Annotated in this window: 32 protein-coding genes; 19 read left to right on the plus strand and 13 right to left on the minus strand. The window is 63.2% G+C overall.

Annotated features, from left to right (window positions below; all coding sequences use genetic code 11):
- Nucleotides 1-199: 199 nt before the first annotated feature.
- The 5 genes from BLX42_RS00240 (at nucleotide 200) to BLX42_RS00260 (ending at nucleotide 5,365) form a co-directional block, all read left to right on the plus strand.
- On the plus strand, nucleotides 200-1,222 hold the full coding sequence (locus BLX42_RS00240) for a LacI family DNA-binding transcriptional regulator (protein ID WP_125923099.1): 1,023 nt from the start codon (nucleotides 200-202) through the stop codon (nucleotides 1,220-1,222).
- 73 nt (nucleotides 1,223-1,295) lie between these two features.
- Nucleotides 1,296-2,075 (plus strand): sugar phosphate isomerase/epimerase, encoded by a 780-nt coding sequence (locus tag BLX42_RS00245; protein ID WP_161870896.1) that lies wholly within the window; start codon nucleotides 1,296-1,298, stop codon nucleotides 2,073-2,075.
- Nucleotides 2,068-3,018, plus strand: a complete 951-nt coding sequence (locus tag BLX42_RS00250) for a sugar kinase (RefSeq protein ID WP_161870897.1) — start codon at nucleotides 2,068-2,070, stop codon at nucleotides 3,016-3,018. The genes BLX42_RS00245 and BLX42_RS00250 overlap by 8 nt, the downstream gene beginning before the upstream one ends.
- A 61-nt stretch (nucleotides 3,019-3,079) precedes the next feature.
- Nucleotides 3,080-4,372, plus strand: coding sequence for an MFS transporter (locus tag BLX42_RS00255; protein WP_115275558.1), 1,293 nt, complete (start codon nucleotides 3,080-3,082; stop codon nucleotides 4,370-4,372).
- Between the two features lie 9 nt (nucleotides 4,373-4,381).
- Entirely contained in the window at nucleotides 4,382-5,365 is a 984-nt protein-coding gene (locus tag BLX42_RS00260) for a D-glycerate dehydrogenase (RefSeq protein ID WP_161870898.1), read from the plus strand.
- Between the two features lie 60 nt (nucleotides 5,366-5,425).
- Here the strand turns inward: BLX42_RS00260 and BLX42_RS00265 are convergent, their stop codons facing one another.
- The 6 genes from BLX42_RS00265 to BLX42_RS00285 all read right to left on the minus strand — a co-directional run bounded on the left by BLX42_RS00265 (nucleotide 5,426) and on the right by BLX42_RS00285 (nucleotide 13,479).
- Nucleotides 5,426-6,613, minus strand: a complete 1,188-nt coding sequence (locus BLX42_RS00265) for an MFS transporter (RefSeq protein WP_177010669.1) — start codon at nucleotides 6,611-6,613, stop codon at nucleotides 5,426-5,428.
- Nucleotides 6,614-6,701: 88 nt separating this feature from the next.
- Nucleotides 6,702-8,075: an APC family permease gene (locus BLX42_RS00270; RefSeq protein ID WP_115274942.1), complete on the minus strand. Its 1,374-nt coding sequence runs from the start codon at nucleotides 8,073-8,075 to the stop codon at nucleotides 6,702-6,704.
- A gap of 178 nt (nucleotides 8,076-8,253) precedes the next feature.
- Nucleotides 8,254-10,788, minus strand: coding sequence for an HWE histidine kinase domain-containing protein (locus BLX42_RS00275; RefSeq protein ID WP_161870899.1), 2,535 nt, complete (start codon nucleotides 10,786-10,788; stop codon nucleotides 8,254-8,256).
- 229 nt (nucleotides 10,789-11,017) lie between these two features.
- Nucleotides 11,018-11,218: a hypothetical protein gene (locus BLX42_RS26500; protein WP_125923106.1), complete on the minus strand. Its 201-nt coding sequence runs from the start codon at nucleotides 11,216-11,218 to the stop codon at nucleotides 11,018-11,020.
- A gap of 195 nt (nucleotides 11,219-11,413) precedes the next feature.
- A complete protein-coding gene (locus BLX42_RS00280; protein WP_161870900.1) occupies nucleotides 11,414-12,421 on the minus strand; it encodes a zinc-binding alcohol dehydrogenase family protein in 1,008 nt (335 codons plus the stop codon).
- Between the two features lie 137 nt (nucleotides 12,422-12,558).
- Nucleotides 12,559-13,479 (minus strand): bestrophin family protein, encoded by a 921-nt coding sequence (locus BLX42_RS00285; protein WP_161870901.1) that lies wholly within the window; start codon nucleotides 13,477-13,479, stop codon nucleotides 12,559-12,561.
- A 217-nt stretch (nucleotides 13,480-13,696) separates the two neighbouring features.
- On the opposite strand from BLX42_RS00285, the gene BLX42_RS00290 reads away from it, so the two are divergent.
- The 11 genes from BLX42_RS00290 (at nucleotide 13,697) to BLX42_RS00340 (ending at nucleotide 30,145) form a co-directional block, all read left to right on the plus strand.
- Nucleotides 13,697-15,718: a PAS domain-containing sensor histidine kinase gene (locus BLX42_RS00290; RefSeq protein WP_256671893.1), complete on the plus strand. Its 2,022-nt coding sequence runs from the start codon at nucleotides 13,697-13,699 to the stop codon at nucleotides 15,716-15,718.
- A 327-nt stretch (nucleotides 15,719-16,045) separates the two neighbouring features.
- The gene (locus BLX42_RS00295) at nucleotides 16,046-18,400 is read left to right on the plus strand and encodes a tetratricopeptide repeat protein (protein WP_161870903.1); all 2,355 of its coding nucleotides are present in this window, start codon (nucleotides 16,046-16,048) and stop codon (nucleotides 18,398-18,400) included.
- Between the two features lie 104 nt (nucleotides 18,401-18,504).
- The gene (locus BLX42_RS00300; RefSeq protein WP_161870904.1) at nucleotides 18,505-19,479 is read left to right on the plus strand and encodes a MoxR family ATPase; all 975 of its coding nucleotides are present in this window, start codon (nucleotides 18,505-18,507) and stop codon (nucleotides 19,477-19,479) included.
- Nucleotides 19,480-19,492: 13 nt separating this feature from the next.
- The gene (locus BLX42_RS00305) at nucleotides 19,493-20,434 is read left to right on the plus strand and encodes a DUF58 domain-containing protein (RefSeq protein WP_161870905.1); all 942 of its coding nucleotides are present in this window, start codon (nucleotides 19,493-19,495) and stop codon (nucleotides 20,432-20,434) included.
- Nucleotides 20,431-20,940 carry a DUF4381 domain-containing protein gene (locus BLX42_RS00310; RefSeq protein ID WP_115274934.1) on the plus strand — a complete coding sequence of 170 codons (510 nt, stop codon included), beginning with the start codon at nucleotides 20,431-20,433 and terminating at the stop codon, nucleotides 20,938-20,940. The genes BLX42_RS00305 and BLX42_RS00310 overlap by 4 nt, the downstream gene beginning before the upstream one ends.
- Nucleotides 20,927-21,919: a VWA domain-containing protein gene (locus BLX42_RS00315; protein WP_161870906.1), complete on the plus strand. Its 993-nt coding sequence runs from the start codon at nucleotides 20,927-20,929 to the stop codon at nucleotides 21,917-21,919. The genes BLX42_RS00310 and BLX42_RS00315 overlap by 14 nt, the downstream gene beginning before the upstream one ends.
- Before the next feature lies 1 nt (nucleotide 21,920).
- Nucleotides 21,921-23,519 (plus strand): VWA domain-containing protein, encoded by a 1,599-nt coding sequence (locus BLX42_RS00320; RefSeq protein ID WP_161870907.1) that lies wholly within the window; start codon nucleotides 21,921-21,923, stop codon nucleotides 23,517-23,519.
- Nucleotides 23,516-24,820 (plus strand): BatD family protein, encoded by a 1,305-nt coding sequence (locus BLX42_RS00325; protein ID WP_161870908.1) that lies wholly within the window; start codon nucleotides 23,516-23,518, stop codon nucleotides 24,818-24,820. Before BLX42_RS00320 ends, BLX42_RS00325 begins: the two co-directional genes overlap by 4 nt.
- A gap of 45 nt (nucleotides 24,821-24,865) precedes the next feature.
- A complete protein-coding gene (locus BLX42_RS00330) occupies nucleotides 24,866-25,867 on the plus strand; it encodes an HAD family phosphatase (RefSeq protein ID WP_161870909.1) in 1,002 nt (333 codons plus the stop codon).
- A 99-nt stretch (nucleotides 25,868-25,966) separates the two neighbouring features.
- Nucleotides 25,967-27,532 carry an arylsulfatase gene (locus BLX42_RS00335; protein ID WP_115274929.1) on the plus strand — a complete coding sequence of 522 codons (1,566 nt, stop codon included), beginning with the start codon at nucleotides 25,967-25,969 and terminating at the stop codon, nucleotides 27,530-27,532.
- 84 nt (nucleotides 27,533-27,616) lie between these two features.
- Nucleotides 27,617-30,145: a fused MFS/spermidine synthase gene (locus tag BLX42_RS00340; RefSeq protein ID WP_161870910.1), complete on the plus strand. Its 2,529-nt coding sequence runs from the start codon at nucleotides 27,617-27,619 to the stop codon at nucleotides 30,143-30,145.
- 25 nt (nucleotides 30,146-30,170) lie between these two features.
- On the opposite strand, the gene BLX42_RS00345 is transcribed toward BLX42_RS00340, so the two are convergent.
- The 4 genes from BLX42_RS00345 to BLX42_RS00360 are packed head-to-tail and all read right to left on the minus strand — an operon-like array spanning nucleotide 30,171 to nucleotide 33,616.
- Complete coding sequence (locus BLX42_RS00345; RefSeq protein ID WP_196998176.1) at nucleotides 30,171-30,725, minus strand: membrane integrity-associated transporter subunit PqiC; 555 nt, start codon at nucleotides 30,723-30,725, stop codon at nucleotides 30,171-30,173.
- 17 nt (nucleotides 30,726-30,742) lie between these two features.
- Nucleotides 30,743-32,398 (minus strand): intermembrane transport protein PqiB, encoded by a 1,656-nt coding sequence (locus BLX42_RS00350; protein WP_161870911.1) that lies wholly within the window; start codon nucleotides 32,396-32,398, stop codon nucleotides 30,743-30,745.
- Nucleotides 32,379-33,023, minus strand: a complete 645-nt coding sequence (locus tag BLX42_RS00355; RefSeq protein WP_161870912.1) for a paraquat-inducible protein A — start codon at nucleotides 33,021-33,023, stop codon at nucleotides 32,379-32,381. The genes BLX42_RS00350 and BLX42_RS00355 overlap by 20 nt, the downstream gene beginning before the upstream one ends.
- Nucleotides 33,020-33,616 (minus strand): paraquat-inducible protein A, encoded by a 597-nt coding sequence (locus BLX42_RS00360; protein WP_161870919.1) that lies wholly within the window; start codon nucleotides 33,614-33,616, stop codon nucleotides 33,020-33,022. Before BLX42_RS00360 ends, BLX42_RS00355 begins: the two co-directional genes overlap by 4 nt.
- Before the next feature lie 230 nt (nucleotides 33,617-33,846).
- Here BLX42_RS00360 and BLX42_RS00365 point away from each other — a divergent pair, with 230 nt between their 5' ends.
- Both BLX42_RS00365 and aspT read left to right on the plus strand, forming a co-directional pair.
- Nucleotides 33,847-34,524 (plus strand): DUF3313 domain-containing protein, encoded by a 678-nt coding sequence (locus BLX42_RS00365; RefSeq protein WP_161870920.1) that lies wholly within the window; start codon nucleotides 33,847-33,849, stop codon nucleotides 34,522-34,524.
- A gap of 90 nt (nucleotides 34,525-34,614) precedes the next feature.
- Nucleotides 34,615-36,303, plus strand: a complete 1,689-nt coding sequence (gene aspT, locus BLX42_RS00370) for an aspartate-alanine antiporter (RefSeq protein ID WP_161870913.1) — start codon at nucleotides 34,615-34,617, stop codon at nucleotides 36,301-36,303.
- On the opposite strand, the gene BLX42_RS00375 is transcribed toward aspT, so the two are convergent.
- Complete coding sequence (locus BLX42_RS00375; RefSeq protein ID WP_161870914.1) at nucleotides 36,296-37,948, minus strand: mechanosensitive ion channel family protein; 1,653 nt, start codon at nucleotides 37,946-37,948, stop codon at nucleotides 36,296-36,298. The genes aspT and BLX42_RS00375 overlap by 8 nt on opposite strands.
- Before the next feature lie 207 nt (nucleotides 37,949-38,155).
- Here BLX42_RS00375 and BLX42_RS00380 point away from each other — a divergent pair, with 207 nt between their 5' ends.
- The gene (locus tag BLX42_RS00380) at nucleotides 38,156-38,773 is read left to right on the plus strand and encodes a dTMP kinase (protein ID WP_161870915.1); all 618 of its coding nucleotides are present in this window, start codon (nucleotides 38,156-38,158) and stop codon (nucleotides 38,771-38,773) included.
- A 13-nt stretch (nucleotides 38,774-38,786) separates the two neighbouring features.
- On the opposite strand, the gene BLX42_RS00385 is transcribed toward BLX42_RS00380, so the two are convergent.
- Both BLX42_RS00385 and BLX42_RS00390 read right to left on the minus strand, forming a co-directional pair.
- A complete protein-coding gene (locus tag BLX42_RS00385) occupies nucleotides 38,787-39,731 on the minus strand; it encodes a PDR/VanB family oxidoreductase (protein WP_161870916.1) in 945 nt (314 codons plus the stop codon).
- On the minus strand, nucleotides 39,728-40,544 hold an 817-nt coding region (locus BLX42_RS00390; RefSeq protein WP_161870917.1), incomplete at its 5' end, for an amidohydrolase family protein. The genes BLX42_RS00385 and BLX42_RS00390, both read right to left, overlap by 4 nt.

The following is a 40,544-nucleotide window of genomic DNA, read 5'->3' on the forward strand; positions in this document are numbered from 1 at the left end:
TGCGGTGTAGGGCACCGGCTTTGCCGGTGATCGCCGGCAAGCCGGCTCCTACAGGGTTGGCGTCGGCTGAAGAAATTGAGTGGGCAGTGAGCCAGGAAAGGTAGAATCCCGACGAACGGTAGGTGACGAAACCGCGCGGTTTTGATGTATTGAAACCGGTTTCAGTCACCGTCACCGACAATAATCACAAGGGACCGAAATGACCGACTTGCCTGCCCATTCCCGCGAACGCGTGACCATCAGTGAGGTCGCACGCGTTGCCGGCGTCTCCAAGGCCACCGTGTCGCGCTACATTGGCGGCGATCGCCAGTTGCTGGCCGAAGCTACCGCCAAGCGCCTTGAAGAAGTCATCGAGCGCCTGGGCTACCGGCCCAACCAGATGGCCCGCGGCCTCAAGCGTGGCCAGACGCGGCTGATCGGCATGCTGGTAGCAGACATCCTCAACCCCTATTCAGTCGCGGTGATGCACGGTGTCGAAACCGCGTGCCGTCAGCACGGCTACAGCCTGGTGGTGTGCAACACCAACCGCGACGACGAGCAGGAGCGCCATCACCTGGCGGCCCTGCAGTCTTACAACGTCGAGGGCCTGATCGTGAATACCCTTGGCCATCACCCCGGCGAACTGCTCAACCTGCAGCGCGACATGCCCATGGTCCTGGTAGACCGGCAACTGCCGGAGCTGAACGTGGACCTGGTAGGGCTGGATAACGCCCAGGCCATCGAGCAGGCCCTGGACCACCTGCAGGCGCGTGGCTACCGCGACATCCTGGCGGTCACCGAACCACTGGACGGCACCAGCTCCCGGCTCGAACGCACGCAGGCGTTCACCGCCTCGATCAGCCGTCGCGCTGGCATGCGTCAGCAACTGGTGGAGATCGACAGCAACCTGCACGCCCGGCTTGATGCCTTCCTCGGCAGTAATGGGCACGGGCCCCAGGCTATTTTCACCTTCAACGGCGTGGCCACCCTGACGGTGACCCGTGTATTGCACGACGCGGGTTGCAACCTGTTCCAGGACGTCGGCCTGATTGCGCTGGACGAACTGGACTGGTACCCGCTGGTCGGTAGCGGCATTACCGCGCTCGCCCAACCCACCGAACGCATCGGTGTGGCCGCCTTCGACTGCCTGCACGACCGCCTGCGCGGCGAGAGCGGGGCGCCACGGCGCCTGGACTTCAAGGCAGAGTTGATCGTCCGAGGTTCCACTCAACTACGCGAATGAAGAAAAGGCCGGCAACGACGCCGGCCATTGCTGCAGCCAAAAAAATGAAACCGGTTTCATAAGGACAAGAACAATGCACGAGAACCCCGTTTCCATCAGCCTCTCCAGCTACGGTGCCAGCTTGGTCCGGGAGCGTGGGCAGGAGAGCTTCCTTGAACTGCTCGCCGCTGCCGGCGTGACATGTGTCGAACTGCGCGAAGAGTTGTTCGACGAGGCCCCGGACGCCGCCGCGCTGTCGGCGGCAATCAACGCGCTGCAGTTGCAGTGCCTGTATTCCTCGCCACTGGAGCTGTGGACCCCTGAAGGGCAGCTGGACGCGCGCTTGCCTGCCAAGCTGGCGCTGGCCCGCGCACTCGGCGCCGTGGTGCTGAAGGTGTCGTTGGGGCATTACGCTTGCGCATGCGACCTGGCGGCCTTGCAAGCGCAACTGCGCCCTGGTGACCCGCTGTTGCTGGTGGAGAACGACCAGACCACGCAGGGCGGGCGCATCGCGCCGCTGCTGCAGTTCTTTGAGCGCTGCGAGGCCCAGCGGCTGGCGCTGGGCATGACCTTCGATATCGGTAACTGGCAATGGCAGGGTGAATCCGCCGCGCAGGCAGCGCGGTTGCTCGGCCGCTGGGTGCGTTACGTGCATTGCAAGGCAGTGCAGCGCGAGGCCAGCGGGCGCCTGGCGGCCGTTGTGCCGCAGGCCCGGGACCTGATGGCCTGGGAGGCAATGTTCGCCGAGTTCACCCCCGGGCTGATGCGCGCCGTGGAGTACCCGCTGGCCGGCGCTGACTTACTGGCTTTGACCCGCGCCCAGGTCAACAACCTGGCCCGCATCGGCATGAGCGAGGAGGTGAGCCATGCCTGAGCATGACGTGCTGTGTTTTGGCGAAACCATGGCCATGTTCGTTGCCGAGCAGGCCGGTGACCTGGCGGCTGTGGGGGCGTTTACCAAGCGTATTGCTGGCGCCGACAGCAATGTGGCCATCGGCCTGGCCCGGCTGGGTTTTCGGGTGCGCTGGCTGAGCCGGGTGGGCAACGACTCGCTGGGCCGCTTCGTGCTCGACGCCCTGCAGCAGGAGGGCCTGGACTGCAGCCACGTGGAGGTCGATGACCACCACCCGACAGGCTTCCAGCTCAAGGGCCGTTGCGACGATGGCAGCGACCCTGTGGTGGAGTATTTTCGCCGCAACTCCGCGGCCAGCCACCTATCGCTGGCGCAGTTCAGCCCGGCGTTGCTGCAGGCCCGCCACCTGCACGCCACCGGTATTCCGCTGGCGCTGTCGGCCGGCTGCAGGGTGCTGGCCCATGAACTGGTCGAGCGCATGCGCAATGAGGGGCGCAGCATTTCCTTCGACCCCAACCTGCGCCCGTCGCTGTGGCCTGACCGCGCCAGCATGGTCCGTGAAGTCAACGCGCTGGCGATAAAGGCGCACTGGCTGCTGCCAGGGCTCGAGGAAGGGCGGTTGTTGACCGGCCTGCAAACCCCGGCGGACATCGCCGCGTTCTACCTCGACCGTGGTGTCGAGCACGTAGTCATCAAGTTGGGCGGTGAGGGTGCCTACTACCGCAATGCCCAGTGCCAAGGGCAGGTCGCCCCTGTGCCGGTGGCCAGGGTGGTGGACACCGTCGGGGCCGGCGACGCCTTTGCCGTTGGCGTGGTCAGCGGCCTGCTTGAAGGCCGCACGCTTGCCGAGGCGGTAGCTCGCGGCAACTGGTGCGGCAGCCGCGCCGTGCAATCGCGCGGCGACATGGAAGGCTTGCCACTGCGCCGGGAGCTGGAAGCGTACGCATTACCCAAAAGTGCCTGAAACTTTGATCGCCGGTACGCCGGCCGGTTGCTACAAAAACAACAAGCTCAGGAGCCGCATCATGCAATCGACAAGCCTCGCCCCACGCCGTTGGTGGTACATCATCCCGATCGTCTTCGTCACTTACAGCCTGGCCTACCTCGACCGTGCCAACTACGGCTTCGCCGCCGCCTCGGGCATGGCCGATGACCTGAAGATCACCCCGGCGCTGTCGTCCCTGCTGGGGGCGCTGTTTTTCCTCGGGTACTTCTTCTTCCAGGTGCCTGGCGCCATCTACGCGCAAAAACGCAGCGTCAAAAAGCTGATTTTCGTCAGCCTGATCCTCTGGGGCAGCCTGGCGACCCTGACCGGCATGGTCAGCAATGTCTACCTGCTGATCGGCATCCGCTTCCTGCTCGGGGTGGTCGAGGCGGCGGTGATGCCGGCGATGCTGGTGTACCTGTGCCACTGGTTCACCCGCGCCGAACGCTCGCGCGCCAATACTTTCCTGATGCTGGGCAACCCGGTGACCATCCTGTGGATGTCGGTGGTCTCGGGGTACCTGATCAAGCATTTCGACTGGCGCTGGATGTTCATCATCGAGGGCCTGCCTGCAGTGCTCTGGGCGTTCATCTGGTGGCGCCTGGTGGACGACCGGCCAGCCCAGGTGGGCTGGCTGAGCGAGCAGGAAAAAGCGGCGCTCGAACAGGCCCTGGCCGCTGAACAGCAAGGTATCAAACCGGTGAAGAACTACCGCGAGGCGTTTCGCTCGCCGCAGGTCATCGTGCTGTCACTGCAGTACTTCTGCTGGAGCATCGGGGTGTACGGCTTCGTGCTGTGGCTGCCCTCGATCCTCAAGCAGGCGGCGAACGTCGACATCGTCGAGGCCGGTTGGCTGGCCTCGGTGCCCTACCTGGCGGCGGTCGTGGCAATGGTCGGGGTGTCGTGGGCCTCTGACAAACTGCAGAAGCGCAAGCGTTTCGTCTGGCCACCCTTGCTGATCGCCGCGCTGGCCTTCTATGGCTCCTACGCCTTGGGCACCGAGCATTTCTGGGCGTCCTATGCGCTGCTGGTGCTTGCCGGGGCTTGCATGTACGCCCCCTATGGCCCGTTCTTCGCCATCGTGCCGGAGATCCTGCCCAGCAACGTGGCCGGTGGGGCCATGGCCCTGATCAACAGCATGGGCGCGCTGGGTTCGTTCGGTGGCTCGTGGCTGGTCGGCTATCTCAATGGCGCCACCGGTGGCCCTGGCGCTTCTTACCTGTTCATGTGCGGTGCGCTGCTGACGGCAGTGGCGCTCACGGCTGCGCTGAAAACATCACATACTTCCGGCCAGGCCAAGCCCCGCAGCCAGCGCCTGGCAATGAGCCAATAGGAAACGGCTATGAAAAAGCGAATCGTCCTTTACAAGCGCCTGCCCGAGGCCCTGCTGGCGCGCCTGCAACAGCAGGTCGAGGTGACCTGGGTGGATACCTCCGGCAGTGATGGCCTGGCCCGGCTGCGCGATGCCTTGCCCGGTGCCCATGGCCTGCTGGGCGCCAGTTTGCGGCTGGACAGCAGCCTGCTGGACCTGGCGCCACAGCTTGAAGTGGTGGCCAGTGTGTCGGTTGGCGTCGACAACTACGACATTGCCGAGCTGACCCGCCGTGGCGTGATGCTGACCAACACCCCTGATGTATTGACCGAGACCACCGCCGACACCGGCTTTGCCTTGATCCTGGCCACTGCCCGGCGGGTGGTGGAGCTGGCCGGCTGGGTACGTGACGGCCACTGGCAGGCCAACCTTGGGCCGGCGCATTTTGGCAGTGATGTGCATGGCAAGACCTTGGGCATCGTCGGCATGGGGCGCATTGGTGAGGCCTTGGCCCGCCGTGGTGCGGCCGGGTTCGGCATGCGCGTGCTGTACCACAGTTCGCGAGCCAAGCCAGAGGTGGAGGCCCGCTATGGTGCCCGGTATCGCACCCTGGACGAGCTGCTGAGCGAGGCGGATTTTGTCTGTTTGACGGTGCCCTTGAGTGCCAGCACCGAAGGCCTGATCGGCGCACGGGAGCTTTCGCTGATGAAGCCCGAGGCGATACTGGTGAACATTGCCCGCGGGCGTGTGGTGGATGAACAGGCACTGCTTGCGGCGTTGCAGGCCAAGCGCATCCGCGGCGCCGGGCTGGATGTGTTCGTACAGGAACCACTGCCGGCCCATTCGCCGCTGTTGCAACTGGACAACGTGGTGGCCACGCCGCACATCGGCTCGGCGACCCACGAAACCCGTGAGGCCATGGCGCGCTGTGCGGTAGAGAATCTGTTGAGCGCGTTGGCGGGCGAGCGGCCGGCGAACCTGGTGAACGAGGTGGTTATGGGGGGTAACGCCTGATTTTTTCAGCGTCGGTGAAAACGAGCGCCGCCCGTGCGGCGCTCGATAGGCGGTAGGCTCCTACTGGCCGCCCTTCATCCGCCGTGCCACCGCATATATCCCTAGCCCGACCAGCGCCGCAGCGGCGCCGATATAGCCGGTGCTGGTCCAGCCCAGCCCGGCACTGATGGCCATGCCGCCAAACCAAGGCCCCAGGGCATTGGCCAGGTTGAAGGCTGCATGGTTGGAAGCCGCTGCCAGGCTCGGCGCTTCGTGGGCAATGTCCATCAGGCGGATCTGCAAGGGGGCGGCCAGGGCGATCATGGTGCCGACCAGGCCGATGCCCAGCAGCAGTGTCCACAGCGAATGGGCAGCGATGGTGAAGAACAACAGCACGGCGGTCGACCACACCAGCACGATGCCCACGGCGCGGAACTGCAGCCGGTCGAACAGCTTGCCGCCGGCAATGTTGCCGATGATGCCGCCAATACCGAAGGCGGCCAGGCCGAAGGGGATCCACTGGGGAGCGACCTGAGTCACCTCCAGCATGGTCGGCGCGAGGTAGCTGAACACACAGAACATGCCGGCAAAACCGATCGAGGCGATGGCCAGCGCCATCCACACCTGCGGCAGGGTGAACGCTTGCAGCTCCTTGCGTGGGTCGCTGCGTGCTTCATCGCGCCGCTGCGGCACGTACTGCCAGACCAGCGCGATGGTGCACAGGGCGATCAGGCCCACCAGCAAAAACGCCGAGCGCCAGCCGAAGTACTGCCCCAGCAAGGTCGCCACAGGGTTGCCCAGCAACATGGCCAGCGTGAGGCCCATCATTACCCGGGCCACGGCACCGGCGCGCTGGTTGCTCGGCACCATGCTCGAGGCAACCACCGCGGCGATGCCGAAGTACGCCCCATGGGGCAAGCCGCTGATAAAGCGGAAGGCCACCAGGCCTGCGAACGACGGGGCGAAGGCGGTAGCCAGGTTGCCGACGGCATACAGCGCCATCAACAAGAGCAGCATGTGCTTGCGCAGCAGCTTGGCGCCGAGAATGGCCAGCGCCGGTGCACCCACCACCACGCCCAGCGCGTAGGCGCTGATCGCATGGCCTACCTGCGGTTCGCTCAGTTGCAGGTTGCCGGCGATGTCCGGCATCAGCCCCATGATCGCGAATTCGCCGGTGCCAATGGCAAAACTGCCCAAGGCCATGGCGGCTTCCATCTTGCCGATTTCGCCTTTGGAGAGGGCGAGCGGCGGTATTTCCTGAACTGACATTAGAGTCCCTATTGAAACATGCTGAAACGTTCAAGTCGGGATCATAGTCAATTCGCGCCCTGAGCGTCGAGGATGACGGCTTGCCGGATCAGTCCGTCATCTGCAGGTCGGGCAGCTTCACCCGGAAGGCGCGGGTCAGCCCTAGCAGGCAGACGAAGCCTGCGGCCATCCAGCACAGGCCGATGGTGAACGACATGCTCGACAGGCTGCTCCACAGCCACAGTGTGCTCAAAAAGCCCAGCGCCGGCAGCGCGCCATATAGCAGGCAGTTGCGTGTGCCACGCAGCTTCTGGTCGACCAGGTAATGCTTGACCACCGCCAGGTTGACTGCAGAGAAGGCGAACAGCGCGCCGAAGCTGATCATGTTGGCGACGGTGTCCAGGGTGATGAACAGGGCGACCAGCGACAAGGTGCTGACCAGCATGATTGCCGTGGCCGGCACGCGCTTTTTCGTCACCAGGCGGCCAAAGGCCCGCGGCAATGCACCGTCGCGGCCCATGGCGAACAGCACGCGGGACACGCTGGCCTGGGACACCATGGCCGAGGCGAAGCAGCCGGCCACGTAGGTGGCGGTAAAGCCGGTCACCAGCAGTTCGCCACCGACATGGCGCATCACATCCACCGAGGCGGAGTCCGGGTCAGCGAAAGATGTCCAATCGGGGAAGACCATCTGGGCGCAGTACGACACCAGCAGAAACAGCAGGCCACCGATCACCGACACTGCCATGATGGCCTGCGGGATACGCCGGGTCGGGTCGCTGGTTTCCTCGGCCATGGTCGACACTGCGTCGAAACCCAGAAACGACAGGCACAGCACCGCAGCGCCGGCCATGACCAGGGCAACGCTGAAGCCCTCATGGTGGAACGGTGCCAGCAATGACACCGGCGCGCTCTGGTCGCTGAGGTTGCGCACCGACAGCGCGACGAAGACGACGATGAACACCAGTTGCGCTACCACCAGTATCCAGTTGACCCGTGTGATGGACTCGATGCCGATCAGGTTTAGGAAGGTGACCAGGGCGATCGAGCCGAGCACCCACACCCACGCAGGTACCGCAGGGAAGTACTCGGACATGTAGATGCCGATCAGCAGGTAGCTGAGCAAGGGCAGGAAGATGTAGTCGAGCAGCAGGGTCCAGCCGGCGATGAAACCGAAGTGGCTGCCGAAGGCTTTGCGGGTGTAGGTGTAGACCGAGCCGGAGTAGGGGTGCGCCTGGACCATGCGGCCGTAACTGTAGGCGGTGAGCAACATGGCGGCGAGGGTCAGCAGGTAGGCGGTGGGCAGGTGCCCTTTGGTCATCTGGGTGACCAGCCCGTAGGTGGTGAACACGGCCAGGGGGACCATGTAGGCGAGGCCGAACAGCACCAGCGCGGTCATGCCCATGGATTTTCTGAAGCGGCCTGAAGCGGTGGGGTGCGACGCAGGGTGGGGCGGATGGGCTGTATTTGTTGTTGTATGCATTGCTGACTCCTGGTTCTGGATGCAGGACGCCGCAATATGCGAGCAGGCTCGATACTGTTGATGGCGTTGGATCAGGGGCAGAGCTTGAGGTGGGACGTGGGAATGCTCCCACACTCGCGGCGCACCCGAAATCACCCTTTGGGGGGAGCCTGTACGGTACCCACACGCAGGTGACGCGCTAGGCCAGCAGGCTTTCCAGGTTGTGCAGGATCGAGGCTGCGTCGTAGGGCTTGCGCACCACCGGCACATGCTTCAAATGGTCGGGGATGTTCATGCTGTCGCCATAGCCGGTGGCGAACAGGAAGGGGATGCCCAGGCTTGTGAGCGCTTCGGCCACAACAATGGAGGTGCCGGTGCCCAGGTTGATGTCCAGCACTGCGACATCCGGCGTGTGGCTGGCAAGCAGCTTCAGGGCTTCGGCTTCGGAGCTTGCGGTGAGCACATCCTGCACCTGCGCATCGGCCAGAATCTGCTCAAGGCCAACCGCAATCACCAACTGGTCTTCGAGTATGAGCACACGCGCATTGACCAGGCTGCTGCAGTCTACCTGTGGCTGCGGTGCAACCGCCGGGGTATCGCTGGCGAGCTCTTCGTCCAGCGTCAGGTGCTTTGCCGGAATCCGGAAGAACCCTTGCAGGCCCTCTGGCCGGTATTCAAGGGTGCTGCTGCCACCGAGGTCGAACGGGATGCTTCGTTCGATCAGAACCGAGCCGAAGCCACTGCGCGTCGGTGCCCGTACGGTTGGCCCGCCGCTCTCGCGCCACGTGATGTCACAGGCCCCGCCCGTGTCGACAACCCAGTTGACGGTCAACTTGCCGCCCGCCCTGGACAGGGCCCCGTACTTTGCCGCATTGGTCGCCAGCTCGTGAAGCACCAGAGCCATCACCGAATAGGCGCGGGCATCGAGCAGCAGCCCCGGGCCCTTGATCACCAGTGCATCGGCGCTGGTGCGGTACGGCGACAGCTCAGCCTCCAGCAAGCTGGCAAAACGGCCGCCACCGTCACCCCGGACCACCTGATCATGTGCCAGGGACAACGCCTGGATACGCCCCTTGAGCGTCGCCACATAACCACTGAGCGTCTGGTTTTCCGAGGTGGGGTGGGCCACCAGCGCACCGATGAGCGCAAGAATGTTCTTCACCCGGTGGTTGAGCTCCTCGTTGAGCATCCGCTGGCGAACATCCGCCCTGGAACGCTCATCGGCCAGCAGCTCACTGTTATGCAGCGCGACCTCGACCACCGCCGCACGGATGGCTTCGCCAAACTGGCGGTCTTGCTCGGACCAGGGCAGGCAGTGGTGGTGGACTGTCTGCTTCCACACGGCGAAGCTCTTGCGGGGGGTGAGGCGGTCACCCAGGGGGCCGTTCTCGTAGGTCTTGTTGGGGTCGCCGGCCCAATCCAGGGTTTCGATCACCTCCTTGCGAAACAGCATGAGGTAGTCCCGTGGGTGCTGCGACATCGGGATGATCAGTACCCCCGAGACCTCCGTGGCATAGTCCTGGGCTGCAGGGTGCGCCAGCGACAGGCAGTTCGACGCCCAAGTGCGGCCTTCGGCGACACCCTCGGCGAAGCTGAGCAGCCCGGGCACCGCCTGCCTTGGCGGCGTCAGCCCGGCCACGGTCCATTGCCCTTGCAACGACATGCCAATGCCATCGCAGGGGATGAGGGCCTGGAAGTCGCTCAGGCGAGCGCGCAGCAGTTCATCGATGGCCGTTGTGCGGTGAGCATCGTGCAGCAGGTTGTCCAGCACCTGCCGGGCGTGGGCAGCGGCCTCCAGGGTTTGCCTGGCCTGCAGTGTCTGGATATGCAGGGAAAAGAACTCGCCGAACATTTCTGCGGCCACCCGTTGGCCCATGCTCAGCGTGCGTGGTGCGTAATGGTGGCAGGCGATCAGCCCCCAAAGGGCACCGTCGACGATCACTGAAATGGACATGGATGCGCCCACGCCCATGTTGTTCAGGTATTCGCAGTGAATCGGCGAAACGCTGCGCAGGTGCGCGTAGGACAGGTCGAGCGGCTCGCCAGACAAATCCAGCACCGGCTCGAGCGGCACGGTCTTGAAGTTGGCGTCGGCAATCACCCTTACAGGGTTGCGCAAATACAGCGCACGGGCCTGCTGGGGAATATCCGATGCCGGAAAGTACTGCCCCAGAAAGCTTTCAAGCCCGCTACGCCGGGCTTCGGCTACAACCTTGCCCGCGCCGTCGGCGCCGAGCTGATAGATCATCACGCGGTCGTAACCCAGCAGTGCACGAACACGCTTGGCGGTATCGGCCACAAGCCTGTCGGAGCGGTCGATCTCGCGCAACTGGGCGATGACCGTGCGCACCAGTTCGATCGGTTCGGCGATGCTCTGGCTGGCGGGCTCGAACTCGAGGATGACAGTGCCCTTGAACAGGTGGGCAGACACATCGAACGCCTGGCCTGAAGCCAGCGGCACGCCGAACGACAGCGCTGGCCTGGAGGCTTCCTTCACACGTGCCAGGGAGTTGCGAACCGTGTGGGCTGCCTCGATACCGATGATCGCCTCCAGTCGTTGACCATTGACGCCGCCTGCCACGCCGAGCATGTGGGGCGTATTTGCAGAGTGGCGCAGGACCAGGCTGGCTGAGGCGTCGCAAGCGAGCAGGCAGCCGTGTGGCTGAATGCTGCCCGGTATCTGGATCGGTTCGCGATCACAATTGGTCAAGTTGACGTGAGGTTGCAAGGTCATGGGTTCCCGCCGGCAGTGCAAAGGCCGGCTGCCTGTGTGACCGCCGAGCATGTTCAAGCAAACGCAGTGGCTACAGCCGTATTCATGGGCGAGTCTAGCCTGCGCCTATGGCTTAGTCACCTTGGCGTCGCAGAGGTTTCGCGGGCTTTTGCCCAAATTGCCATCATCGGGCCCCGGTGTGTTGGCGTGGATGTGCAGGCTTGAGCCAAGCACGCCGGGGCGGGCCTACCTATGCCAGAAAGTCCGGTTCGTTGGGCGCATCATTGTGTGCATCCTGGCGGATGTCGAGGTAAACGGCAGCTCCACATACGCCGACCAGGCCTACCGTGGCGATCACGATGTCACCCAGCAACATGCCAGCGAGCAGGGTCAACAAACTCAGCCTACAGAACAGCGCCATGGCCATCTCCTTGGCAGTTGGGTTGCGCAATGCCCCGTACCTTACCGCCCAGGGCTCAGGGATGCAGCCTGGCCTGGCTGCCGTGGCGCTCCTTGCGCCTGCTTTGGCAGAATGAGCGCCTTCGGGGCAGAGCAGTGATGCTCCCATGTGATCCGGTATCCGGGTGGCCAACACGCCGATGCACATCATCACCGGGATGCTGCAGTTTTGCCATGAACCTTTGGTTCAGAAACCTTCCAGCACGACCTTGCCGCGGGCCTTACCGCTTTCGAGCAGGGCATGGGCGCGCCTGAGGTTGTCAGCGTTTATTGCACCGAAGTGCTCGCCTACGGTGGTTTTGAGCACACCCTCGTCGATCAGGGCCGATACGCGCTCGAGCAACTGATGCTGCTTGATCATGTCTTCGGTGGTGTAAAGCGAACGCGTGAACATCAGCTCCCAGTGCAGGGACAGTGACTTGCGTTTGAGCGGCACGACGTCAAGCTGTACGGGGTCATCGATCAGCGCAAGCTTGCCTTGCGGCCGCAGCACTTCCACCAATTGCGCCAGGTAAGTGTCGGTGTGCGTCAGGCTGATCACGTAATCCACTGGCTCCAGCTTGAGTGCCGCCAGCTGTTGTGGAATCGAAACCGAGTGATCGATGACGTGGTGGGCGCCCACTTCGCTGACCCATTGCTGGGTTTGCGGGCGGGAGGCCGTGCCGATCACGGTCAGTTGGGTGAGCTGCCTGGCCAGTTGCACCAGGATCGAGCCGACGCCGCCAGCGGCGCCAATGATCAGCAGGCTTTGCCCCTTGCCACCGTGCTGCTCGACGCCCAACCGGTCGAACAGCAACTCCCAGGCGGTGATGGACGTCAGCGGCAAGGCTGCAGCGCTGGCATTGTCCAGGCTGCGGGGTTTGCGCCCGACGATGCGCTCATCCACCAGATGATACTCGCTGTAGCTGCCAGGGCGGTCGATGGCACCGGCATAGAACACCTCGTCACCTGGCTGGAACAGTGTCACGGCGTTGCCCACCTCGCGCACGATACCTACCGCATCCCAGCCCAGCACCTGGGGTTGGTCGGCGCTGCGTGACGCGCGCACTTTGGTATCGACCGGGTTTACCGCAATGGCCTTGATTTCGACCAACAGATCACGGGCACCCGGAGTTGGGTTGGGCAGGTCTGCCTCATACAGCGACTGCGGGTCTTCAATCGGCAAACCGGGTTGGGTGAAAACAATGGCCTTCATTGCCATTACCTCGATAGTGGAAGGAGTGCTGGTCAGGCTATCTGCATTGTGTTGAGTCAAAAACAGGGGGAATTGGATAAGACTTTCACTTTTGCAGTGAAAGTCAGGCGGGCCCCGCATGTTTCGCTCGGCGCGTATCAAAGCCTCTGCAGTGCCGGCGTTGGTTCACCGCAGAGTGACAGCACCCCCCGTTCTGGCGAGTTGAACATCGACTTGAGGTTGCTTTCGATATTGCGGCAAAAGTCTTCGGTGCGGATGCGGTGCTGGCTGTTGCCGAAAGGCGCCTGAAGGTCCGTGCCGATGCGCTCCATGGCCAGCAGCATGCAGCCCACGACCGTCGACACAACCGGTGTGAACCAGCCCAGGGAGGGGACGAGGCTTAGCGGCATGATGATGCAGAACAGCGTGCCAAACAGCCTTGGGAAATACACATAAGGGTAGGGCAGCGGTGTATTGGCGATACGCTCCATGCCACCTTGCCAGTTCGAAAGGTCCACCAGCGTCGACTCGATGCGCGCCAGCCTGATGCTGTCCAGCCGGCCTTCGTTGAATTCGCGCGTGATCAGTTCTGCCGAGCCGCTGAGAATGTCGTTGGGCATATTGCTGGTTCCCGCCAGGCGGGCCCGTTCACTTTCAGTGAGCAAAGCGGCCAGCGCTTCAGGGTTCCTGTCGCCGCCAAGGTGCAGGCGCAGGGCATGCAGGTAGGCCACATGCCGCCGCATGAGTTGGGCTTTGACCGGGTTAAGGCCATGGGTATCGTCGATGAGGGTAAGCACCTGCCGGCCCAGGCTGCGGGAGCTGTTGACCATCGAACCCCACAGTGTCCTGGCCTCCCACCAGCGATTGTACGCACTGGAGTTGCGAAAGCTGATGAGCACCACCAGCGCGGAGCACAAGAGCGTCAGGGGCATCAGGGGAAGCTCGAGCTCGTAGCCTGTGACCAGCATGGCGTCCAGGGTGACGACCACGTCCCATAGCAATAACCAGAACAGTGACCAACCGACGTATGTGATCGTTTTGGCCAGGCATTTCCATTTCCTATCCAGTGCATGGGTCATGGCAGAACTCCGTGTAAGCCCAAAAAGGCGGGCGAAAGCGCCTTTGCTGGAGACAGGTTAAGGTGCCAGACTTAATCGCAGCTTAATCTTGAACCTGAGCATGGTGGCGCCTTCCGGCGCCTGACGCAGATATGCGACCATGGCCCACATTGCCATCAAGAGACAGGGTATGGATCGCGAGAGTCCTGGTATTTCCTGCCGTACTGGCGCACCTGCAATGCAGGGCCAGGAACATGCGTTTCCAACCAATGCTGCAGAGCGTTTGCAGCTGGCGCTCGATGCAGGCGCGATCATCGGCACCTGGGTATGGGACATCCCCAGTGACCAGGTCACAGCGGACGAACGCTTCTCACGAACCTTCGGGCTGGCGGCAGACCGGTGCATCGTGGGCATACCGATCAAGGAAGCCTTTGCCTCGATTCACCCGCACGACCGTGAGCGTGTCTGGGCCGACATCCAGCAAGCGGTGGGCCGCGGTGGTGCATTCAGGTGCGAATACCGGGTTCGCCACGATGATGGCGGTTATCGATGGGTCGAGGCCAACGGCCGTGCACAGCTCGACCCGCAAGGCGTGGCTGTGCGGTTCCCTGGCATACTCATGGACATCGAGTCACGCCGCTCGGCAGAAGCTGAACGCGACAGGATGTCGGCCTTGCTGCGGACATTCGCGGCAGCGGTGCCAGGGGTTGTCTATGCAAAGGACCTGGCAGGCCGCATGCTGGTGGCCAACGATGGTGCCACGCGATTGATCGGCAAGCCGCCGGGGTTCTATCTGGGCAAGACCGATCTTGAGTTCCTGGAAGACAAACCACAGGCGCGCCAGGTGATGGAGACCGATCAGCGCATCATGCGCGGCGCTTTAGCCGAGCAGATCGAGGAGCGGGTCGACATGCCGGATGGCTCGGCCACGTACTGGCTTTCCATCAAGGCCCCCCTGTTCAATGATGCTGGTGAGGTCATCGGACTGATCGGGTCGTCGATCGATGTAACTGCCCGGAAAAACGCAGAAGCCAAGCTGCTCGAGCTGAACCGCACGCTGGAAGCACGGGTCAACGAAGCTGTTGCCGAGCGTGAAGCGGCCCAGGCGGCGCTTCGTCAATCGCAGAAGATGGAAGCAGTCGGGCAACTTACCGGCGGCATCGCTCACGACTTCAACAACCTGCTGGCGGGTATCACCGGCAGCCTGGACCTGATCAAGCTGCGCCTGAAGCAGGGGCATGTCGCGGACGTGGAGCGCTACTTGTCGGTGGCTCAGGGGGCTGCCCAACGGGCTGCCTCACTGACACACCGCCTGCTGGCATTCTCCCGTCGCCAGACCTTGCTGCCTGAGCATACCAACGTGAATACCTTGATCAGCGACATGGAAGAGCTGATTCGTCGAACGGTCGGCCCCTCGATCAAGCTGCAGGTGCAGCTCGATGCGCAGGCCAGCACCTGCCTGGTCGACCCGACGCAAGTCGAAAATGCGCTGCTCAATTTATGTATCAACGCCCGTGACGCGGGTGGCGGTGAGATATCCGTCAGTACGTTCAACCAGGTGCTCGAGCCGGGCCCGGGCCTGGATCCGGAACTGCCCCCCGGAACGTATCTGACAGTTTGCGTTGCCGACAATGGCATCGGCATGAATGCCGAGACACTCAGCCGCGCATTCGAGCCCTTTTTCACGACCAAGCCGGTTGGTGCAGGCACCGGGCTGGGCTTGTCGATGATCTACGGGTTCGCCAAACAGTCAGGTGGGCAGGTGAAGATAGAATCGCAGGAGGGCGCAGGCACCCGCGTCTACCTGCAGTTGCCAAGCCAGGCCGCCCGAGCCGACCGGGATGTGCCTGTGCAAACACCGGTCAAGGTACCGCCTGCGCTATCCGGTGCGACGGTATTGGTGGTCGACGATGAGCACTCGGTACGGATGTTTGTCAGCGAAACCCTGGGCAGCTGTGGTTACGTCGTGATCGAAGCCGCTGACAGCTTGGCGGGCCTGCAACTGCTGCGCTCGGATATCCGCATCGATCTGCTGGTGACGGACATCGGCCTGCCAGGCGGCATCGACGGCCGGCAAATGGCGCAGACGGCGCGCCTTTGCAGGCCTGGTTTGCCGGTGTTGTTCATGACCGGCTATGCGCAACCGCATGTGCTGAGCGACACGCCGATGGAGGCGAATACGGCGGTGCTCACAAAACCCTTCGCCCTCGACGCGCTGACACTGAACGTGAATGTTTTGCTGAAACAGACAGGCCGGTAGTTCTGCACTCGGGCAAGCAAGGCTGAGTTATTTCCCCGTGCCAACTTTTATTGCCCGGGTTGTGCGCTAGGCTGATCACGCAGAAGTAGGCGAACAGGATGTCACAAGAGTTCAAGGGGTAACACCAGTCTGCCAAGCGATTTGGCGCCGCTCTGCGGCCCATCGCTGGCAAGCCAGCTTCTACAGGTATAACGCAGACCTCAAGTACTGCGCGCTCCGGGTGGGAGCTGGCTTGCCAGCGATGGGCTGCGTAGCAGCCCTGATAACCCTGACTGACTGGCATTGCGCCCAACGGGCCGTTTCGAGCATTGACCGTGGAGCTTAAGGATGGGGCGTTGCAACGAAGGGAAAGGCGCGTTTTGGCATTTTGGTATTGGCTGGTCCCTGGCTGTTCTGATCACGTTGTTGCTCGGCCCGAACGCGATAGCGTCTGCCGCTGAAAGCCCTGGCCAGTTGCCGGGGCCTGCAAAGGAAACCGAAGGCTATGTGGCGACCGCTACATGCCTTGGCTGCCACACCACGCAGGCCCAGGCCTGGAAAGATTCGGACCACGGCTGGGCCATGCGCGAGGCTACCGAGGCCAACGTGCTGGGCAATTTCAAGGACGCCGCCTTCGATGAGGCTGGAGTAAAGGCCCGCTTCTTTCGCAAGGCAGACGGTTTTTTCGTCAATACCGAGGGTGAGGATGGGCAGCCGGCAGACTTCCAGATCCTCTACACCTTCGGCCACTACCCGTTGCAACAGTACCTTGTGGCGCTGCCCAGAGGGCGCCTGCAGGCTCTGACCATCGCCTGGGACAGCCGGGCACAGGGCGAGGGCGGGCAGCGCTGGTTCTCACTGTATCCAGGGCAACGTTTTGCCCCCGACGACCCCTTGCACTGGACCGGCCGCTATCAGAACTGGAACGGCATGTGCGCTGATTGCCATTCCACGCGGCTGCTCAAGCAATACGACGATCGTCAGGACAGCTTCGCCACCACCTGGAAAGAGCAGAATGTCGGCTGCCAGAGCTGTCACGGGCCGGGGCAGGCGCATGTCGACTGGGCGAAGCAGGCCGCGCCGGGCGACCACGCCCAAGCGTCGGCCAAGGACATGGGCCTTGCGGTGGACTACAAGGCATTGGGCAGCCAGGGCCAGGTCGAACAGTGCGCATTCTGCCATAGCCGCCGGCAAACGCTGGGCGTTGGCCAGCTGCCCGGCCACCCGCAGCTTGACCAGAGTTTGCCGGCCACCTTGCGCACCGGCCTCTATCATGCCGATGGGCAGATTGACGGTGAGGTATACGAGTTCGGCTCGTTCACCCAAAGCAAGATGTACGGCGCCGGGGTGGGGTGCACCGATTGCCACAACCCGCACACCAACAAGGTGAAGGTCGAAGGCAACGGCCTGTGCCTGCAATGCCACAACGGCAATCCACCGGTGGCGCGCTTCGCCTCCCTGCAAGCCAAGGACTACGACACGCCGGCTCACCATCATCACGCGCCAGGCAGCCCTGGCGCACAGTGCGTGAGCTGCCACATGCCGACCAAGACCTACATGGTGGTCGACCCACGGCGCGACCACAGCCTGCGCATCCCGCGGCCGGACCTGGCAAGCAAGGTCGACAGCCCCGATGCCTGCACCGCCTGCCACACGGACCAGCAACCGGCCTGGGCGGCCAAGGCCATCGAGGGGTGGTTTGGCGAGCCGCGTCGGCCGGTGCTGTTTGGCGAGGCTTTCCAGGCGGTACGTAATGGCGACGGCATCCCGTTGAGCCTGTTGGGCACGGTGCTGGCCGACAAGGGCAAGCCAGCCATCGTGCGCGCCACTGCTGCCGAACAGATGGCCGACCTCGGCCCACAGGCTCTAATCAGTCTGGGCTGGGCGTTGAAAGACCCGAGCCCGCTGGTGCGTGCCTACGCGGTGTCGGGGTTTGTCAGCGTGCCTGCGGAGCAGCGCCTCAAGCCGCTGTTGCCATTGCTTGAAGACCCCGCCCTGGCGGTACGCGATGAGACCGTCCGGGCGTTGGCCGATGTGCCTAAGGCGCAGGTGCCTGCCCAGTCTCTGGACGCGTTCAGCACTGCTCTGGCCGACTATGAGACGCGCCTGCGTGGCAATGCGGACCTGCCCGGCGGGCGCTTGAACCTGGCGGTGCTGCTGAGCAGGCAGGGGCGGCAGGGCGAAGCCATGGACCAATACCGGCAGGCTCTGCGGCTGGACCCGTACTTTGTGCCTGCGCGCGTCAACCTGGCCAACCTTGCAACGGGCGAAAATCAGCTGGATGAAGCGGAAAAGGTCCTGCGCGCAGGCGTGGCACTGGACAAGATGCCGGCCACCGATCGGGGCAACCTGGCTTACATGCTGGCCTTGCTGCTGGTGGAGCGACGCCAGCCCGAAGAGGCGCTGGGCTGGATGGAAACCGCGGCTGTCGCGCTGCCGGGCAACACGCGCATTCGCTACAACCAAGGCCTGTTGCTGTCACGCATGAACCGTCGGGATGAAGCGTTGGTGGCCTTGGAACGGGGCCTTGAGCAGGCACCGGACAACGCCGACCTGCTGTACTCGCTGATCTACCTGCATGCCTTGGCCGGTGAGCGCAGTGAGGCCTACGCCTATGTGCAGCGCATGCGCAAAGTGGCCCCCGATGACCCGCGCCTGCAAGGCATCGAGCCCTATTGGCAGAAGTACGAAACTACCAACTGAGCTGGCGTTGGCGAGGCGAGCGTCTAGATTTACCTCGTCGCCTACAGCAGTTGCGAACATCCAGGGGCCTCCTGCCGAGGCCTCGACTGACTAGGATCGGATCAGTGGATATACGCGAGCAGATAGCAGCGCTTGAAGCCGGTGTGGCGCAAAGCGTACTGGGCCAGGCAGATACCATCCGCCATGTGATCCTCGGCTTGCTGGCCAACGGTCACGTATTGTTGGAGAGCCTGCCGGGGCTGGCCAAGACGCGCACGGTCAAGGCCTTGGCCACGCATCTGGAAGCCAGCATGCGGCGCATCCAGTTCACCCCCGACCTGCTGCCATCGGACATCACCGGTGGCGAAATTCTGCAGCAGACCGCGCAGGGCAACGAAATCAAGTTTCAGCCCGGGCCGTTGTTCGGCAACGTGATTCTTGCCGACGAAATCAACCGGGCACCGGCCAAAGTCCAGGCTGCCTTGCTGGAGGCCATGGAAGAGCGGCAGATCACCGTGGCCGGGCAGAGCTACCCGATGTCCGGGCTGTTCATGGTGCTGGCAACCCAGAACCCGATCGAGCAAGAGGGCACGTACCCGTTGCCCGAGGCGCAGATGGACCGGTTTCTGATGAAGCTGCAACTGGACTATCCCAAAGTCGAGGATGAGACCCAGGTGCTGCGCCTGGTGCGCAACGAGGAACAGCAGGCCGGCCGCCCGCAGCAGGCACCTGAGCGCCTGGCCCAAGAGGTGGTGTTCGCAGCGCGCAGCGCTATTGCTGGCATACAGGTAGCGCCTGCGCTCGACCGTTACCTGATCGACCTGATCAATGCCACACGCCACCCCACTGAGCATGACCCTGACCTGGCGCGCTGGATCAAGATCGGCGCCAGCCCGCGTGGCGGCATCAGCCTGGACCGGGTGGCCCGGGCCCATGCCTGGCTGGCAGGGCAGGACTTCGTCACCCCTGATGACGTGCGTGCGGTGGTGCACCCGGTGTTGCGCCACCGCCTGCAGCTGTCTTACGACGCGGTAGCCGATGGCATTGGCCCGGACCAGGTTATCGACCGGTTACTGGACACAGTGGCGATCCCGGCCTGAACGGAGCAAGCCGATGCAACCGACCCAGGACGGCTTCGTCCATGCCTCGCTCAGCCAGTTGATGGCGTTCGAACACCACGCACGCGGCTTGAGTTTCGTTGCCCGCCAACCGCTGGCAAGCATCCTGGCGGGCAACCATGCTTCGCGCCTGCGTGGCCGGGGCTTGAGCTTCGACGAGCTGCGCCGGTATATCCCGGGTGACGACCTGCGCCATCTGGACTGGCGTGCGTCGTTGCGTTACGGCAAGCCGTTCGTGCGCACCTTCACCGAAGAGCGCGATCGGCCAACGCTGCTGCTGGTCGATCAACGCATGAGCATGTATTTCGGCTCACAGCGCAGCTTCAAGTCGGTCACCGCCGCAGAGCTTGCGGCGTTGTCGGCATGGATTGCCCTGCAGGCCGGTGACCGGGTAGGCGGGCTGGTGTTCGATGACCAGCAGGTGGTGCACATCAAACCGTTGCGCAGCCGCGCACGGGTACAAGCGCTTTGCGCGGCCGTGGTGCGCAGCAACAACCGCCTTAGCGCAGATGGCCCGGACAGCGAGCATGAGGGGCAACTTGACAACATGCTGCGCACGGCCATCGGCATCGCTGGGCATGATGCCCTGGTCTGCATCATCAGTGACTTTGCCGGGGTGTCGGAGCAGACCTTGAAGCTGCTGCGACAGTTGAGTGCGCACAATGATGTGATCGCCATGCAGGTGTACGACCCTATCGCGCTCGACGTGCCGGACAAGGGGCGGTTGAGCGTGACCCAGGGTGAAATGCAAGTCGAGCTTGAAGTCGGGCGCCGCCAGGTGCACCGGCCATTGGGCGATTTCCTCTCCGGGCGCCTGCAGGCAGTGGCCCAGTTGCTGCGCCGCAGCCAGATCCCCCTGATGATGATCAGTACCGGCGAAGAGGTGCTGGGCCAGGTGCGACGCGAACTGGGGCGGCTGTCCGGAGGTGCCCGATGAGTGTCCGGCCGCCGCCTCCCGCCATCGACCAGCTCAAGGAGCTGCCACTGCCGGTGCCGCCGTTCAGTTATACCCCGCAAACCTGGGGCTGGGCGGTAGTGCTGGCGATCGTGTTGGTGGCCGGGCTGGTCTGTGCCGCCTATGCCTGGCGCCGTTGGCAGCGCAACCGTTATCGGCGTGAAGCGTTGCTGCGGCTGGACGCACTCGTGGCGGCACTCAACACCCCCGAACAGCGCTTGCCGGCCCTGCGTGAATTGCCGGAACTGCTCAAGCGGGTTGCGCTTTCCATGCCTGATGCGCCGCCGGTGCAAAGCCTGTCAGGCCAGCATTGGCAGGGCTTTCTTCAGCAAAGGGCACGCTTTGCCTTGCCGGTGCAGTTTGCCGCGCAACTGCACACCTTGGCCTATGCACCTGACCTGCAGGTGCAAGCGATTGACGATCAAGAACTCAGCACCTTGGTGCACACCTGCAGGCGCTGGATCGAGGTGCATCATGTGGCAGTTTGACTACCTCTGGGTGTTTTTGCTGCTGCCCTTGCCTTGGCTGGCCTACCGCTTCATGCGCCCTTATCGCGAAGCGCACAGCGCACTGCGGGTGCCGTTTTTCTTCGCCATGAGCCGTGCCGTGAACCAGCTGCCGGGCACCTCGCGAAGGTCGGGCGGGCGCTGGCAGGCGCTCATGAACCTGCTGGTATGGGGCCTTCTGGTGGCCGCCTGCGCGCGGCCGGTGCTGGTGGAGAAGGCTATCGAGCACAACCAGCCGATCCGCGACATGTTGCTGGCGATCGATATCTCCCAATCCATGCAGGCCAAGGACTTCACCGATGCCAATGGCCGGCAGGTGGACCGGTTGACGGCAGTCAAAGCGGTGGTGCGCGACTTCATCGCCCAGCGCAAGCAAGACCGCATTGGCCTGATCGTCTTTGGCACCGGTGCCTACCCGCAGGCACCCTTGACCCTGGACCACGCCAGCCTGTCGCTGCTGCTGGATGAGGTCGGGGTCGGTATGGCCGGGCCGAATACCGCGATCGGTGATGCCATTGGCCTTGCCATCAAGCTGCTGGACCAGGCCAAGGAGCAGGAAAAGGTGATGGTGCTGCTCAGCGATGGCAATGACACCGGCAGCGCGATCACGCCCGAGCACGCGGCGGCCTTGGCCCGAGAACGGGATATCGTGGTACATACCATCGGTATCGGCGATCCGCAGGCCAGCGGTGAAGACAAAGTCGACCTGCAGGCGCTTGAAGGCATCGCACGCACCACCGGTGGCAGGTTCTTCCGGGCCGATGACCGGGGCGCGCTGGCCCAGGTATATGCCACGCTCGACCGGATAACCCCGCACACGGTCAAGACCTTCAGCCATCAGCCCAAGCGTGACCTGTTCTGGTGGCCGCTGGGCGCCGCCCTGCTGTTGCTGGCCCTGAGCCACAGCCTGGCTGCCATAGCCGGCCCTTTGCGGGCGCGGCCTGCGCAGGGGAGGCTGTGACATGGACATCGACCTCAGTGCATTGCATCTGCTGCGGCCATACTGGTTGTTGCTGTGGATTCCGGCGGCGCTGTTGCCTTGGGCCTGGCAGCGGCGCCATGACCTGAAACGGCAATTGCAAGGCGTCATCGCCCCGCACCTGGTGCAGCATTTGATCATCACGCCTGAACAACGCCAGCGCGTGCGGCCTGTGCATTTGCTGGCAACACTGCTTGGCCTGGGCGCCTTGGCCGCTGCCGGGCCGACATGGCAGCGGGATATCCCGGCGTTCGTCGACAACCGTGCGCCGTTGATTCTCGCGCTGGACCTGTCGCCGTCGATGGACGCCGACGATGTCCCGCCGAGCCGTCTGCAAGCGGCCAAGCACACCCTGCACGACCTGGTGATGCGCAGGGCGGGTGCGCGCACGGCGCTGATCGCCTATGCCGGCAGCGCGCACCTGGTACTGCCGGCTACCGAAGACCCGCACTTGCTCGACACGTTCTTGCAGGCGCTGAGCACTGATTTGATTGCCAAGCCCGGCAAGGACGTGGCGGGGGTGATCGAGGTAGCCAAACGCTTGCTGGCGGCCGAGCAGGTACCCGGCACGCTGGTATTGCTCACCGATGGCGCTGATGCAGGGCAATTGCCAGTGCTTGCGGACGCGCTCAAGGGCAGCGACCTGCAGGTGATGGTGTTGGCAGTCGGCAGCCACGACAGCGGTGTGCTGCACGACGCCCAGGGCCGTGCCCGAATTGCCGCCGACGGGCGCCCGCTGCAGGCCGATTTCGACCAGGATGGCTTGCGCCAGTTAGCCAAGGCTGTCAGCGCCCCGTTGGGTAGCCTGACCTTGAATGACGATGACCTGGACTGGATCGAACTGCATGCGCAGCAGCATTTTCAGGCGGCCCAGGGCGACCCGCAGCAGGTGCACTGGAAGGACGCCGGGTACTGGCTGTGCTGGCCACTTGCACTGATTGCACTGTTGTGCCTGCGCCGTGGCTGGCAGGTGCACTGGATGGCCACTGTGCTGCTGGCGCTGCTGTTGGGCACTCAGCCGCAAACGGCGCGGGCCGGGCCTGTTGCCGATGCGTTCTTCACCCCTGACCAGCAGGGGCGCTGGGCCTTTGAGCATGGTCATTACCCGCAGGCTGCCGCGCACTTCAGCGACCCTTACTGGAAAGGCCTGGCCGCCTACAGCGCCGCCGACTATGACGTTGCCTTGGCCAGCCTGGGCAAGCTCGACACCGCACAGGCGTTTTTCTACCGGGGCAACATCTACGTGCGCCAGTTCAAGTTTCCCCAGGCGGTCCAGGCGTATGAGCAGGCATTGAAACGGCAGCCGACGTTTGCCGAGGCCAGTGCCAATCTTGCGTTGGCACAGGCGCTGCTCAAGGACTACGAAGATCAGCAAAAGGCGGGCACGCCGGACGAAAAAGCCGACAAGGTGGTGGAGGACCAGACACCCTCCACAGGCGCCAAGCAGAAGCAGCAACTTACCCCGCAGGCGGCGTCAGATCAGGTTTGGCTTAATAACCTGACCACCTCGCCGGCACAGTTCCTGCGACGCAAGTTCCTGCTTCAGGATGCTTCACGGCAAACCGCGGAGGGCACACCATGAGGCGCTTGCTGTTGCTGCTCCCACTCTGCCTGCCATTGCTCGCGGTGGCAGCACCCGAGGCGCGGGTGCAGGCTCGCCTGGTGCCGGCCGGCGACACGGTGGTGGGCGCCACGCTCGAGTTGCAGGTCGACCTGCTGGTCGACACCTGGTTCACCCAGCCGGCGGTGCTGCCGGCCATTGGGTTGCCGGGTGCCGCAGTGAGCGCGCCTGGCGGCGAAGCGCAGCATTTGAACGAACAACTCGATGGCAAGACCTTCTTCGGCCTGCGTTATACCTACCAGATCACCCCGCAAACGGCACAAGCCTTCACACTGCCTGCTCAAACTTTTCAGGTATTCCCGGGCCAGTCGGACACGCCGGTCACGCTCACCAGCGAGCCGCTGGCATTCGTTGCCAAGGCCTTGTCCGGTGACGTTACCGTGCACCGCCTGGTCGCGCGCAAGGTCAGCCTTGAGCAACAGACGCAGCTGTCGCATTCACCGTTGCGTGCAGGTGACAGCATTACCCGCCGAGTGCTGACGCGTGCCGAGGGCGCCCAGGCGATGCTGATACCGCCGCCGCCATTGGTGGAGATCGAGGGCCTCAAACGCTACGTGCAAACCCCCCGTATTGCGCCGCTCAGTGATGGCAGAGGGGGCTCGAACGGTGGCCAGCGCGAGGACAGTGTGAGCTATGTGGTAGCCGCCGCAGGTGACTACCAGCTGCCCGCGATCGAGCTGCAGTGGTGGGACGCTGCGACCGGTGAGGCCAGGCGAGCGACGCTACCCGCGATCGATGTCACCGTCATTGACGGCGGCTACAAAGCACCATTTTCCATCGACCAGGACCTGCGCGCGCTCGGCCGCGAGGCACAGTTGCGCCTGCCCGGCCACTGGCTGTGGGCGGCGGGTTTGCTGGTACTTGGCGTAGGGCTGAGCTATTTCGCACGGCCTTGGCTGCAGGCGGCATGGCGGTATTTCAAGGGCTGGCAAGCCGCGCGGCGCGAGGCGCGGTTGCAGTCGGCGGATTACGCCTGGCAACTGGCCCGCGATCAGCTTGCAGAAGACCCACCTCAACTGGGTGGCCTGTACTTGTGGGTTCGGCGCGTTACGGGGCAGCGCACGATGTCAGAATTTTCCTCAATTTTGCCGTCCTCATTGCGAATACGTCTACTAGACTGGCTCCAGAACCGCTACGGCAAAGGTCGCGAAGGCCAGCAGGCCACACCGTCGCTGAGCCCGATTCTGCCAGCGCTGCGGCGAGTGCCAGTGAGTGAACGGCAAGTCCGTCATCGCAAGGGTTTGAAACCACTCAACCCATGAGCATTTGGGCTGGACAGGGTAGGCAGCACAGAGGAGGGATACTTCATGCTCGACCTGCAACGCACACGCTGGTGGATTACGCTGTTGCTCCTGCTGCCCCTGACGGTGCAGGCCGCGAACCCGTTGCCGTCCTGGCGCGAAGGCACTTCACGCCAGGCCATCGAAGCCTTCGTCACCGCCGTGACCACCGAGGGCAGCAAGGATTATGTGCCTGAGGCCGAGCGCATTGCCGTCTTCGACAATGACGGCACCCTGTGGAGCGAACAGCCGCTGTATTTCGAAGTGCTGTTCGCCCTCGATGAGGTCAAAAGGCTGGCCCCGCAACACCCGGAGTGGGCCACCCAGCAACCGTTCAAGGCGGTGCTGGAGGGCGACCAGAAGGCCCTCACTGACAGCGGTATGGATGGCATTCTGAAGATCGTTGCTGCTACCCATGCCGGGGTCAGTACCGAAGACTTCATCGCCAACTCCCGGCGTTGGCTGGCAACGGCCGTGCACCCTCGCAGCCACAAGCCGTACACCGAAATGGTCTTCCAGCCCATGCTCGAACTTCTGCAGTACCTGCGGGCGAATGGCTTCAGGACGTATATCGTGTCGGGCGGTGAAGTGGCCTTCATGCGTGCTTTCGCTCAAGAGGTCTACGGCGTGCCGCCCGAGCAGGTGATCGGCACCACACTCGATGCCCGCTTCATCGATGACAACGGCAAGCTGTCCATTGAACGGCTGCCCAAGCTGCTGCACAACGACGATGGCCCGGGCAAACCGGTGAGCATCGACGCCCGCATCGGTCGCCGCCCGATATTTGCCTTCGGCAATTCCGACGGCGACCTGCAGATGCTGCAGTGGACCATGGCCGGTGACGGCAAGCGCTTTGCCGGCCTGGTTCACCACACCGACGCAACACGCGAATGGGCCTATGACCGTGACAGCCAGATAGGGCGCCTGGACAAGGCCCTTGACGCTGCCAGGGCCGGTAACTGGACCGTGGTCGACATGGCCCGGGAATGGCAGCGCATTTACCCATTCGATAGCAACCAGGCTCAGTGACAAAGAAACCGCAGGGGCACAGGGACCAGCCGAGCAGTAGGTCGAACGTGCACGTAGTCGTGGCACATGCCAGCAAACGTGATACGGAGAGATCGCCTAATGAAGTCCAGCAGAAGATGGATAACCACATTCGCACTAGCCGCCACAGCGGCGATGGGCGTGTGTACGGCCAATGCCGCGGAAAAACCCAACATCCTGGTGATATTCGGTGACGACATCGGCCAGACCAACATCAGCGCCTATGGCAAAGGGGTAGTCGGTTACCAGACGCCGAACATCGACCGCATCGGTAAAGAAGGCATGATGTTTACCGACTATTACGCAGAGAACAGCTGCACCGCCGGCCGGTCGAGCTTCATCACCGGCCAGACGCCTTTGCGCACCGGGCTGTCCAAGGTGGGCATGCCGGGCGTGCCGGTGGGCCTGCAGGACCGTGATGTGACTATCGCTCAGGCGTTGAAGGCGCAAGGTTATGCCACCGGCCAGTTCGGCAAGAACCACCTGGGGGACCGCGACGAATACTTGCCTACCAACCACGGTTTCGATGAGTTTTTCGGCAACCTCTACCACCTCAATGCCGAAGAGGAGCCAGAGCGGCCATTCTGGCCCAAGGATGACCCGGACTTCGTCAAGGCCGCCTCACCACGTGGGGTAATCAAGTCCAGTGCGGACGGCAAGATCGAGGACACTGGCGCCTTGACTCGCAAACGCATGGAGACCATCGACGATGAAACCACCCAGGCGGCGATCAATTTCATCGACAAACAGGTCAAGGCCGACAAACCGTTCTTTGTCTGGATGAACACCACACGCATGCATGCCTTCACCCATGTGCGTGAATCGATGAAAGGCCAGAGCGGGATGATCGGCAATGAATACGCCGACGGCATGCTCGAGCACGATGGCGATGTGGGCAAACTGTTGAAGACCCTGGACGACCTGAAGGTTACCGACAACACCATCGTGGTCTACACCACCGACAACGGGCCAAACCAGTGGTCGTGGCCGGACGCGGCAACCACGCCGTTCCGCAACGAGAAGAACTCCAACTGGGAGGGCGCCTATCGCGTGCCGGCGATGATTCGCTGGCCAGGCAAGGTCCAACCCGGGACGATCTCCACCCAGATGTTCTCCGGGCTGGACTGGTTCCCGACACTGCTGGCAGCAGCAGGCGATACAGGCATCAAGGACCGCCTGCTCAAGGGCACCGATGTGGGAGGCAAGAACTTCAAGGTTCACCTCGACGGCTACAACCAGCTCGATTACCTGACGGGCAAAACCGACAAGAGCGCGCGTAAAGAGTTCTACTACTTCAACGATGACGGTGTACTGGTTTCCATGCGCTTTGCAGACTGGAAACTGGTGTTCTGCGAGCAGCGGGCACCCGGTGGGCTGCAGGTCTGGAGCGAACCGTTCACCTGTCTGCGTGTGCCCAAGATGTTCAACCTGCGCATGGACCCTTACGAGCGTGCTGATATCGTCTCGGACCAGTACTACGATTGGCTGACCAAGAACGACTATCTGATCTTCCAAGGTACCCGCAAGGCTGCAGCGTTCCTGCAGACGTTCGTGGAATACCCGCCTAGCCAGCGTCCGGCGAGCTTCAGCATCGACCAGATCCGTGCTGACGTGGACAAGAAAATCGAAGAGAAAATGAAGAAGTAACGGCAATGCCCCGCGCCCGCCCTTGGCGGGCGCATTCTTTCCTATCCATTGCGGACCGGGTTTCAGGTCCGCTAAGGCTTATCGATGCCAGCAGCTGTGAACTCCGCTCGCGCTCATGCCCCTGAAACCACGGTAAAACAGACGCCGCTACAGCTGATGCTGCCAGCGGCGCTGTTGTTCGTCTCTGGCGGCGCGGCGCTTATCTACCAGGTACTGTGGGTCAAGCAGCTGTCACTGGTGGTGGGGGTTGAGGTGTATGCCATCACCGCTGGTATCAGTGCATTTTTCGCCGGTCTGGCGCTGGGCGGCCTGGTGTTCGGGCGCTGGGCCGACCGGCTGCGTCGCCCGGTCAAGCTCTATGCTGGCCTTGAATTGGCGGTGGCAGTGCTGGGAGTAGGGGCAACCCTGGCCCTGGCGCACAGCGCCGCGATGTTTGCCCGCCTGGAGGCAGGCGCAGGCCTGCTGGCCTGGTTGTTGCCCTTCACCTTGGTAGGGCTGCCGGCCTTCTTGATGGGCGGCACCTTGCCGGTACTGGTGCGTGCGCTGACCCCCACCGAGGGGCAGATGGGCGAGGCGGGCGGTTGGCTGTACGCCGCCAATACCGCCGGGGCAATCTGCGGCACCTTGTTGGCAGCATTCGTCCTGCTGCCGCTGCTGGGGGTTACCGGGGCCGCGTGCGTGGCCGCCGTGCTGAACCTGTTGGCCGCACTGGGCGCCTGGCTTGGGCGGGCGAAGGATGAGCGTGACCTGGCCCCTGGCGCAGCGGCATTGCAACCGCGCACGCCCAAGGCCAGGCTGGCCATCGCCCTGTATTGCGTGGCAGGCGGCGTGGCGCTGGGGTACGAGGTGGTGTGGACACAATCGATCGTGCAGTTCATGAGTACCCGGGCTTTTGCATTTTCCGTGGTGTTGGCCACTTACTTGACCGGGCTGGTACTGGGAAGCGCCGTGTACGCCCGGCGAGCGGACCGTATCCGCGACCCTTGGGGGTTGTTCGGGCTGCTGATCGCCGCCGCAGGCCTGCTGGCGTTGCTGCAGGTCGCCGGGCTCGGGCGTTGGCTGATCGTGCTGCAGACCGCCCTGGAAGCCCAGGTCGTGCAACTGACTGGCAACCAACTGGCAGGCATGTGCGCGCGCTTTGCCGCGGCGGCGCTGTGCGTGGTGTTCGTGCCTACCACGCTGCTTGGTGCGGCATTCCCCCTGGCCTTGCGCCTGGCCGTGGACAGTGGCCAAGTGGGCCGGGACGTGGGCACGGTCGTGGCGCTCAACACGCTGGGCGGTATTGCCGGGGTCATGCTCACCGGGTTTGTGCTGGTGCCTGAAGTTGGGCTGGTACGCACGCTGTTCGTGCTCGCCGTTGTTGCGGCAGCCGTCGGCATGGTGGCGGTATGGCGTGGCCAGGCCGTGGGCAAGGGCATGCGGGTGGCGGTGCTGGTGGTCGGTGCAGCAACCGTGCTCACTGGCGTGCTGACCCCGCCACAGCGGTTGGCGCAGCTGTTGCCCGGAGCCCGCAGTGGCGAGTTGGTGTTCTACGAAGAGGGCCGGGGAGGCACGGTGGCGGTGGTCAACCAGCAGCGCCAGGGCCAGGCCTTCAACCGCTTGTACATCCAGGGGGTGTCCAATACCGGTGACGCCATGCCGTCACTGCGCTACATGCGCCTGCAGGCATTGCTGCCGCTGCTGATACACCGCGGCGAACCCCGCTCGGCGCTGGTGATCGGTTTTGGCACTGGCATCACTGCCGGGGCAATGCTGCGCTACCCGGGCCTGGAGCACCCGGTGGTGGCCGAACTGTTGCCGCAGGTGCTGGCAGCGGCGCCGTTGTTTTCCGGCAATTACGATGCGGTCAACGACCCGCGCCTGGATATCCGCCTGCGCGATGGGCGCCGCGAACTGCTGCGCAGCGCGCAGCGCTACGACCTGATCACCCTGGAGCCGCCACCGCCGTCCGCAGCCGGGGTGGTGAACCTGTACTCGCGTGACTTCTATCAGTTGGCGGCCTCGCGCCTGGAGCAGTACGGCCTGGTCGCCCAATGGCTGCCGTTGCCTACCCAGAACGACGAGGATAGCCGCTCGCTGGTGCGCAGCTTCCTTGATGTGTTCCCCCATGCGTCGTTGTGGACCACCGAGTTTCACGAAATGCTGCTGATCGGCTCGGCATCGCCGATGGCACTGGATGTGCCGCGCATCCGCCAGCGTTTCGAACAGCCTGAAGTTGCCGCTGCACTGGCGCAGGTTGGCGTGGGGTCGGTCGATGCGTTGCTGGCCACCTGGGTGACCAACCGAGAGGGCCTGGAACGCTACGCGGGTGATGCCCAGCCGGTTACCGATGACCGGCCGCGCATCGAATATGCACCGTGGGTCCGTCCGCGGGAGATCACGCGGGTGCTCCCGGCGTTGCTTGCACTGCGCGTACCGCCGCCTTTGGAAAATGCCGGCCGCGCCCAGCAGGGGGCGGTGGAAGATGAGTGGCAGCTGCTTCGGCGGTTCTACGGCTTGTCATTGCTGGCCTATAACGGTAACCGCCAGGCCTGGATGCGTGAGGCGCGGGCATTGGCGCCGATGACCGCGCAGAACCCCTACATGCGCTGGTTCACCGGCGGTGAGCGTTAACGCACCGCCTTTGACTCAATGGCTATCAGCGTGAGGCGGGGCAGCCAGCGTTTGGCGACATGGCCGCCTGGCTGATCATGGCCACCAAGCGCTTGACGTTGGCTTGCTGGGCGATCACCACCTCATCGATGCTGCCACCAGATGCGGTTTGCAGGGTGCTGCGACAGGTCAGCTGGATATTGGCCTCCCGGGCCCGCAGGCGCCACCGGGCGTCCAGCAGCGCATACTGCCCAGGCACCGAATCGAAGCGCTGTACATCCACGCGCAAGGACAGCTTGTGTGCGGCGCGCACAGTGCTCAGCTGGTCGACCAGGGCGCTGCGCAACTCATCCACCAGGGTGGCGCCCCACCATTGGGTTTCCAGGATGGCCAGGCTGCTGTCGCCTTGACGGATGACCAGTTGGGGCCGGTCAACCTGCGGCGGTACGCTGACACCTTCGATGAGGATCTCGTCTGGGGCCGTGTGAGAGGAGGGTGCCGGCTGTGCCGGCGTGAGGGTGTGGAACTGGATAGGGTCACTGCGGCAGGCGCCCAGCGCCATCAGCGCGACCAGCAGGGTAATCCTTGGCAACGGGGTCATGCTCAACACTCCTGTGGTCATTTGCGTGGCGGCCCTTGCAGGTCCATTGGCGCGGCGTTGTCCGGGCGGCCACGGATCAGCGACTCGGGGTTGCGGCCCAGGTAGTCGGCGAGTTCGCGCAGCGAGCGCGACATACGGCCGAGCTCGTCGAGGGTTTGCGTCAGTTGCTCCCGTTGCGGCGAATCTTCGGCCAGGGTCGAGTTGGCCGATTTGAGGGTAGTGCTGACTTCGGCCAAGGTGCTCTGTACCCCCGGCAATGTCTTGCCATTGAACTGTGTAAGGCTCTTGCGCAGCTCGACCAGGTTGGCGTCCAGGTTGCTGGCGATACGTTCCAGTGGCAGCCGGTTGACCTTGTCGACCATGGTCTGCAACTGCTCCTGCAGCAGCTCCAGGCTGCCTGGAACGGTAGGGATCATCACAGGTCGGGCAGTCGGGTCGAAGGCCACTTTCTCCGCTTTGGGGAAGAAGTCCAGGGCGATGTACAGCTGGCCCGTGAGCAGGTTGCCACTGCGTGCCTGGGCGCGCAGGCCGTTGTCGATGAACGTCCCCATCAGTTTGGCGGCGGACGCTTCGTCATTGGGATCGTGCTGCAGGGCCTTAAGCATCTTCTCGTGCGCCCGGCCCAGGCGCTGGGGGTAGATCACGATGCCGACATTGACCGGGAAGCTGCGCTGCTTCGCATCGAAGTCCAGGTTCACCGATACGACGCGGCCAATCTCTATGCCCAGAAACTCTACCGGTGCCCCCACTTTAAGGCCGCGCATCGCCTGGTCGAAACGCAGTGCCAGGTACTGCGCCTTGCCAGCAGGCGGTGCCAGCGCACTGCTCTGGTCGGCGAACAGCTCGAAGCGCTGGTCTTCGCTGGCGACGGTGTCGTTGGGGTTGAAGTCCGGTGCGCGGAAGGCGATGCCGCCGACCAGAATGGAAGATAGCGATTCGGTCTTGAGTGCGAAGCCGTTGGCGCCGACCTCTACGTCAATCCCACTGGCGTTCCAGAAGCGGGTATTGGCGGTCACGAAGGCATCGTTGGGTGCGTGGATGAAGACCTCTACGTCAACCCCTCTGCCTTCCTTGTCCAGGGCGTAGGCGACCACCTGGCCGACCGGGATCTTGCGGAAATACACAGGGGAGCCGATGTCCAGCGAGCCCAGGTCCTGGGTGTGCAGGGTGAAATGCTTGCCGGGCTCGCCGTAGGTGATGGGCGGTGGGTTTTCAAGGCCGATAAAGTGCTTTACGCGGGTGTTCGACTGACCGATGTCGGCTCCGATGTAATCGCCAGAGAGCAGGGTGTCTATGCCCGACACACCACCGGCACCGATGCGTGGGCGGACCACCCAGAACTTGGAGTCCTCACGGGTGAAGCCCTCAGCCTCTTTATCGAGCTTGACGGTAGCATTGACGTTCTTCTGGTCACTGCTCAGGGCCACCTCGGTAACATGGCCGATCACCACATTGCGGTAGCGGACCTCGGTTTTATTGGCCGCCAGTCCGGCGCCGGTCTTGAAGGTGAGGGTGATGGTCGGGCCTTCCTGCATGACGTTGTGCACCACCAGCGAGAGGCCGACAAGCACCGCCACGATCGGCACGATCCACACCAGTGAGAAGCTGAACCGACGGGTTTTAACGGGTGCCTTGCCCGGCACGGCTGGGCTGTCATTGCTGGATGGATTCATCCATGAGCTCCTTGTCAGGTGGCGTGTCCCAGATCAGGCGGGGGTCGAAACTCATCGCTGAAAGCATGGTGAACACCACAACCATGCCAAAGAACAGAATGCCGGGGCGCGGCTCGATATCGCCCAAAGCCTGGAATTTCACCAGTGCCGCAACCAGCGCCACCACCAGCACATCGAGCATCGACCAATAGCCGATCAGTTCAACGAACCGGTAGAGCTTCGAGCGCTGCTGTTGCGCCCAGGTGCTGCCACGCTGGACCGTGATCAACAACATCGTCAATGCCATGAACTTCACCCCTGGCACGGCGATGCTGGCGATGAAAATGATCAGCGCGATGTCCCAGGCGCCATGCCCCCAGAACTCGATTACACCACTCATGATGGTGCTGTCGGCGCCACTGCCAAGCATCGTGGTGTTCATCACTGGCAGCACGTTGGCCGGTATGTAGAAGGCCAGCGCAGCGAACAGGTAGGCCCAGGTACGGCCCAGCGAGTTGGTCTTGCGCCGATGCAACGGGGCATCGCAGCGTGGGCACTGATGCGGTTCGTCGCGCATGTCGCAGGCCAGGCCGCAACTGTGGCACAGGCACAGGTTGAGCTCGGTGGCGGTTGGCGGCCGGTTCATGGCGTGTCCCACAGGTCGCGAATGTCACGCCCGGCAATGCGGATCATCAGCAGGCTCAGTGCGGCCAGTGCTAGCAGGCCGATACCCGGTAGCACATCGAGCATGCCGGCGAGCTTGAACACGGCCACCATCGCGCCCAGCAGGCATACTTCGAGCATGCTCCATGGGCGCAGCGTTTCCAGCCAGCGCATGCACAGTTTGAAGGCCGGTGAGCGGCGGGCGGTGAGGGCGTAACCCAGGACCCAGACGAGCAAAAGCAGTTGGAATGCCGGGGCGATGATGATCGAGATCGCCGCGACCATGGCCATGAAGGTAATGGGCCCCTGGCTCAGTGCCAGTACCGAATCCCACAACGTGGCGCTGTTCTTCAGCCCCTTCAGGCTGATGCTCATCACCGGGTAGAAGTTGGCGAACAGCCACAGCACCGCGGCCGTGAGCGTGAGCGCCAGGCGTTGCTCCACCGTCAGGCCGTTGTGCCGCTGCAGCACACCGCCACAGCGCGAACACAAGGTCTTCTGATGCTTGGCGAGCAAGGCTTTTTCATACACGCAGTCGCAGTGCTCGCAGATGATCAATTGCTCGGGTGGGGGCATCATGACGCTCTGGTCAACTTGAAATCAGGCCTTTGTGAATATAGAAGCGCTCCTGTATTAGGCAAATGTTCAGCGAACAATCTGTAAATCTGTCGGCCAGTTCATTGCGCCGGGTCTATAACTACCCTTGCTTGATTGCACTGCATCAGTGGTAGGAAGTGGCCACTGCCACGTTACATTTTCATGTCTGTCACGGCTTGCGCACGTGCGGCCATACAGGAGTTTCGGGAATGAGATTAGCGTTTTTGGCAAGTACGCTGTGTGTCGCTTCGCTTACGCTTGTGGGGTGCTCCAGCAAGTTGACCCAGCCGGATGAATATTCCGGTTTTCTAAAGGACTACAGTCGCTTGAAAGAAGCGGAATCACCTTCAGGCGCGCCGGTGATGCGCTGGGTCGATCCTCAGCTTGATATCAACAAGTACACCGCCTTCTATGTCGAGCCCAGCCAGCTGTATCCCAAGCCGCAACCAACCGAGAAAATCCCCCAGAGCACGCTGCAAGGCATCACCAGCTACTACGACACGGCGCTCAAACGTGAACTGGGCAAATCATTGCCGCTGGCCACCTCACCGGGTCCCGGCACCATTGTCGTGCGCCCGGCCATTACCGGGGTAAGCAGCAAGACCAAGGGTTTGCGGCCTTACGAAGTGATTCCGATCGCCCTTGTGGCGGCGGGGGTCAGCGCCGCTACCGGTATTCGCGACCAGGACACGACCATTGCCACGGAGGTGGCTTTCATTGACGCTCAGACCAACAAGGTCATCGCCCAAGGGGTGCGCAAGGGGGCTGGGCAGCAACTGGACAACAGCAGCCAGGTCATGCAGGCCTCGGATGCCAAGAAAGTACTCGACAGTTGGGCATCCGACGTCCATCAGTACTATCTGCAGATGAAGGCCAAGGCTAAATAGCCCGCTGTTTGCAGTGTACCCAGGCCTGTACTTGGACGCCGTCAATGGGTGTTGGAGTGCAGGCCTTTGCGCTTCCAGGGAGGTGCGGCAATGATCGAATTCATACTCCACGCCTTGCGTGCAAACCCGGAAATTGCCGTGTTCCTGGCCATTGCACTGGGTGTGCTGATAGGCCGGATACGCCTTGGCAGCTTCCACCTGGGCTCGGTGGCCGGCGCTTTGCTCATGGGCCTGGCCATTGGGCAGATCGGACTGGACGTTCCGCATGAGCTCAAATCGGTATTCTTTGCGTTGTTCATCTACGCGGTGGGTTTCAAGAGCGGCCCGGAATTCTTCGGCAGCCTCAACCGCGGCACCTTGAAGCTGGTGCTGCTGTCTGTGGTGTTGTGCGGCACGGCGTTGGCCACCATCCTTGCTGCGCACAGTCTTTATGGTTTCGATGCCGGCTTTACTGCCGGGCTTGGCGCTGGCGCGCTGACCGACACGGCGATCATGGGCACAGCCAGCAGTGCCATTGCCCAGCTCGCGCTCGACGAAGCCGCCAAGGCACAACTGAACAGCCACATGGCGGTGGCGTATGCCATCACCTATGTATTCGGCACGATTGGGTTGGTGGTATTCGTGGGCAGCATCGCACCGCGCCTGCTTCGCGTAGACCTTGCCGCCTCTGCCCGTGAGCTTGAGCGCTCGCTGGGTATCGAACAGGAGGACGCTGCTTTGGGCGTGCCCTACACGCGGATCGTGGTGCGGGCCCACAAACTGGCGGTGGCTGAGGCGGAGGGCATGAGCATTGCCGATATCGAGGCCTTGCACCGCAACCTCAGTGTCGAGCGGGTGGTGCGCGACGGTCGGGTGCTTGAGCGCGAAGCAAACGTGCGCCTGCAGCGTGGCGATGTGCTGGGCGTTTACGCATTACGTGAAGCCGTGCCAGCGCTCAGTCAGTGGATAGGACCGGAGGTGGATGACCCGCTATCGATGTCCTTCGCTACCCGTACGGCGCAGATTGTGCTCACTTCGCGCACCTTTGCCGGCAAAACCCTCCGCCAGATCAAGCAAGAACTGGTCGGCGCCACGCGAATGGGCTGTTACATCGTCGACATCACGCGCCAGGGCCTGGAGCTGCCGCTGTTGCCCGAGACGGTGCTGCGCCGTGGGGATGTGATTACCCTGACCGGGCGCACGAGCAGTGTCGAGGCCCTGGCGGGGCAGGTAGGCCGGGTGCGCCAGAACCTTTACAAGAGCGATATCGCCATTCATGCGCTTGGTCTGGTCGTGGGGTCATTGCTCGGCATGCTGTCCACGCACATCGGTATCATCCCTGTCGAACTCGGTGTGGGTGGCGGGGTATTGCTGGTTGGCCTGCTGATCGGCTGGTACAACTCGCGCCACCCTGACTTCGGTGCGTTACCGCCGGCGGCGCAATGGGCATTTTCGGAGTTCGGCCTTACCGCGTTTGGCGCTGTGGTAGGGTTGCTGGCCGGCCCGGCCGCACTGGCCGCGATCGAAACGCAAGGCCTGGCATTGCTGGTTTCGGGCGCGGCGGTAACCTTGATCCCCCCATTGGTGACCTTGTACTTCGGTTATTACGTGCTTCGTTTGCACCCGCTGATCCTGTTCGGGGCCTTGGCCGGGGCGCAAACCGAAGCGGCGTCGATGAACAAGATCCTCGAGCAGTCCGGCAGCAACACACCCGTGATCGGGTTCACTGTCTGCTATGCCATTTCCAATGTACTGCTGGCGGTCTGCGGGCCGGTAATCATTGCGCTGACGGTCAGCTGACCGGACCCTCTCCAGGGATTTGGGGATTGGCCGGGGCGGTATGCCACTGCTCTTTGGGTACCCACTTGGCCTGTTCCGGGTCGCCCAGGTAATGCGGTGACATGATCTGCACGCCATATTCGTTGAACACGTCCTGAATGTTGGCGTGCAACAGGCTCAGCAGCAGGGCGCGCGGCCTGGGTTCAGAGGGAATGGCCTGCGCAACCAGGCGGTACTCGGGGTAGAAATCCGACAGGGCCGTCTGGAACACCTGTGGCTTGGGCTCCTGCAGTACGCCTTCGGTGCGCCGTGCGGCTTCCAGCAGCATGGCTTCTACCTGGCGCCAAGGCGTGTCGTAGCCGATGGTGACAACCGTGTCCACGACATAACCTTGCCCTTGCACGATCCGCGAGTAGTTCTTGGTCACCGCCCCAGTAATCATGGAATTGGGCAGCGTCAGGACCTCACCAAGCCCGGTTCTGATCGTGGTGGTGAACATGCCCACTTCGGTCACTGTCCCTTCGTACTCGCCCACCCGGACGAACTCGCCGACCCGAAGCGTACGGGTGTAGGTCAGGATCAAGCCGGCTGCACCCTGGCCAATGACGCTGGTCGCGCCCAGTGAAATCATCAAACCGATCAACACCGACAGCCCTTTGAAGGCATCGGTGCCCGAGCCGGGCAAGTACGGGTAGGCCATCACCAGCGCGAACAGCCAGATGGCCAGTGAGGTCAGGCGCATGGTGGGTTGCAGGGTTTCGGCTGTAAGCCACGACAAGGTACCCGGGCGGGCCATGCGCCGTAGTACGCGCTTGGAGAAGGCGCTGATGCCGCGGGCGATGAAGAAGATCGAGATGGCCACGGCAAGGCCCGGCATGGCGCGCAGAATGCCGCTGACCAGGTAATTGAACAGCTCCATCAAGTGGACATTGAGGCTTTCGCCCCAGGAACGGGTGTACGGGAACTGCGACAGCACGAAACCCAGCCACTGGTAGCAGAGCAACAGCACAACCAACCAGTACAGCAGCCACAGTGAGCGGTCGATCAGGTAGTAGAGGTTTTGCATGTCGAACAGCTGGGTATGGCCGACCTTGAGGCGTTCGGAGTGCTTGCCCATCAGCTTGGGCAACAGCCCCAGGAGCTTGCGGCGACTAAGCCCTGCGGCCTTGAGCAACAGGAAGAACACCAAGGTGGCGGCCGCCGAGTAGCCAAGGGCCGTCAACAGGAACTTCAGGCTGCGTGCCTGGCGCGTTTCCTCTACCACCAGGCGCAGGTTCTCGGCAGCGCGTTCGGCAGCCTCCCTTGGCGTTATGTCGTCGGCAGCGGCATCGAGCGGTGTAACGATGAATGCGCGACGGCCGCCCAGCAGCACCAGATAGCTGTTCAGGATAGGGTCGGTCCTGACCTTGAGATCGTCGTTCTCCTGCAGGGTTTCTTCGATCAGGCTCTTGGCACGCTGGGCGCGTGCCTTGGGAGTTTCACCCAGCAAGGTAGAACGAAAGACGAACACCGTGCGGTTGATGACCGTGAGTGCGGCTGGTTCGGCGATGACGCCCTCGACGCCTGTGGCGGGCTGAGCGCTGTCCGCATGGAGGAGGGGAGAAACCATCATGTGCAACCCCAGAATCAGCCAAGCCGCCCATCCTGAACAACGCTTGATCCCCATGCTCCACTCCCGGCGCCTGCGTGCGAATTGCTTCCAGCATAGCCGGATTCACGCAACCTTCAGTGGTGTTGCAAAGGGGCGGTTTTATTGACTGATGCGCACGTCACCGCGCTATAGAATGTTCACCACTGTCTTACGTGAAGGAATCAAGATGCCGTTGCACGATATGCCCCCTGCAAGCGCTGCTTGTCATGCGTTGTGTGAAGCATGAGCCGTTCGCTGTTCATTTCCATGGACGGGCCCAAGGGCACCGGGAAGACCACACTGTTGGAGGCCGTCACCCAAGCACTACGGGCTGACGGCCTGAAGGTCATCCGTATCTGTGAGCGCAAGAGTGACCCCTTCAGGGCGCAAACCATGGCCCTGGTCAACCAGTTCGTCAGAAACCCCAGCCCGGAGCTTGAGCTGGCGGTTTGTGAGCGCTTTGCCCAGAGCCGTGCCTGGATATCCCAGCACGTGCTGCCCAGACAACCGCCGGGCAGCATCATCCTGATCGACCGCTGGTACCCGTCGGAAGCCGCGTTTCGCCGGCTGATCCCGTTCCCTGAGATCCTGCGCCTGAACATCGCCAGTAATGTGCGTGTACCCGACCTGAGTGTGGGGGTCGTCACCGCTCCGGATATTTCATGGGCGAGGGCGACGGCACGTACGCGCGGGTTGAGCAGCACGGTGATGCACAGGTTCGAAGAGCATGTGGCTTGTACCCAGGCCTTCGAGCGAGCCGTCGCAGATAACGGCTGGCTGTTGTGCCGCAATGAAGGAACGATCGAAGACGCTACGCTGCAGGTGGTTTCAGCGATTCACCGCGTGCTTCGATGCCCTTAGAGCGTGCCTGCTTTCAGGCGTCCAGCACCAGGCGCGCACTGCGCGCCACCGAGACGCACGGCGTGATCCATTCCCCGCTGCTGCGTTGAACCTCAGTCAGGCACTCGTCACGGTGCTCTGGCTCGCCCTCGATAACCCGGCACATGCACGCACCGCAAATGCCCATGCCGCACGAGATGGGCAGGTCCACCCCGACCCGCGCAGCGGCCTGCAGCAGGCTTTCGCCCGCTTGTACCTGGACTTCCCGCTCGCTGCGCTGTAACACCAGTGTGCAGCTGGAATCGGCCTGGGCTGCGGGTTCGGCAGGTTTGAAGTGCTCACGGTACAGGGCCGACGCTGGCCAGCCGTGGGTAAGAGCGGCCTGCTCCACACTGTCCATGAACCCTGCGGGCCCGCAGCAATACAAGCTGGCGTGGGGCTGCCAAACGGGCAACAGCTCGCTCAAGGCTTGCTTGATCTGCGCAGCGCGCAAACCGCTGAAGACTTCGATGGGCAGGTCCTGGCGCTGGACCAGCGGCAGCTGTCGCACGTCTTTGGTGAAATACAGCAGGCGCACCGCGCGCCCTTGCGCCAGGCATTGGCGGTACATCGGCAGCAGGGGCGTGATGCCGATCCCGGCAGCCAACAATGTCACTGGGCCCGCCCCCGGTTGCAGGGCAAACAGGTTGCGCGGGGTGCCGACCTCGATCCGTGCGCCCAGACGCAGGTGCTCGTGCAACCACTGTGAACCGCCGCGCGAGGCAGGCTCACGCTTGATGCCCAGGTACAGATGGCCCTCTTCGGGCAGGCTGACCACGGAGTATTGGCGGACCAGGCCGTTGCCCAGGCGCAGGTCGACATGGGCGCCGGCCGCCCAGCTCAGCGGCAGCGGTGCGCCGCCCGGAGTGCCGAGTTCGACACCCAGCACGTCGTCAGCTTCCAGGCGCAAGGCGCGTACCTGCAACGAGGTCCAGCTCATGCGCGCACCCCCGCAGCCCGCTGCAGGCGCAGCACGGCCTCACGGGCTTGGCTACCCAGTTCGGCGAGGTCCAGGCCGGGGATCGTGTCGTTGTCGACGCTCAGGCGCCCACCTACCAACAACGCGCGCAAGGTCGGCCGGCCACCGCCCACCACTGGCGCAATTCCCGGGTCGTGCAAGCCGAAGTAGCGGGGCTGGTCCAGGCGGTAAACTGCCAGGTCCGCTGCCATGCCAACCTCCAGCGTGCCAAGCGCGTTCAGCCCCAGCACCTGCGCGCCACCGGCGGTTCCCCAACGCACCACGTCTTCCACGCTGGCGGCATGGGCGCCGCCTTCCAGTTCGCCGCCTGCATAGTCGGGCAAAGCCCGCTCGCCGGCCTTGGCCCGTTGCATCAGCCAGGCGGCGTGGGTTTCGCTGATCATGTCGCAGGCTTCGTTGGAGGCTGCGCCGTCCACACCGATCGAGATCGGCATGCCTGCCGCTTCCATGGCAAGGATATCGGCAATGCCGCTGCCCAAGCGCCCGTTGCTCTGCGGGCAGTGGGCAATGCCGGTACCGGTGGCGCCCAGTAGCCGGATTTCCTCGGGGCTGAGCTTGACCAGATGGGCGAACCACACGTCTGCGCCAAGCCACTCGTGCTCCGCGCAGAACGCCACGGGTGACAGGTTGTAGCGGCGCTGGATTTCGTTCTGGTACTCCACCGTTTCGCTCAGGTGGCTGTGCAGGCGGATGCCCAGCTTGCGTGCGGCGCGGGCGGTTTCGCGCAGGTGCTCTGGCGGCATCGAGTAAGGCGGGCTGGTGGGCGCCATCACC

It is taken from the genome of Pseudomonas sp. SG-MS2 (assembly GCF_009933855.1).
Lineage (GTDB): Bacteria > Pseudomonadota > Gammaproteobacteria > Pseudomonadales > Pseudomonadaceae > Aquipseudomonas > Aquipseudomonas putida_E.

Excerpts from the sequence above, each read along its gene's own strand:
- BLX42_RS00240 (WP_125923099.1), top strand. The coding sequence starts at position 200 with ATGACCGACTTGCCTGCCCATTCCCGCGAACGCGTGACCATCAGTGAG.
- BLX42_RS00245 (WP_161870896.1), top strand. The coding sequence starts at position 1,296 with ATGCACGAGAACCCCGTTTCCATCAGCCTCTCCAGCTACGGTGCCAGC.
- BLX42_RS00250 (WP_161870897.1), top strand. The coding sequence starts at position 2,068 with ATGCCTGAGCATGACGTGCTGTGTTTTGGCGAAACCATGGCCATGTTC.
- BLX42_RS00255 (WP_115275558.1), top strand. The coding sequence starts at position 3,080 with ATGCAATCGACAAGCCTCGCCCCACGCCGTTGGTGGTACATCATCCCG.
- BLX42_RS00260 (WP_161870898.1), top strand. The coding sequence starts at position 4,382 with ATGAAAAAGCGAATCGTCCTTTACAAGCGCCTGCCCGAGGCCCTGCTG.
- BLX42_RS00265 (WP_177010669.1), bottom strand. The coding sequence starts at position 6,613 with ATGTCAGTTCAGGAAATACCGCCGCTCGCCCTCTCCAAAGGCGAAATC.
- BLX42_RS00270 (WP_115274942.1), bottom strand. The coding sequence starts at position 8,075 with ATGCATACAACAACAAATACAGCCCATCCGCCCCACCCTGCGTCGCAC.
- BLX42_RS00275 (WP_161870899.1), bottom strand. The coding sequence starts at position 10,788 with ATGACCTTGCAACCTCACGTCAACTTGACCAATTGTGATCGCGAACCG.
- BLX42_RS00280 (WP_161870900.1), bottom strand. The coding sequence starts at position 12,421 with ATGAAGGCCATTGTTTTCACCCAACCCGGTTTGCCGATTGAAGACCCG.
- BLX42_RS00285 (WP_161870901.1), bottom strand. The coding sequence starts at position 13,479 with ATGACCCATGCACTGGATAGGAAATGGAAATGCCTGGCCAAAACGATC.
- BLX42_RS00290 (WP_256671893.1), top strand. The coding sequence starts at position 13,697 with ATGCAGGGCCAGGAACATGCGTTTCCAACCAATGCTGCAGAGCGTTTG.
- BLX42_RS00295 (WP_161870903.1), top strand. The coding sequence starts at position 16,046 with ATGGGGCGTTGCAACGAAGGGAAAGGCGCGTTTTGGCATTTTGGTATT.
- BLX42_RS00305 (WP_161870905.1), top strand. The coding sequence starts at position 19,493 with ATGCAACCGACCCAGGACGGCTTCGTCCATGCCTCGCTCAGCCAGTTG.
- BLX42_RS00310 (WP_115274934.1), top strand. The coding sequence starts at position 20,431 with ATGAGTGTCCGGCCGCCGCCTCCCGCCATCGACCAGCTCAAGGAGCTG.
- BLX42_RS00315 (WP_161870906.1), top strand. The coding sequence starts at position 20,927 with ATGTGGCAGTTTGACTACCTCTGGGTGTTTTTGCTGCTGCCCTTGCCT.
- BLX42_RS00320 (WP_161870907.1), top strand. The coding sequence starts at position 21,921 with ATGGACATCGACCTCAGTGCATTGCATCTGCTGCGGCCATACTGGTTG.
- BLX42_RS00325 (WP_161870908.1), top strand. The coding sequence starts at position 23,516 with ATGAGGCGCTTGCTGTTGCTGCTCCCACTCTGCCTGCCATTGCTCGCG.
- BLX42_RS00330 (WP_161870909.1), top strand. The coding sequence starts at position 24,866 with ATGCTCGACCTGCAACGCACACGCTGGTGGATTACGCTGTTGCTCCTG.
- BLX42_RS00335 (WP_115274929.1), top strand. The coding sequence starts at position 25,967 with ATGAAGTCCAGCAGAAGATGGATAACCACATTCGCACTAGCCGCCACA.
- BLX42_RS00340 (WP_161870910.1), top strand. The coding sequence starts at position 27,617 with ATGCCAGCAGCTGTGAACTCCGCTCGCGCTCATGCCCCTGAAACCACG.
- BLX42_RS00345 (WP_196998176.1), bottom strand. The coding sequence starts at position 30,725 with ATGACCCCGTTGCCAAGGATTACCCTGCTGGTCGCGCTGATGGCGCTG.
- BLX42_RS00350 (WP_161870911.1), bottom strand. The coding sequence starts at position 32,398 with ATGAATCCATCCAGCAATGACAGCCCAGCCGTGCCGGGCAAGGCACCC.
- BLX42_RS00355 (WP_161870912.1), bottom strand. The coding sequence starts at position 33,023 with ATGAACCGGCCGCCAACCGCCACCGAGCTCAACCTGTGCCTGTGCCAC.
- BLX42_RS00360 (WP_161870919.1), bottom strand. The coding sequence starts at position 33,616 with ATGCCCCCACCCGAGCAATTGATCATCTGCGAGCACTGCGACTGCGTG.
- BLX42_RS00365 (WP_161870920.1), top strand. The coding sequence starts at position 33,847 with ATGAGATTAGCGTTTTTGGCAAGTACGCTGTGTGTCGCTTCGCTTACG.
- aspT (WP_161870913.1), top strand. The coding sequence starts at position 34,615 with ATGATCGAATTCATACTCCACGCCTTGCGTGCAAACCCGGAAATTGCC.
- BLX42_RS00375 (WP_161870914.1), bottom strand. The coding sequence starts at position 37,948 with ATGGGGATCAAGCGTTGTTCAGGATGGGCGGCTTGGCTGATTCTGGGG.
- BLX42_RS00380 (WP_161870915.1), top strand. The coding sequence starts at position 38,156 with ATGAGCCGTTCGCTGTTCATTTCCATGGACGGGCCCAAGGGCACCGGG.
- BLX42_RS00385 (WP_161870916.1), bottom strand. The coding sequence starts at position 39,731 with ATGAGCTGGACCTCGTTGCAGGTACGCGCCTTGCGCCTGGAAGCTGAC.